Annotated in this window: 56 protein-coding genes, 1 pseudogene and 2 other annotated features (2 of these 59 cut by a window edge); of the genes and pseudogenes, 50 read left to right on the forward strand and 7 right to left on the reverse strand. The window is 34.1% G+C overall.

The window, feature by feature from the left end; translation table 11 throughout:
* The 4 genes in view from MRBLBA3_RS13030 to MRBLBA3_RS13045 are tightly spaced (at most 49 nt apart) and all read left to right on the forward strand, a layout consistent with a single transcriptional unit that may run on beyond the window.
* Window positions 1-472, forward strand: partial view of an ABC transporter ATP-binding protein gene (locus tag MRBLBA3_RS13030; RefSeq protein ID WP_000149305.1) — the 3' portion only. It extends 302 nt beyond the left edge of the window; only the last 472 of its 774 coding nucleotides appear in the window; the start codon falls outside the window, past its left edge; its stop codon occupies window positions 470-472.
* Window positions 450-1,145 (forward strand): ABC transporter ATP-binding protein, encoded by a 696-nt coding sequence (locus MRBLBA3_RS13035; RefSeq protein ID WP_212090301.1) that lies wholly within the window; start codon window positions 450-452, stop codon window positions 1,143-1,145. The genes MRBLBA3_RS13030 and MRBLBA3_RS13035 overlap by 23 nt, the downstream gene beginning before the upstream one ends.
* A 22-nt stretch (window positions 1,146-1,167) precedes the next feature.
* The gene (locus tag MRBLBA3_RS13040; RefSeq protein ID WP_363381565.1) at window positions 1,168-2,028 is read left to right on the forward strand and encodes a branched-chain amino acid ABC transporter permease; all 861 of its coding nucleotides are present in this window, start codon (window positions 1,168-1,170) and stop codon (window positions 2,026-2,028) included.
* Window positions 2,029-2,077: 49 nt separating this feature from the next.
* The gene (locus MRBLBA3_RS13045) at window positions 2,078-3,031 is read left to right on the forward strand and encodes a branched-chain amino acid ABC transporter permease (protein ID WP_002094641.1); all 954 of its coding nucleotides are present in this window, start codon (window positions 2,078-2,080) and stop codon (window positions 3,029-3,031) included.
* Between the two features lie 164 nt (window positions 3,032-3,195).
* On the opposite strand, the gene MRBLBA3_RS13050 is transcribed toward MRBLBA3_RS13045, so the two are convergent.
* Window positions 3,196-3,984 carry a LysR family transcriptional regulator gene (locus tag MRBLBA3_RS13050; RefSeq protein WP_212090322.1) on the reverse strand — a complete coding sequence of 263 codons (789 nt, stop codon included), beginning with the start codon at window positions 3,982-3,984 and terminating at the stop codon, window positions 3,196-3,198.
* A gap of 120 nt (window positions 3,985-4,104) precedes the next feature.
* Between MRBLBA3_RS13050 and MRBLBA3_RS13055 the strand changes: the two genes are divergently transcribed.
* The 12 genes and pseudogenes from MRBLBA3_RS13055 (at window position 4,105) to MRBLBA3_RS13110 (ending at window position 15,653) form a co-directional block, all read left to right on the forward strand.
* Window positions 4,105-4,653 carry a DUF4865 family protein gene (locus MRBLBA3_RS13055; RefSeq protein ID WP_212090324.1) on the forward strand — a complete coding sequence of 183 codons (549 nt, stop codon included), beginning with the start codon at window positions 4,105-4,107 and terminating at the stop codon, window positions 4,651-4,653.
* Between the two features lie 42 nt (window positions 4,654-4,695).
* A complete protein-coding gene (locus tag MRBLBA3_RS13060; RefSeq protein WP_001117252.1) occupies window positions 4,696-5,106 on the forward strand; it encodes a tautomerase family protein in 411 nt (136 codons plus the stop codon).
* Window positions 5,103-5,426 (forward strand): annotated as a pseudogene (locus tag MRBLBA3_RS13065) (carboxymuconolactone decarboxylase family protein). The gene MRBLBA3_RS13060 and the pseudogene MRBLBA3_RS13065 overlap by 4 nt, the downstream one beginning before the upstream one ends.
* 101 nt (window positions 5,427-5,527) lie before the next feature.
* On the forward strand, window positions 5,528-5,971 hold the full coding sequence (locus MRBLBA3_RS13070) for a MarR family winged helix-turn-helix transcriptional regulator (RefSeq protein WP_001208967.1): 444 nt from the start codon (window positions 5,528-5,530) through the stop codon (window positions 5,969-5,971).
* A 52-nt stretch (window positions 5,972-6,023) separates the two neighbouring features.
* Window positions 6,024-6,965, forward strand: coding sequence for a ring-cleaving dioxygenase (locus MRBLBA3_RS13075; protein ID WP_212090330.1), 942 nt, complete (start codon window positions 6,024-6,026; stop codon window positions 6,963-6,965).
* Between the two features lie 32 nt (window positions 6,966-6,997).
* Window positions 6,998-8,038 (forward strand): LLM class flavin-dependent oxidoreductase, encoded by a 1,041-nt coding sequence (locus MRBLBA3_RS13080; RefSeq protein WP_363381671.1) that lies wholly within the window; start codon window positions 6,998-7,000, stop codon window positions 8,036-8,038.
* Between the two features lie 617 nt (window positions 8,039-8,655).
* Window positions 8,656-10,059 (forward strand): cytochrome ubiquinol oxidase subunit I, encoded by a 1,404-nt coding sequence (gene cydA, locus MRBLBA3_RS13085; protein WP_363381568.1) that lies wholly within the window; start codon window positions 8,656-8,658, stop codon window positions 10,057-10,059.
* The gene (cydB, locus tag MRBLBA3_RS13090; protein WP_212090336.1) at window positions 10,046-11,062 is read left to right on the forward strand and encodes a cytochrome d ubiquinol oxidase subunit II; all 1,017 of its coding nucleotides are present in this window, start codon (window positions 10,046-10,048) and stop codon (window positions 11,060-11,062) included. Before cydA ends, cydB begins: the two co-directional genes overlap by 14 nt.
* Window positions 11,062-12,783 carry a thiol reductant ABC exporter subunit CydD gene (cydD, locus tag MRBLBA3_RS13095; protein WP_212090340.1) on the forward strand — a complete coding sequence of 574 codons (1,722 nt, stop codon included), beginning with the start codon at window positions 11,062-11,064 and terminating at the stop codon, window positions 12,781-12,783. The genes cydB and cydD overlap by 1 nt, the downstream gene beginning before the upstream one ends.
* On the forward strand, window positions 12,780-14,507 hold the full coding sequence (gene cydC / locus MRBLBA3_RS13100) for a thiol reductant ABC exporter subunit CydC (protein ID WP_363381571.1): 1,728 nt from the start codon (window positions 12,780-12,782) through the stop codon (window positions 14,505-14,507). Before cydD ends, cydC begins: the two co-directional genes overlap by 4 nt.
* A gap of 187 nt (window positions 14,508-14,694) precedes the next feature.
* Window positions 14,695-14,916 carry a hypothetical protein gene (locus tag MRBLBA3_RS13105; protein ID WP_000461287.1) on the forward strand — a complete coding sequence of 74 codons (222 nt, stop codon included), beginning with the start codon at window positions 14,695-14,697 and terminating at the stop codon, window positions 14,914-14,916.
* 287 nt (window positions 14,917-15,203) lie between these two features.
* Window positions 15,204-15,653 (forward strand): DUF6376 family protein, encoded by a 450-nt coding sequence (locus MRBLBA3_RS13110; RefSeq protein ID WP_097809154.1) that lies wholly within the window; start codon window positions 15,204-15,206, stop codon window positions 15,651-15,653.
* A 35-nt stretch (window positions 15,654-15,688) separates the two neighbouring features.
* Here the strand turns inward: MRBLBA3_RS13110 and MRBLBA3_RS13115 are convergent, their stop codons facing one another.
* From MRBLBA3_RS13115 to MRBLBA3_RS13125, 3 genes are all read right to left on the reverse strand, one after another.
* Window positions 15,689-16,027, reverse strand: coding sequence for an EamA family transporter (locus MRBLBA3_RS13115; RefSeq protein ID WP_001089866.1), 339 nt, complete (start codon window positions 16,025-16,027; stop codon window positions 15,689-15,691).
* Complete coding sequence (locus MRBLBA3_RS13120; protein WP_328023042.1) at window positions 16,020-16,361, reverse strand: EamA family transporter; 342 nt, start codon at window positions 16,359-16,361, stop codon at window positions 16,020-16,022. Before MRBLBA3_RS13120 ends, MRBLBA3_RS13115 begins: the two co-directional genes overlap by 8 nt.
* Before the next feature lie 197 nt (window positions 16,362-16,558).
* Window positions 16,559-17,560: a S66 family peptidase gene (locus MRBLBA3_RS13125; RefSeq protein ID WP_363381574.1), complete on the reverse strand. Its 1,002-nt coding sequence runs from the start codon at window positions 17,558-17,560 to the stop codon at window positions 16,559-16,561.
* A gap of 218 nt (window positions 17,561-17,778) precedes the next feature.
* Here MRBLBA3_RS13125 and MRBLBA3_RS13130 point away from each other — a divergent pair, with 218 nt between their 5' ends.
* From MRBLBA3_RS13130 to entFM, 3 genes are all read left to right on the forward strand, one after another.
* Entirely contained in the window at window positions 17,779-18,732 is a 954-nt protein-coding gene (locus tag MRBLBA3_RS13130) for a D-alanyl-D-alanine carboxypeptidase family protein (protein WP_328023044.1), read from the forward strand.
* A gap of 246 nt (window positions 18,733-18,978) precedes the next feature.
* Entirely contained in the window at window positions 18,979-19,578 is a 600-nt protein-coding gene (locus tag MRBLBA3_RS13135; protein ID WP_002141347.1) for a nitroreductase family protein, read from the forward strand.
* An 816-nt stretch (window positions 19,579-20,394) separates the two neighbouring features.
* Window positions 20,395-21,684: an enterotoxin EntFM gene (gene entFM / locus MRBLBA3_RS13140; RefSeq protein ID WP_060752144.1), complete on the forward strand. Its 1,290-nt coding sequence runs from the start codon at window positions 20,395-20,397 to the stop codon at window positions 21,682-21,684.
* A gap of 99 nt (window positions 21,685-21,783) precedes the next feature.
* On the opposite strand, the gene MRBLBA3_RS13145 is transcribed toward entFM, so the two are convergent.
* On the reverse strand, window positions 21,784-22,548 hold the full coding sequence (locus tag MRBLBA3_RS13145) for an alpha/beta fold hydrolase (RefSeq protein WP_328023046.1): 765 nt from the start codon (window positions 22,546-22,548) through the stop codon (window positions 21,784-21,786).
* Between the two features lie 275 nt (window positions 22,549-22,823).
* Between MRBLBA3_RS13145 and MRBLBA3_RS13150 the strand changes: the two genes are divergently transcribed.
* The 8 genes from MRBLBA3_RS13150 to MRBLBA3_RS13185 all read left to right on the forward strand — a co-directional run bounded on the left by MRBLBA3_RS13150 (window position 22,824) and on the right by MRBLBA3_RS13185 (window position 30,493).
* Window positions 22,824-24,584 (forward strand): ABC transporter ATP-binding protein, encoded by a 1,761-nt coding sequence (locus MRBLBA3_RS13150; protein ID WP_363381577.1) that lies wholly within the window; start codon window positions 22,824-22,826, stop codon window positions 24,582-24,584.
* An 86-nt stretch (window positions 24,585-24,670) separates the two neighbouring features.
* The gene (hitR, locus tag MRBLBA3_RS13155; protein ID WP_363381579.1) at window positions 24,671-25,348 is read left to right on the forward strand and encodes an envelope stress response regulator transcription factor HitR; all 678 of its coding nucleotides are present in this window, start codon (window positions 24,671-24,673) and stop codon (window positions 25,346-25,348) included.
* On the forward strand, window positions 25,345-26,418 hold the full coding sequence (gene hitS / locus MRBLBA3_RS13160) for an envelope stress sensor histidine kinase HitS (RefSeq protein WP_363381581.1): 1,074 nt from the start codon (window positions 25,345-25,347) through the stop codon (window positions 26,416-26,418). The genes hitR and hitS overlap by 4 nt, the downstream gene beginning before the upstream one ends.
* Before the next feature lie 168 nt (window positions 26,419-26,586).
* On the forward strand, window positions 26,587-27,306 hold the full coding sequence (locus MRBLBA3_RS13165) for a 3-ketoacyl-ACP reductase (protein WP_363381583.1): 720 nt from the start codon (window positions 26,587-26,589) through the stop codon (window positions 27,304-27,306).
* Between the two features lie 149 nt (window positions 27,307-27,455).
* The gene (locus tag MRBLBA3_RS13170) at window positions 27,456-28,073 is read left to right on the forward strand and encodes an O-methyltransferase (protein WP_363381585.1); all 618 of its coding nucleotides are present in this window, start codon (window positions 27,456-27,458) and stop codon (window positions 28,071-28,073) included.
* Window positions 28,074-28,261: 188 nt separating this feature from the next.
* Window positions 28,262-29,134 (forward strand): aminoglycoside 6-adenylyltransferase, encoded by an 873-nt coding sequence (locus MRBLBA3_RS13175; RefSeq protein ID WP_363381586.1) that lies wholly within the window; start codon window positions 28,262-28,264, stop codon window positions 29,132-29,134.
* 117 nt (window positions 29,135-29,251) lie between these two features.
* The gene (locus MRBLBA3_RS13180; RefSeq protein WP_000291213.1) at window positions 29,252-30,082 is read left to right on the forward strand and encodes a peptidoglycan-N-acetylglucosamine deacetylase; all 831 of its coding nucleotides are present in this window, start codon (window positions 29,252-29,254) and stop codon (window positions 30,080-30,082) included.
* Window positions 30,083-30,154: 72 nt separating this feature from the next.
* Window positions 30,155-30,493 carry an SdpI family protein gene (locus tag MRBLBA3_RS13185; protein ID WP_139265904.1) on the forward strand — a complete coding sequence of 113 codons (339 nt, stop codon included), beginning with the start codon at window positions 30,155-30,157 and terminating at the stop codon, window positions 30,491-30,493.
* A 52-nt stretch (window positions 30,494-30,545) separates the two neighbouring features.
* Here the strand turns inward: MRBLBA3_RS13185 and MRBLBA3_RS13190 are convergent, their stop codons facing one another.
* Complete coding sequence (locus tag MRBLBA3_RS13190; RefSeq protein ID WP_000141347.1) at window positions 30,546-31,154, reverse strand: NUDIX hydrolase; 609 nt, start codon at window positions 31,152-31,154, stop codon at window positions 30,546-30,548.
* Window positions 31,155-31,235: 81 nt separating this feature from the next.
* Between MRBLBA3_RS13190 and MRBLBA3_RS13195 the strand changes: the two genes are divergently transcribed.
* From MRBLBA3_RS13195 to MRBLBA3_RS13300, 22 genes are all read left to right on the forward strand, one after another.
* Window positions 31,236-31,874: a pyridoxamine 5'-phosphate oxidase family protein gene (locus MRBLBA3_RS13195; protein ID WP_098219068.1), complete on the forward strand. Its 639-nt coding sequence runs from the start codon at window positions 31,236-31,238 to the stop codon at window positions 31,872-31,874.
* A gap of 236 nt (window positions 31,875-32,110) precedes the next feature.
* Window positions 32,111-32,342: a binding site (T-box leader), on the forward strand.
* A gap of 115 nt (window positions 32,343-32,457) precedes the next feature.
* Window positions 32,458-32,689, forward strand: a binding site (T-box leader).
* A gap of 156 nt (window positions 32,690-32,845) precedes the next feature.
* A complete protein-coding gene (locus tag MRBLBA3_RS13200; protein WP_001066916.1) occupies window positions 32,846-34,141 on the forward strand; it encodes a homoserine dehydrogenase in 1,296 nt (431 codons plus the stop codon).
* A complete protein-coding gene (gene thrC / locus MRBLBA3_RS13205) occupies window positions 34,134-35,192 on the forward strand; it encodes a threonine synthase (RefSeq protein WP_363381590.1) in 1,059 nt (352 codons plus the stop codon). The genes MRBLBA3_RS13200 and thrC overlap by 8 nt, the downstream gene beginning before the upstream one ends.
* Window positions 35,189-36,082, forward strand: a complete 894-nt coding sequence (gene thrB, locus MRBLBA3_RS13210; protein WP_000612652.1) for a homoserine kinase — start codon at window positions 35,189-35,191, stop codon at window positions 36,080-36,082. The genes thrC and thrB overlap by 4 nt, the downstream gene beginning before the upstream one ends.
* A gap of 116 nt (window positions 36,083-36,198) precedes the next feature.
* Window positions 36,199-36,426 (forward strand): DUF6366 family protein, encoded by a 228-nt coding sequence (locus MRBLBA3_RS13215; RefSeq protein WP_363381592.1) that lies wholly within the window; start codon window positions 36,199-36,201, stop codon window positions 36,424-36,426.
* Between the two features lie 191 nt (window positions 36,427-36,617).
* On the forward strand, window positions 36,618-38,921 hold the full coding sequence (locus tag MRBLBA3_RS13220; RefSeq protein WP_363381594.1) for a glycoside hydrolase: 2,304 nt from the start codon (window positions 36,618-36,620) through the stop codon (window positions 38,919-38,921).
* Between the two features lie 357 nt (window positions 38,922-39,278).
* Entirely contained in the window at window positions 39,279-40,280 is a 1,002-nt protein-coding gene (locus MRBLBA3_RS13225; protein WP_000093637.1) for an LCP family protein, read from the forward strand.
* Window positions 40,281-40,444: 164 nt separating this feature from the next.
* On the forward strand, window positions 40,445-41,692 hold the full coding sequence (locus MRBLBA3_RS13230; RefSeq protein ID WP_363381596.1) for a hypothetical protein: 1,248 nt from the start codon (window positions 40,445-40,447) through the stop codon (window positions 41,690-41,692).
* Window positions 41,693-41,705: 13 nt separating this feature from the next.
* Window positions 41,706-42,395 carry a response regulator transcription factor gene (locus MRBLBA3_RS13235; protein WP_363381598.1) on the forward strand — a complete coding sequence of 230 codons (690 nt, stop codon included), beginning with the start codon at window positions 41,706-41,708 and terminating at the stop codon, window positions 42,393-42,395.
* Window positions 42,392-43,753, forward strand: coding sequence for a sensor histidine kinase (locus MRBLBA3_RS13240; protein WP_001253239.1), 1,362 nt, complete (start codon window positions 42,392-42,394; stop codon window positions 43,751-43,753). The genes MRBLBA3_RS13235 and MRBLBA3_RS13240 overlap by 4 nt, the downstream gene beginning before the upstream one ends.
* A gap of 102 nt (window positions 43,754-43,855) precedes the next feature.
* The gene (locus tag MRBLBA3_RS13245; protein ID WP_000409396.1) at window positions 43,856-44,677 is read left to right on the forward strand and encodes a peptidoglycan-N-acetylglucosamine deacetylase; all 822 of its coding nucleotides are present in this window, start codon (window positions 43,856-43,858) and stop codon (window positions 44,675-44,677) included.
* A gap of 14 nt (window positions 44,678-44,691) precedes the next feature.
* Window positions 44,692-45,348, forward strand: coding sequence for a YkyA family protein (locus MRBLBA3_RS13250; RefSeq protein WP_363381674.1), 657 nt, complete (start codon window positions 44,692-44,694; stop codon window positions 45,346-45,348).
* A 174-nt stretch (window positions 45,349-45,522) separates the two neighbouring features.
* Window positions 45,523-46,203: an MgtC/SapB family protein gene (locus MRBLBA3_RS13255; protein WP_000119498.1), complete on the forward strand. Its 681-nt coding sequence runs from the start codon at window positions 45,523-45,525 to the stop codon at window positions 46,201-46,203.
* 96 nt (window positions 46,204-46,299) lie between these two features.
* The gene (locus MRBLBA3_RS13260) at window positions 46,300-46,821 is read left to right on the forward strand and encodes a GNAT family N-acetyltransferase (protein ID WP_363381676.1); all 522 of its coding nucleotides are present in this window, start codon (window positions 46,300-46,302) and stop codon (window positions 46,819-46,821) included.
* Window positions 46,822-47,119: 298 nt separating this feature from the next.
* The gene (asbA, locus tag MRBLBA3_RS13265; protein ID WP_363381601.1) at window positions 47,120-48,928 is read left to right on the forward strand and encodes a petrobactin biosynthesis protein AsbA; all 1,809 of its coding nucleotides are present in this window, start codon (window positions 47,120-47,122) and stop codon (window positions 48,926-48,928) included.
* Between the two features lie 60 nt (window positions 48,929-48,988).
* Window positions 48,989-50,827 carry an IucA/IucC family protein gene (locus tag MRBLBA3_RS13270; RefSeq protein WP_363381603.1) on the forward strand — a complete coding sequence of 613 codons (1,839 nt, stop codon included), beginning with the start codon at window positions 48,989-48,991 and terminating at the stop codon, window positions 50,825-50,827.
* Window positions 50,814-52,052, forward strand: coding sequence for a 3,4-dihydroxybenzoic acid-AMP ligase AsbC (gene asbC / locus MRBLBA3_RS13275; RefSeq protein ID WP_363381605.1), 1,239 nt, complete (start codon window positions 50,814-50,816; stop codon window positions 52,050-52,052). The genes MRBLBA3_RS13270 and asbC overlap by 14 nt, the downstream gene beginning before the upstream one ends.
* Window positions 52,049-52,303 carry a petrobactin biosynthesis protein AsbD gene (gene asbD, locus MRBLBA3_RS13280; protein WP_088007802.1) on the forward strand — a complete coding sequence of 85 codons (255 nt, stop codon included), beginning with the start codon at window positions 52,049-52,051 and terminating at the stop codon, window positions 52,301-52,303. Before asbC ends, asbD begins: the two co-directional genes overlap by 4 nt.
* Before the next feature lie 44 nt (window positions 52,304-52,347).
* A complete protein-coding gene (asbE, locus tag MRBLBA3_RS13285) occupies window positions 52,348-53,331 on the forward strand; it encodes a petrobactin biosynthesis protein AsbE (protein ID WP_363381607.1) in 984 nt (327 codons plus the stop codon).
* A 38-nt stretch (window positions 53,332-53,369) separates the two neighbouring features.
* On the forward strand, window positions 53,370-54,212 hold the full coding sequence (gene asbF / locus MRBLBA3_RS13290) for a petrobactin biosynthesis 3-dehydroshikimate dehydratase AsbF (RefSeq protein WP_212090373.1): 843 nt from the start codon (window positions 53,370-53,372) through the stop codon (window positions 54,210-54,212).
* 125 nt (window positions 54,213-54,337) lie between these two features.
* Window positions 54,338-54,544 carry an alpha/beta-type small acid-soluble spore protein gene (locus MRBLBA3_RS13295; protein WP_000113539.1) on the forward strand — a complete coding sequence of 69 codons (207 nt, stop codon included), beginning with the start codon at window positions 54,338-54,340 and terminating at the stop codon, window positions 54,542-54,544.
* 235 nt (window positions 54,545-54,779) lie between these two features.
* A complete protein-coding gene (locus MRBLBA3_RS13300; protein WP_363381678.1) occupies window positions 54,780-56,009 on the forward strand; it encodes an MFS transporter in 1,230 nt (409 codons plus the stop codon).
* A 53-nt stretch (window positions 56,010-56,062) separates the two neighbouring features.
* Here MRBLBA3_RS13300 and MRBLBA3_RS13305 read toward each other — a convergent pair whose 3' ends face one another.
* On the reverse strand, window positions 56,063-56,677 hold the full coding sequence (locus MRBLBA3_RS13305) for a LysE/ArgO family amino acid transporter (RefSeq protein WP_363381680.1): 615 nt from the start codon (window positions 56,675-56,677) through the stop codon (window positions 56,063-56,065).
* A gap of 118 nt (window positions 56,678-56,795) precedes the next feature.
* Between MRBLBA3_RS13305 and MRBLBA3_RS13310 the strand changes: the two genes are divergently transcribed.
* Window positions 56,796-57,671 carry the 5' portion of a PLP-dependent aminotransferase family protein gene (locus tag MRBLBA3_RS13310; protein ID WP_363381609.1) on the forward strand. It continues 570 nt past the right edge of the window, so only the first 876 of its 1,446 coding nucleotides appear in the window; the start codon lies at window positions 56,796-56,798; its stop codon lies off the right edge, out of view.

A 57,671-nucleotide genomic window follows, 5' to 3' on the forward strand; every position in this document is an offset into this window, starting at 1 on the left:
TTTAAGTGTTCAATCGTTTGTTCAGGATTATTACAGTTTCTTTCCGAATGCAGCCAAGTTAAAGCAGCAAACTGGAGAAGCGAGACGTCTTTTGAAGACAGTACTCCTTCACGAGAAAGGAGACGTATTAGCTAAAGACTTAGCTCACGGAGAAAAAAGAAAGCTAGAACTTGCTATGTTGTTAGCATTAAAGACAGATGTATTACTACTAGATGAGCCGACAGCAGGTATTTCAGTTGAGGAAGTTCCGGCTATATTACAAGTAATCGAAAATATTAAAAAGAATCCAGATAGCACAATCGTACTTATCGAACACAAAATGGATATGGTGCTAGATTTATCAGATCATCTTATTGTTTTATTTCATGGTGAGTTATTGGCTGAAGGATTGCCGGAAGAAATGATGAAAGATGAGCGTGTACAAAGTGCTTATTTAGGGGGATTATATAGTGGTACTACTACAAGTGAATAATATAGAGACGTATTTAGATCAGTTTCATATTTTACAAGGAGTGTCCCTTTCGGTTGAGAAGGGAACGATTACAGTATTGTTTGGAAGAAATGGGGCTGGAAAAACAACGACATTGCGGTCGGTTATGGGATTTCACCGGATAGCAAATGGTGAAATTTATTATGATAGTGCACAAGTAAATGGATTATCTACACATTTAATTTCAAGAAAAGGTATAGGTTATGTACCAGAGAATCAAGGGATTTTTCATGATTTAACAGTAGAAGAGACATTTGCACTTGCTAGGGGAAAAGAATCTGAAGAGAAAATAGATTGGATGCTAGAACTATTTCCAGACTTAAAACAATTTTGGCATAAGAAAAGTGGGCTTTTAAGTGGAGGACAAAAGCAAATGTTGGCTATTTCAAGAGCATATATTAATAGTGATGGACTACTGCTTATTGATGAGCCGAGTAAAGGGCTGTCTCCAATTATGATAGAAAAATTAATGATAGCTATTTTGAAAATGAAGGAGAAAACGACAGTTTTACTTGTTGAACAAAATTTTATGATGGCTAGTCAAATCGGGGATTATTTTTACATTATGGATAATGGGCGCATTGTGCATAACGGTTTTATGAATGCACTGCGAGAGGATAAGGAAACATGTCATAAATATTTAGGTATTTCTTAACATTGATACGGGGGGATAGAACGTGGATGTGTTAATTAACTTATTTGTAAACGGCGTTTCGACAGGGATGCTGATTTTTTTATTAGCTTCTGGTCTATCACTTATTTTCGGTTTAATGAGCGTACTGAATTTTGCACATGGCGGTTTATTTGCATGGGGAGCATTTATAGGCGTTTGGCTATTCAATCTGACAGGTAGCTATTTATTAGCATTAATCGGAGCAGTCGCTATGGGGATGCTTCTCGGTTTTATTTTAGAAAGATTTCTTATTAGACCAGTGTATGGAAACCATGTTCGGCAGCTTCTCGTTACACTCGGAGGTATGCTTGTTCTTAGTGAGTGCATCAAAATATTTTGGGGACCTAATCCAATTGCTGCAAAATTACCGTTATGGCTTCAAGGAAGTTTTACATTTGGAGGAGTTATCTTAATAAAATATCGCCTATTCGTTATTTTAATCGGGATACTAATTTACATCGCTTTACTATTACTGCTGAAAAAAACAAAGATAGGGCTAATGATTCGCGCTGGTGTAATAGATAAAGAGATGGTTCAAGCTCTCGGAATTAACGTAAAAGCGATATTCTCGTTTGTCTTTTTATTAGGAGCGGGGATGGCAGCATTAGGTGGTTTCCTACTAGCGCCATATTCAGGAGTTATTTTCGCTGAGATGGGTATGCAGTATGCAATTTTAGCCTTTATAGTAGTTATCATTGGAGGATTAGGTAGTGTGCAAGGTTCAGCAATCGCTTCTTTAATTGTTGGATTAGCTGGTGCTTTTACAGCGTATTATGTGCCAGATTTATCTCTAGCAATCAATATGTTAATGTTACTATTTTTCTTAATAGTGAAGCCAACAGGACTTGTTGGTGAAAAGGGGTGAAATGGTGAACAGCACATCGGATCGAATTAAAGTATACTTCGGAGTTTTTATGCTCGTTTGTTTAAGTGTATTTCCATTCGTAAATGATTCACGGAGCTTGTTAATTTTGTTCACTCAAATTTTCATCTTTGCTATTTTCGCTATGAGCTTTGATGTTCTACTTGGCTATACAGGCATTGTCTCATTCGGTCATTGTATGTTCTTTGGAATAGGAGCGTATGGTGTGGCACTCTTATTTGATCGGCAAGGAGTGTCTATCACAAACTTTTTTATAGGAATAGCAGCCGCAATTATTGTATCAGCCATCGTTAGTTATATAATTGGTATGCTTTCATTACGTTTGAAAAGTCATTTTTATGCAATGTTAACGCTCGCTATTTCCCAGCTGTTTTTTGTACTTGCTGAAAAATGGCGTTCACTGACTCACGGAGGAGATGGATTTACATTTGGTGTACCAGATATATTCCGTGATCGTTTTACATTTTATTATATAACATTCATATGTCTAATCGTCATTTTCATCTTGTTACGTCTTTTCACAAAGTCTTCAATTGGAAAAGTATTAAAGGCCATTTCCCAAAATGAACAACGTGTTGAAGCGCTTGGATATAAAGTTCTTCATTATAAAATTATCGCAAGTGTAGTGGCAGGAGTAGTGGCTGCGATTAGCGGTGGTTTATTCGTTATCACATTGCGTTTTGTAAATACGACTGTATTTTCAATTGAAATGACGCTAAACGCATTATTGATGACAATGATTGGAGGAGTTGGAACGTTAATCGGAGCCATTGCTGGAGCTGGAATTATTGAATCACTGAAATATTATTTATCAGAACTAGCAACAGAATATCCGATCTTTGAAAGATGGACGATTATTCTAGGCTTATTATACATTATCGTGTTGTTAGTTTTTCCAAAAGGATTAGTTGGAACGATTAAGAAGTTGAAGAATTATAAAAGAAGTAAGAAGGAGAAGAGTACAGGGGTGGAACAGAACGTGTGAAATAAGTCTTCAAGATGAAAAGGGATGTCCTAGTAGTTAAACATATTAACTAGGTAACATCCTTTTTTATTTTATTAATCCGTACGATAGTATATGAAGTTATATTAGCGATCCGAAAAGGGATATCTATTTACCCGTAAAATACGACAAGTGTAGCCTCTTTATTAATTAAATAGTTCACCTGGAATCACTTTATCTAAGTCTCGAGTTGTAAAGAAGTTAATAGGTAGTTTTTCAACCGCGACATTTTCAACTGGAACTAATTTATCATTTCTAATCGGTAAAAAAGCTATCCCATTTCCCTCAACAATAAACTCTTCAATAAACGAATAAGAATCTAACTGTTGAAGTTGATGCTGGGATAGATTGTTTTCTTTTAGAAATTGTATTGTCATATTTCTAAAAGGGCACTTTTTATCGTTACTAACAAAGAAAAGTTCTTTTGAAAAGTCAATGTTAAACTGTTCTTTCGCTTTTAATAAGCCTACAGAAATTGAAGTGGTGAATACTTTTTTAAACGCTGCGTCGGGATAATCCTCATAAGTTATGACCATATCAACTTTTTGTTGCTGTAGTAGTTTTTGTAAATGGCTACTACTTTCTATATATATTTGATAATTCCTGAAATTTTCTTTAATACGCATACTTAAATAATTTGTCAAAATAGATTGTGACGTCGCTATTACATAAGAAGAAGCACTTGTTTTAATTTCATCTTTCGCTTCTTCTAAAAGAGCTAATATTTTATTCGTGTAGTCTAATAAAATGTCACCAGAAGGTAACAGGGAAACACCTTTGTTATCTCTATGTAGTAAAGGTGTTTCTAATTCTTGTTCTAATTTTTTGATTCGCTCAGTTACATTTGGTTGTACATAGCCTAGCTCTTTAGCAGCTTTACTAATAGATCCTTCGTTAGCTACAGTTTTAAATATAATAAGATCATTTATTTCCATTTATTTCAGCCCCTTATACGGTATCATTATAAATGATACCAAACATAATTTATACCTATTTTACGTCAGCCAATCATCGGTTTATCATTATGTATATAAGATCGAAAGTGAGTGATAATCATGATTGGAATGCAATATAAGGTCATTTTACCAAAGGATTATGACATGGAGATTATTAAAAAAAGGGTAAAGGATAATGGGTTTAAAACTGATGGTTTTCAAGAACTAAATTTTAAGGCTTATTTAATTACTGAGACAGGTAAGGATGGGAATTTCTATAACTGTTATGCACCTTTATATATGTGGAATGGTCATAAAGGGATGAACAAATTTATATTCGAAGGGTATTACGATAATATTTTGCAATCGTTTGGGTGGCAACAAATAAATATAGGTGTTCCATTAGTTGTTAATTTAAGTAATGATTTTAGAAAAAGTAGATATGCTGTTGAATATGTAGGAAGTATTTCTCAAAGTAAATCGCTGATTGGGACGCAATTAAATAAAGTAAATGAAAATGTGCAAAGCATAGAAAAATGTTTAGGAAATGTAATAGTTTATAATCCGGATAAGTGGGGATATAGTCAATTCAGTTTTTATAAGGAAAAGCCTGAAATAGATGTAATGGACGATGTTACTATTTATGAGATTTTACATATTTCACGATGATATGTTGTTGAATGCTAAATTAAGAAAAAGGAATGAAAATGTATGCCTTTTGTGAACGTTTATTATCATGAAAATATATTAAATAAAGAAGAGTTGAAAAAGATAGGTGAATGTATCCATCTTTCATTAATTGAACATTTTAACATCCCTGAAAATGATTGTTTTCAAATGTTTTTACCTTATCAACGAAATCAATTTTTGTATAATCCATATTATTTGTTGGAAAGAGGAGAAATGAGAACTGAGAATATGATTCATGTTTCTATTACATGTGGACCTGGAAGAACAGTACAACAGAAAAAAGGTTTGTATCAATCTATATCCTTCGAAATTGCGGAATGTTCCAACGTAAAAGCTACTGACATTTTTATTACATTATATGAGACAGCTGCTGAAAACTGGTCATTTGGTCAAGGGATGGCACAATTGGTAAAAATGAAGGGAGCAAAATGATGAATGAACCAATTGAATTTTATATTCCAAAGAAAATGAGAGAAATAGCACCTGTATTTTCTCATTATAGTGAAGAGATATTATTTGAGGAAGTGTGGCGGGATGCCGCTTTAACATTAAGAGAAAGAAGCTTATGTACATTGTCGGCACTAATCAGTCTTGGTAATACAGAACAATTACCAGTTCATCTGAAGCTAGCTAAACAAAGTGGGATGATGGAGAATGAATTAGTTGCATGAATAACACATATGGCTTTTTACGTTGGTTGGCCAAAAGCTGTGGCAGCTTTAAATATAGCAATGAATGAAATGGAAAGTTAAGAATAATGATTTTGGGAGGTATTTTTAACATATTTCTACTTGCATTACTATCACTTGAGTGGTAAAGTGATAGTAAGATCAACGCTAGGAAGTGATGAAAAATGCGTGAAAATACGATAGGATCGTTAATATGGTTACGCCTAATACGATTTACGAACCAAAGTAATCAAATGTCAAATGAGTTTTTAAAACGTTTTGATTTAACGACAGCTCAATTTGATGTGCTTTTGCAAATACGGACTTATCAGCCATTAACACAAATGGAGTTAGCAGAAAAGGTTACCGTTACACAAGGCGGTATTTCTCGAATGTTAACACGTCTTGAAAAAGAAGGATATATTATACGAAAACAAGATTGGAAAACGAAAACAATTAGTCTTACAGAGCAAGGGGAAGAGGCTTTAGAAAGAGCATTGCCAGAGCAACTTGCATTTCAATCATCATTTTTTGATGATGTATTAAATGAAGAAGAGCAGAAAATACTATACGAGTTGATGACAAAAGTTCATAAGCATAGTGAAAAAAAAGAATTACCGAATGAGTAATTTTTTTTACTCAATCAATTGACTAATCAAGTGATAAAGAGGAGGAAGTTTTATGTATACAATTCCAGGACATCACCACATTTCTATGGTGACTAAAAATGCGAAAACGAATAATAATTTTTATCGAGATGTTTTAGGATTACGCCGAGTGAAAAAGACAGTCAATCAAGATAATCCATTTATGTATCATTTGTTCTATGGCGATTTAACAGGGAGTGCCGGAACTGAATTATCATTTTTTGAAATGCCGAATGTAGGAAGAACAATCCGTGGCACAAATGCAATAACGCAAATAGGTTTGCTCGTACCTTCAATAGAAAGCCTTACATTTTGGAAGAAACGTTTTGAGTCGCTTCAAGTGGCGCATGGAGAAATTACAACTTACGCCAGCCGAGACGCACTGCACTTTGAAGATCCAGATGGCCTACGGTTAGTGCTACTAAATAATAACGGTGAAGAGGTGCCTGAATATTGGACTGCATGGGATGACTCTTCTGTAGAGCAGAATCATCGTATTTTAGGTATGGGAACAGTTGAAATGAAAGTGCGCAGTTTAAATAAATTATCAAAAACATTAACAGATTTGTTTGGTTACAAAGAAGTATCTCGTTCGGACGATGAGGGGATTTATCAATCTATTGCTGGTCAATCTTTTGGAGAAATTTTGGTGAAACAGCAAGAGGGAGAGAGTGAAAGACCTGGTAAAGGAAGTATTCATCATTTAGCTATTCGTGTAAAAAATGATGAAGAACTGAGTTACTGGAATGAAGCTGTGAAAGATAAAGGGTTCCAATCAACAGGGATTATTGATCGCTTTTATTTTAAAAGTTTATATTTCCGTGAGTCAAATGGAATTTTATTTGAGATTGCGACGGATGGACCAGGATTTACTGTAGATTCAGCAGTTGCTGAATTAGGAAAAGAGCTAGATTTACCACCATTTTTAGAAGAGAGAAGAAAAGAGATTGAGGAGAAATTAATTCAACTTGATTAAAAGGGAGAGGACAACTATGGAAAAAATACCGTATTGATACAAGTAAAGGAATTGAATTTGGATTATATTCAATTGGAGATCACATTTTAAATCCGCATAATGGTTCGAAAATAAGTGCAGAAAAAAGAATTCATGAACTAATTGAAACAGCTAAGTTAGCAGATGAAGCTGGACTTGATGTGTTTGCTGTCGGTGAAAGTCATCAAGCGCATTTTACAACGCAAGCTCATACAGTTATTTTAGGAGCTATTGCACAAGCTACGAAAAACATTAAAATCGCGAGTTCTGCAACAGTATTAAGCACATCAGATCCGGTTCGTGTATATGAGGATTTTGCTACAATCGATTTAATTTCTAATGGTCGTGCGGAAATCGTTGCTGGTCGTGGATCTCGTATTGGGGGATATAGTTTACTGGGTTACGATGTAAATTATTATGAAGAACTATTTGAAGAGAAGATGGATCTTTTATTAAAAATAAATAAAGAAGAAAGTGTAACATGGAAAGGGCAGTTTAGAACGCCGCTTGAACATGCGACAATTATACCGAGAGCTAAAAATAACAATATGCCAATTTGGCGTGCTGTTGGGGGGCCACCTGCTAGTGCAATTAAAGCAGGACACGCAGGTGTACCAATGATGCTTACGACACTTGGTGGCCCAGCTATTAATTTTAAAGTTTCGGTGGATGCATATCGTGAAGCTGCTGAACAAAGTGGTTTTGATCCAGCAACATTACCGATTGCTACAACAAGTTTATTTTATACAGCAGAAAATTCACAAGATGCACTTAGTGAATATTATCCTCATATCCATGCTGGTATGCTTGCACTACGTGGTGGTGGGTATCCAAAACAACAATTTACTAATGCAGTAGATTATCGTGACGCGTTAATGATTGGTAGCCCGCAACAAATTATTGAAAAAATGCTTTACCAATATGAATTATTTGGGCAGCAACGTTTTATGGCGCAGATTGATTTTGGCGGTGTACCAATTGATAAGATTGAGAAAAACATCGAATTAATTGCAACTGAAATTATGCCGGCTGTTAGAAAGCACATAGCAAAATAATTGAAGAATACCGGGAGTCTAGCTGATTCTCGGTATTTTTTATGTTAATTCAGTTTCAAAAAATGACGAAAAAATGAACTTTTAATCTAAAAAAAGGAAAGGATTTTTCTATTTGTGAATAACAATATTCTTAATTTGAATTTTGGAAATACATTTTTCTCTTGACAAAAATGTAGCGTATTTTCAGGTTTGATTCGAGGACATTTTTTAAGAGGAAAGTCAAGTGTATGAAGAGAAAAACCTAATTATAATTGATATAAGAGTCCGTTGTATGTTTGAAAAACAAGTTTTTAAAATGTGAGAAATCTAATTCAAAAAAATTACAAAAGACATATTTCAGACAAAATCCTGTCAATAATACGTCAAAAATCACCTGAATTTATTATGTAAGTATATTATACAATTCGATTAACGAATAAAACACTACTGAAATAGTGAAAAGGTAAATCGTATGAAGAAAGTTCTTTTGTAATTATCTAAAAAACTGACAATCTATATTTTCAGAAAGTACATAAACGAATTTATCTTTTTGTATTTCCAAATGATTGAATTGTTCGTTATGAAGTGAATTCAATCGATATTACGATATAAAAAATTATGAAGGAAGTGAATTTAGCATGGAAACGCTCGAATTGGCACGAATACAATTTGCATCTACAACGATTTTTCATTACTTTTTCGTTCCGCTATCCATTGGTTTAGCTTTTATCATTGCGTTAATGCAAACGTTGTATGTGGTAAAGGGACAAGAAGTTTATAAGAAGATGACAAAGTTTTGGACACAAATATTCCTTGTTAACTTTGCAGTAGGTGTTGTAACAGGTATTTTACAAGAATTTCAGTTTGGTATGAACTGGTCAACATATTCACGTTTTGTTGGTGATGTTTTCGGACCGTCACTGGCAATTGAAGGTTTATTAGCATTTTTCATTGAGTCTACATTCCTAGGTTTATGGGTATTCGGTGAGGATAAACTTCCGAAGCGAGTTCACCTTTTATGTATTTGGCTCCTCTCAATAGGAACAATGTTATCAGCATTTTGGATTTTAACTGCAAGTGCATTTATGCAGTCCCCTGTAGGATATGAAATGGCTGCAGATGGACGTGCGCAGATGAATGATTTCTTAGCGATTATTCAAAATCCACAGTTATGGGTGCAATTCCCGCATACAATTACAGCGGCACTTGCAACAGGCGCGTTCTTTATTGCTGGTGTTAGTGCATGGAAAATTGCAAAACAACAAGAGACTGAGGTGTTTAAGAAGTCTTTCCGAGTTTCTATCGTTGTTGGAACAATTACAACAGCTCTTGTATTATTTTTCGGTCATGCACAAGCTCAAAATTTAATTAAGACGCATCCGATGAAAATGGCGGCAGCTGAAGCGTTATGGAATACGAGTGAGGATCCAGCGCCATTTACAGTGTTTGCGAAAATTGATACAGAGAAGAAAGAAAATTCGTTTGAAATTCAAATTCCTTATATGTTAAGTCTATTGTCATATGATAAATTTAGCGGTCAAGTTGAAGGGATGAATCAAATTCAAAAACAATATGAAGAAAAATATGGACCTGGAGATTATATTCCGCCAGTACATACTATGTTCTGGAGTTTTAGAGCGATGGTAATGAGTGGAACATTTATGCTTCTTCTAGGAGCGTACGGCTGGTTCTTATCAAGAAAAGATCGTTTAGCTGAAAAAACTTGGTATTTAAAATTAATGGTATATGCAATTGCACTACCGTTTATCGGAAATACAGTAGGTTGGATTATGACTGAAATGGGACGTCAGCCTTGGGTTGTCTTTGGTGTTATGAAAACAGAAGATGCAGTATCTCCAAACGTTACATTTGGAGAAGTATTATTCTCCCTTGTTTCATTCACATCACTATATGTAATTATTGGAGGCATTACTGTTTACTTATTCGTTCGTATCATTAAAGGACATGCGAATAAGAAAGTGAAAAAGGATTATCAAAGCCATGATCCATTTGATAAGGAGGAAGAGTATGTTATCTCTTAATGAGTTATGGTTTCTAATTATTTCAACCTTATTCGTTGGATTCTTCGTACTTGAAGGTTTCGATTTTGGTGTAGGAATAGTTTCAAGGTTTTTAGGAAAGAACGATTTCGAAAAGCGTATATATTTAAATACAATTGGACCGTTTTGGCACGCAAATGAAGTATGGCTTGTTTGTGCTGGTGGTGCTATGTTTGCGGCATTTCCGCACTGGTATGCAACTTTATTTAGTGGGTTCTATATTCCGTTTGTGTTTATGCTTCTTGCATTAATTATAAGAGGTGTTTCCTTTAAATTCCGTGCGAAAATAGAAAATCATAAATGGAAGAGTTTCTGGGATTGGGGCATGTTTATTGGAAGTTTGCTACCTCCCATACTTTGGGGAGTTGCAATTGCAAACTTCATGGTAGGTGTACCAATTGATGAAAGTAAAAATATGGTAGGCGGATTCATGAAATTACTTCACCCATTTGCGTTACTTGGAGGAGTTATGTTTCTTCTTCTATGTATTGTTCATGGTTTGCAATTTCTTACTATACGTACAACAGGAACATTACGAGAACGCGCACGTATTGCCGCAACAAAGATTGCACCTTTTGCATTAATAACACTTCTTGTTTTTGCAGGTGTAGGGTTATGGAAAACAGATATTTTCACCGCACATGGTTCAGAGTGGCTAATGGTTCCGATCGGAGCTTTTGTAGCGCTATTTGTTTCTACTTTATTAAATAAAAGAAGAAGAGATGGTTGGGCTTTCTTTATGACGAGTTTAACAATCATTTTGCTAAGTGCAAGTGTGTTCATTGGTATGTTCCCGCGTGTCATGATTAGCTCATTAGGAGCGGTGAATGATTTGACAATTTATAATGCGGCATCAGGACCTTATGCATTAAAACTGATGAGCTATTTTTCTCTTGCTATTTTACCGTTTGTTATCGGTAGTCAAATATGGAGTTTCTATGTATTTAGACAACCTGTTAAGTCGGACAAAGATTTGGAGTACTAATGAAAAGAAAAAGAGGACTTCCGTCGTATCCTGGTAGCCGAGTTTTATATGTAACGTTAACCTTTATTAGCATTTTAGAGGCGTGTAGTATTATTGCACAGACAGTGTTTTTAGCACGAGCAATTACATTTTTATTTCATGGAGAAACAGTGCAAGCTGTGCTAAATGAAACTGTTTATTTTGGGATTACGTTTGCAGTACGCCAAATGTTGGTGCGAACATCGCAAATATTGGTTGAGCGTTTCGCTGAAAAAACAGGATTCGCATTACGTAAACAACTAATAGAAGCATATTTTACATTAGGGCCGAGATTTGTCCAAACGAATGGAACTGGTCATTTGGTTACTTTATCGATTGAAGGCATAGAGAAATTCAAAACATATATTGAATTGACAATTCCTAAAATGATTAGAAGTAGTATCGTACCAGGACTAATTGTTCTATATGTTTTTACACTGGACATTAAGTCAGGAATCATTTTAGTTGTAACGATTCCTATTGTGATTATATTTATGATCCTTTTAGGATTAGCAGCGCAGAAAATGGCGGATAGCCAATATGAAACATATCGTGTACTTTCTAATCATTTTGTAGATACATTAAAAGGGTTAGAAACATTAAAGTATTTAGGGAAAAGTAAACAGCATGAAGGAAAGATTGAAAAAGTAAGTAAACGATATAGAAAAGCAACGATGCGTACTTTGCGAGTTGCTTTTCTTTCTTCTTTTGCATTAGATTTCTTTACGAGTTTATCAATTGCATTTGTAGCAGTCGGATTAGGGATACGGTTAATAGATGGAACGATAATACTATTGCCAGCACTTACGATTTTAATTTTAGCTCCGGAATATTTTCTGCCGATAAAACAAGTTGGAGCGAATTATCATGCTACATTAGATGGACAACTTGCGATAGAGCAAATAGAAGAGATTTTACAGAAACAAAAAGGAATAGAAATGAAAGATTCAAATGTAGATATAGTATGGAACGCCTCTAGTAGCTTGAAATTACAAGATGTAAAAGTAAATAATGATGAATCTGAAAAGGCTATATTAGAGGGAATTGATTTTACTTGGCAAGGTAACGGTGCTATAGGCGTTATTGGTGAAAGTGGGGCAGGGAAATCAACGTTAATCGATGTATTAGCAGGATTTTTATCTCCTTCGGCTGGGAAGATGTTAGTAAATGGTGTTGAAATTGACGGATCTACTCGTGAAGATTGGCAAAAGAATATTGCTTATATTCCGCAGCAACCATATATTTTTCCGCTTTCATTAAAAGATAATATTTGTTTCTATGAAACAAATACAACTGATGAAGAAGTTGAGAGAGTTATTAATGAAGTAGGTCTTCGTTCGCTCGTTGCATCATTACCAAATGGGATGTATGAAATAATTGGAGAAGGTGGACGTATGCTTAGCGGCGGACAAGAACAACGTGTCGCTATGGCACGTGCACTTTTAAGTAAAAAGCCAATCATTTTATTAGATGAACCTACAGCACATCTTGATATTGAAACTGAATTTGAAATAAAGCAATCGATGTTACGTCTGTTTGAAGGTAAGTTAGTGTTTCTTGCAACACATCGTCTACATTGGATGAAGCAAATGGATCATATTCTTATTTTAAATAAAGGGAAAATTATAGAAAGCGGAACATATGAAGAACTTTTAACGAATGAGACATTACATTTTCATAGCGAAGAGAGGGGAGAGCGATGAGTAACTGGATTAAGCCTTATATACAGCAAAATAAAGGTAGAATGACTTTGACTATTTTCCTTGGGCTTCTTGGAGTTAGTTCGGGTGCGATGTTACTTTTTATTTCAGGTTATTTAATTTCTAAATCTGCTCTCAGACCAGAAAATGTAATGGCTGTATATGTTCCTATTGTTGCAACACGTGCGTTTAGTATAGGACAAGTGGTATTTCATTATTTAGAGCGTTTAGTTGGACACGATGTCGTACTACGCATATTAGAAAAGATGAGAACGAAACTATATAGAATAGTAGAACCACAGGCGTTATTTTTCCGTTCACGATTTCAAACGGGCGATATGTTAGGCGTATTATCCGAAGATATAGAGCATTTGCAAAACCTATATTTACGTACAATATTTCCTAGCATATTAGCATTAGTTGTATATAGCATATTTGTGGTTGTTATTGGTGCATTTGACGTAGTGTTTGCACTCATTGCAGGCTGTATGTTAGCTATTATCGTTTTTCTTCTTCCGTTTGTATCACTGCTTTTAATGAAACAACATCATATCGCTTTGAAGCAAGGAAGAAATCGTTTGTATCAACAATTGACAGATGCAGTATTTGGGTTATCTGATTGGCAGGCGAGTGGTAGAAAAAATGAATTTATTAATGCGTATGTAGAGCAAAATGATCAATTGTTAAAAACAGAGAAGAGATTGAAACGCTGGTATCATATTCGAGACAGTCTCATTCATTTAGTAGTAGGGATTGTAGTTATTTCAATGATTATATGGACTGGGAATGAAGCGGCAAGTGAACAAATTGCACCTACAGTTATCGCGGCCTTCGTATTAATGACTTTATCTGTAACGAATGCGCTTATTCCTATTTCAGATGCCATCGATCGAATCCCATCGTATGTAGAATCTGCTCATCGTCTTAATGGTGTAGAAAGTGATAGTGTTTTACATGATGAAATGGATTTACATGGAGCTAAGGATTACGTTGCACCAAAACATGTAGATATTGAACTGAATCATATATCGTATAGTTACCCGGATAGTAACGAGACCGTATTAAAAGATATATCGTTACAAATAAAAGCAGGAAAGAAAATTGCTATTTTAGGTAGAAGTGGGACAGGGAAATCTACTTTACTAAAATTGTTAACAGGGGCGTTAAGTCCGGTAAATGGCCAAGTTTTATTGAATGGTGAACAAGCGCATACGAATCTTTTATCCGAATATATTTCTGTATTAAATCAAAAACCGCATTTGTTCGATACGTCAATTGGAAATAATGTGCGAATCGGTAAACCAGAGGCTAATGATGAAGAGATATGGAAAGCTTTAGAGAAAGCGCAGCTAGCTTCATATATTGCATCTCTTCCTGATGGATTACGAACAAAAATGCATGAAATGGGAAAGAGGTTTTCTGGCGGAGAAAGGCAAAGGGTAGCATTTGCAAGAACTCTTATGCAAGAAACACCGATTATTGTACTTGATGAACCGACTATCGGTTTAGATCCTAAAACGGAATTAGCCTTAATAGAAACAATGTTTTCTGCAACAGAAGAAAAGACTGTTCTCTGGATTACACATCACCTTGTAGGAATTGAACATGTAGATGAAGTTATTTTCCTTGATAGTGGTCAAATCGCTATGCAAGGTAGCCATGAACAGTTACTGAAAGAAAATGAGAAATATCGTAGCCTTTATGAGCTCGATAAAGTGAAACTTTAAAATGAAAAAAACACAAATTCTTGACAGTTCAAGGTTTGTGTTTTTTTATATTTGTGGTCAAATCATATAGGACGTATAAGCTAGTTGAACATGGAATGGTTATATATTGTTAGAAAGGGTGTTTAAAACCTAGCCTTTCAAGGCAATACTGAGCCATAGTGAAAGGATTGTTGGAAGGCGTGATTATATGTTTGAAGAGGATGGCATTGTGTTAATTATGGAGCCTGCTGATGAACGGAATATAAGGAAATTTATTTTTACTGTACCGAAGTCAGTTTATGAAAAAAAGGGGATTATATTACATTACGGAACACCTTTAGGCCAAGGGTATACGGACATTATAGAAGATATTATTAGTGTACATATAGAAATAGATATTGTAACGATCATAGGACATGTAAGAGTATAAAGAGAAACTTTAATTAGTGGGGTATCTCCATACTAATTATTAGCCTAAATTAATCGGAATAACTGAATGATGAGCTCCCAAAAACAGATGTATTTAAAAATAAGTATGTCTGTTTTTATATTTAAATGAAGATATTTTTGAGGTACATGTTGAACAGGATAATAATGATTTCTCTAGAATGTATTAGAGAAAGATTAAATAATAAGATATGATGTGATAAGGTGTATAAGAAGAAAATAAAGTGTTTATAAATGAATAAAAGTATGTTAATTATTTAGGAGGTCAAAATGAAGTTTACAAAAACAATGCTACTTTCAATTGTAGTTTCAATTGGTTTGATGGGATGTTCGCTAGTAGAGGAAGGGAAGAACTCTATAGATTATGCTCAAAAAGCGACAGACTATGTAAATGAAATAAGTGCATTTGCAAATGAAGCACCAGCATTAGCTGAAAAGGCTGTTAATGATGGAGAAGCTCGAAAAGAACTAGAAACGAAACTTACTGAAATTAAACAAGATATACCAGCTTTTAATGAATTAACACCACCGGATGTAGCGAAGGATCTTCACCAGCAAATCGTCGGATATAATGAAAAGTTAAATACATTAATTGATACATCTATGCAAAAAATAGAAGAAGGAAAAATAAATGTAGAGCAGTTTAAAGACTCTGAGCTTATGCAGACGATAGAACAAGTTCGTGATTTGAAAGATAAGGTTCAAAACTTAGGGCAATAACAAAAAGATCCGTTTATCATAAACGGATCTTTTTGTTATTGTATACAATAGACGATTACACCAATGACAATAATAATATTGCCAATGACTTTTCGTTTCGTTATTTTCTCCCCTAGGAAGTACCAACCGAAGATTAATATAATGATATAACTCAATGATTCTAATGCAGATGCTTGCTTTAATGCCAAGCCCTTTAAGGCGATCACATTTAATCCGGCATTAATTACAAATAAAAAGTAGCCGATGATAACATAAGGATTCACATATTCTTTTATTCTAGAATCGTATTGTTGTAAAGTAGCCTTTTTTAATAATATTTGTGAGTAATTGGCTAAAATTATCCCGAAAATAAATAATAACATATAACTATTCATCTTTTGTCACCACCACAATCCCGACGATAATAATAGCTGCACCAAGTATGTGATTCCAATGTATCTTATCTCCGAATAGGAATACTGACCATAGCATAGACCACAGTATTATAATTCCGCGGTGTGAATATGCTTTAGAAATTTCAAAATTCTTAATGACTTGTTGCCATAGAATTGCATATCCGAATAAAAGTACAACAAGTCCAAAGTAAGCAATAAAAAATGAAATTGATGTAATAGGGAATTGAGCTGCCCATTTCATGTAAACCATAATGATAGAATATATCAAGAAGGCCACATGTAAAAATACATAGTTTTTAATAGTTGGTTTCATATATTCACTCTCTTTTACATTTATATACACATATGTAAACTCGATGTATATAATCAATAGCTTCTTATTATACAGAAGGCATATTGAAATGATTTTTGTTTATTCCTTCACATTCCAAAATATATAGTATCATGTCTTTTAATGTAAAACAATAGAAGTCCATACGTAACTATAGAGTTGAAATAGAGGTAGTAGTGTTAGATTTTCCACTGTTCTATAATTTGTATCGTTTTATTTGTTGCATCCATTTCTACTTGAATACCTATTGGTAAAGTAATCATTGGATGAGTATGACAACAATCAAAATCGGCTAGAAAAGGAATTTTTTCATCTTGTAATACTTCTAATAGTATTTCGTAAGGTTTTCGATTTGTACCACAATCATCGAATTGCTCATGTTTTCCAAGGATGATACCTGAAACTTTATCAAAAACGCCGTTAATTTTAAGTAATGAAAAACTTCTTTCGATAGTAGATGCATCTTTTGAGCTATCTTCAATAAAGAGAATGTCACCTTCTTGAATATGTGGCATATAAGGGCTACCAAAAATACCTTGTATAGTGTTTAAATTCCCACCAATAATACGTCCAGTAGCTTTTCCACCGATCACTGAAATCCAATTGTTCGGTCGAAGTTCTTTTTCTTTCGTTTTTTCTTCCCAATTAATAAATTCATCTGACCAAAATAACGGCTGGTTTATGTTGTAAGGAAGGTGTTGATCAGTTAATACAGTATCCGCAAAATATTTGTACGTGCAATCTACGAAAGGCTCAAATTCACCAAAAGAAGGAACGAGTGCTGGACCGTAAAATGTAGGAATTCCTGTTTTTGCATAAATTCCTAGTAATAACGCTGTTGCATCTGAATAGCCAATCATTATTTTTGGGTTTTTTTGAAAAGAATCATAGTCAATATAAGGTAATAATGAATTTGAATTCATTCCCCCAATTGTTGCCATGATACAAGAAACGTTAGGGTTTCTAATCAAGTCATTTAGTTCCTCAGTACGATCTTTAATGCTTCCTGAACGATAATAATCATATTGACCTGTTAGTGAGCCTTCTAATATACGAAATCCTTTCTTTTGTAAGTATAATTTTGCTCGTTCAAATCTCTTTGGAGAAGTATAGGTTACTGGTGAAGAGGGAGAGTAGATGCCAATTGTATCGCCATATTTTAATGCTTTTGGAAGTATCATTTGTATTAATCCTTTCTATTATATGGTGTTGTCGAGTTGATTGTTATTGAATATTCTTATATTTCATTATTCTTAGTGTAACACATATAAAAAAGAGAAAGGGATTGAAATAATAATTGTTGTAGATGAATAAATATGCTTTTTACCTTGACGATATAAAGTAATTGTTGTTATGGTTAAACATGAGTGTATAAAAGGTTTGCTAAAGGAGTTTTAGAATGAAGCGGTTAAAATGGGGAGGATTAACAATCCTATTAGTAGTAATTCTGGGTATATGTTGGTTCTTTTTCCAAGGAGTTCAAAAGAGTGAAACAAATATAGATACTCAGCCTTTACAAGTGGCAGAGCTACCTAAAACAGGGCTATCTGAAAAAGTAGTTCCACCAAAATACATACCACCAGAAATTGATGCAAAAGCAGCTATTATTATCGATGCGAGTAATGGAGAAGTTATTTATCAAAATAATGAAAATGAAGCTGTTGCCCCTGCTAGTATGTCAAAAATGATGACAGCATATCTCGTTTTAGAGAGTATACATAATGGGAAAGTCCACTGGGAAGATCCAGTGAAAATAAGTGCAAAATCTGCACAAACAGAGGGTGCAAAAATCCCAATGCAAGTAAATGATACATTAACTGTTAAGGACTTATATCATGCGTTAATGATTGAATCGGCTAATAATTCGGCAGTCGCTTTAGCAGAACATGTAGCTAAGACAGAAAAAAACTTTGTTCAACTTATGAATGAAAAAGCCCAGCAGCTAGAAATGTCAGATAAAGCTAAATTTGCAAATGCTTCCGGATTGCAGGAGCCCGACGGAAGTGAAACAAAAATGACAGCAGCTGACGTAGCGAAATTAGCGTATCATCTTATAAAAGACTACCCAGAGATATTAGAAGTGACTCACTTACGTCAAAGTCGGTTAGCATTTAATAATATTAATGTTACAAACACAAATGAGATGTTAAACAAAAATAATAAAGCTTTATATATAGAAGGAATAGACGGTTTAAAAACAGGGTTTACAGATAGCGCAGGGTATTGTTTTACAGGTACTGCAAAACAAGGCGATAATCGCATTATTACAGTTGTTATGGGGACAAAAAGTAAAACAAAACGTTTTACAGAAACAAATAAATTAATGTCCTATGCATTTCAATTGCTTAATTAGGTGAAGAAAGAAGTAAATGAGATTGTTATAAAATAAAGTAGACAGTTTATTGAACCTTGATGTTGGTGACAATAGACTGTTTTTTTATTCTTTGACGTATTGGGAGTAAAAACTTAAGTGATATCATTTGAGTTTGTTTTTGTTTGTTGATATTATTAAGTTAAGAACTTATTATTAATAAGTTTAGGAGGCATTATATGCTTCATACATATGATACTGCCTCAAAAAAAATTGGAGGGAATTGTGATGGCAAAAGATTTTTACTCAGCAATTGAAGACAGAAGATCTATTTACGCGATTAGTAAAGAGCAAGTAGTTTCTGATGAAAGAATTCAAGAAGTGATTTATCATGCTGTGAAACATACACCTTCGGCTTTTAATTCTCAAAGTGCAAGAGTTGTTGTATTACTAGGTGAACAACACGACAAATTATGGAATGTTACGAAAGAAACGTTACGAAAAATTGTACCTGAAAATAATTTTGCACCTACGGAAGAGAAAATGAATGCATTTAAAAGTGGCTATGGGACAGTTTTGTATTTTGAAGATAGTAAAGTAGTAGAAAGTTTGCAAGAGAACTTTGCACTATACAAAGATAATTTTCCTACATGGTCTCAGCAATCTTCTGGAATGTTGCAATTTGCGATTTGGACAGCGTTAGAGATTGAAGGTTTTGGTGCTACATTGCAGCATTATAATCCGTTGATTGATGAAGAAGTAAAAAAAGAATGGGATGTACCTGAAAACTGGAAGTTAACTGCGCAAATGCCATTTGGTAAACCGGTAGTTTCGGCAGGAGATAAAGAATATCAGCCATTAGAAACTCGTGTGAAAATTTACAAATAAAATAAAAAGGTGAACAGAGATATAATCTGTTCACCTTTTTATACATGGTAGGAGTTTGTATACTGAATTGTTTTCATCTGTTCTTTTAATTCATTTTTCTTTGTTTCAATAGTGTGGACTTTTTTGAATGTTGCAAATGATAATAAGTGAGTCAGTGTATAGTAAATTTCGATATTTTTAGTTATGTGATCGTCTATTATTTTTTCCACAAATGCAACTCCTCTTTGTATGTGATTATACATATTCTATCAATAAAACCCTAATAATTCCATATTTAGAAGAGAAAAAATAATCAATTGTATTTTTAGAATGGGAGTGCTCTCAAGTCGGATGAAATTTTTGTGTGTGAAATCTTACAAATCATCAATTTGTTTAAAATCATACATAGTATTGAGAATTCATTTTCTTAAAATATTATACTATTGATAAATAAGGGTTTTTTTGTCATGATAAGAGTGTGCCTCATGAAAAAAACTTTCTAGAAAAATATAGTGTGTCTATGTATTAGATTAATGGAATTTCAATATTAGATAGAAAGTGTAAAATCTATATTGAAATAACGTATAAAATTTTAAATTTTGATGTAATACATAAGAAATTTGAAAAAATCGTTGCAAAAACACACTGTTTAATGGTAAAGTTCACATGAAGTTCACACGAAATTCACTTAAATCGTTTAAAATAAACGACGTGTGAAAAATAAAACTCTTGCTAAAAAATGGAACTGGATGAATATTTTACTTTGATAATATTGTAAAGTACTAAGTTTATAGTTTTTCTCAAGAGGATAGTAGGGAAAGGAAGTAAAGACAACTTATGAAAAAAGTAATCGCAGGTTTAGCAGCAGCATCTGTAGTAGGTGTAGCAGTTCCTGGAATGGATTCTGCTCATGCACAAGTTTCAAATGATGCGCTAAAAGAAATTAATGGACAAACTCAAACTCAAACGACTGTAACTGAAACAAAAACGGTAGAAACAACTTCTGAATTAAAATACACAGTAACAGCTGATGTATTAAATGTACGTTCAGGTGCTGGTACAGGACATAACGTTATTTCTAAAGTGAAATCAGGTCAAGTACTTCAAGTAATTGGACAAGAAAACGGTTGGTTCAAAGTTAGTGTAAACGGTCAAACAGGTTATGTAAGTGGGGACTTCGTAACAACTGGTGGCAATAAAGGAACTACTACTACTGTTCAGCAAGGAACAGGTACTTACACAGTAAACGTTTCTTCACTAAACGTACGTACAGGCCCAAGTGCATCTCATACTGTTTTAGGTTCTGTAAATAAAGGAAAAACAGTTCAAGTTGTAGGTGAAGTTCAAGATTGGTTTAAAATTAACTTCAATGGTGGAACTGGATACGTAAGTAAAGACTTCGTAACAAAAGGTGGTTCAGCTGTATCTAACCAAACTCAGCAACCAACTACAAATAACAACAATACTACTACAGTTCAAACTGGTGGATCATATGTTGTTAACACAGGTGCTTTAAAAGTACGTACAGGTCCAGCTACATATAACCCTGTAATTGGTGGGGTAACAAATGGTACAGTATTAAACGTTACTGGCGCTGAAAATGGTTGGTATAAAATTAATCATAATGGCCGCACTGGTTACGTAAGTGCAGACTTTGTTAAGTTTGTAAAAGGCGGAGTGAACAATGTAGTTACTGGTGGTAACCAAGGTACGAACCAAGGTACGAACCAAGTACAAAAACCAACAGCACCAACAGGTGGAGATACATCTTCAATCGCTGGATTCGCTAGATCTTTAAATGGTTCACCATACAGAACTGCTGGTACAACACCTGCTGGTTTTGACTGCAGTGGATTCATTCACTACGTATTAAATCAAACTGGTCATAAAGGCGCTCGTCAAACAGTTGCTGGATACTGGAGCTCTAAAACAAAGACTAACAGTCCACAACCAGGTGATTTAGTATACTTCCAAAATACTTATAAATCAGGTCCTTCTCACATGGGCGTTTACTTAGGTAATGGACAGTTCATCAGTGCAGAAACTGACGCAACTGGCGTACGCATTAGCTCTGTAAGTAACTCTTACTGGAGTAAGCACCTATTAGGTTACACAAAAGCATACTAAGAAGAAGTATTTTATATACTATTCGTATAGAGAAAAGGCTTTCCAGGGAAACTTGGGAAGCCTTTTTCATAGTTATATAAACTAGAAGTATAGTAGTATTTATTTCAATTTTCCATGCAAAAACTTAGCATATAAATCATGAAAATAGTTTGGGCGGAATAAGTTTGCTGCATGACCTGCTAATGGAATTTCTTTATATAAAACGTTCGGAAGAATGGACTTTAAATCAAAGAGACAAGATTTATAGAGATGATCATGTTCTCCCATCACCCATAATATAGGATGAGGAAGTGCTTTTAATTTAGATTTCAAGTCGAATTCTAAGCGATGTCGTAATGACTCAGCGATAATGGAAGAGTGTAATTGTAATCCGAAACGGTAATAAATATTTCTTGAAATTACAGCGAATGGGTTAGCCTTTAATATCCCACTTGGGAAAATAGTATTTGCATACTGAGAAAGCCAAGCTGAATATTCATCCCCGCGCTTTTCCCAAAATTTCTGAAAAACATTATATAAACGGGAAGGATTATTATAATGTCCACCAATATGACAAATGCTTAATACTTTTTCAGGATGCATTTGCGCAAATGTCGTAGAGATATAACAGCCGTAGCTGAGAGCGCAAATATGAGCTTTTTTAATACTCTCTTTTTCATACAAGTTCAACAATTGATCTACGAGGCGCTGTATTGAAAAGTCGATAGCCTCTCCTTTATCATCTCCGTGGCCTAATAAGTCATAAGTTATAATGTTGTAGGATGCAGAAAATCGTTTATGCTCTTTTTTGAAGGCACGGCGATTTCCAACTAATCCATGAATAAAAATGATTGTTTCCTTTTCAGAGTGTTTATTTGTTTGCAAAAAGGATACTCCTTTCAGTAACTGGAGATTTATTTAGTATTTTAAATTGGCTAATTAAGAAAATCGGTTATAAATATTCTATGCGTAGTCTAGCATTTGCATAGAATAATATTAAGTACCAGGTAATAATATCAGATATTTATATCTGTTGTAAAGATGAGTTTATATGTATATTTTGTAAAAATAGAAAAAGTGTGTTTACATTCAGTTTACATTTATATCGTATTCTATTTTTAGAAATCATAGTTTTGTTGAAAACGAGGAGATGAACGACAATGGAAGTTGGGAATACAGAAAAGAAAAAAGGAAATTGGAGGCAGTTTTTACGTCTTATTCAAGATACAAATCCACCGAAAGGCATTCTTATTTTTGCATTATTAATGAGTTTACTTTCTACTGGAGCGAGTTTGTTTATTCCGATGTTAACAAAAGGATTAGTTGATAATTTCTCGATTTCTTCAATTAGTACAGGACAAATTGTTGCGTTAGTCGCATTCTTTATAATGCAAACAATTGCTGCAGGATTGTCAATTTATTTACTGAATTATATTGGACAAAAAATTGTAGCTGGACTTAGAGAACGATTGTGGAAAAAGGTACTTATTTTACCAGTGTCTTATTATGATCAAAATAGAACTGGAGATACAATTAGTCGTATGACAAATGATACAGGTGTTGTTAAAACATTAATTTCTGAGCATTTGTCAAACTTATTAACAGGCGGTATCTCAATTGTTGGATCGTTAATTGTATTATTTGTTTTAGATTGGAAAATGACAGCATTACTTTTAACGGTTATTCCATTATCTGTACTAATTTTAGTGCCACTTGGACGAAAAATGTATAAGATTTCAAAAGCACTTCAGGATGAAACAGCTTCTTTTACAAGTGTGTTAACACAGGTGTTATCAGAAATTCGTTTAGTGAAATCTTCAAATACGGAAAAAAGAGAATATGAAACAGGTAATACAGGTATCCAAAAGTTATTGCAATTTGGTTTGAAAGAAGGAAAAGTGCAAGCGTTAATTTCACCAGTTATGTCGTTTGTTTTAATGACGTTGCTTGTTATTATCGTAGGGTATGGTGGAATGCGAGTTTCTAGTGGCGCATTAACAACAGGGGAACTTGTAGCGTTTATTTTATATTTAGTTCAAATTATAATGCCAATGAGTCAATTATCTATGTTTTTCACACAATTCCAAAAGGCAATTGGTGCAACTGAAAGAATTAATACGATTCTAGAATATGAAGTAGAAGACCATGAAACTGGTGTGAAAGTCACAAATGCAAAGCAGTCGATCGTTATTGAAAATGTGAATTTTGAGTATAACGAAGATGAGAAAGTATTGAAAAATATCGATTTCACGATTGAATCTGGAAAAGTAACAGCGATTGTAGGACCAAGTGGTAGTGGGAAAACAACTTTATTCTCGCTATTAGAACGTTTTTATGAGCCGACTAATGGTGTAATAAAATTAGGAGAAGAACCAATTACGGCCTATTCATTACAGTCATGGCGACGTCAAATTGGTTACGTTTCACAAGATAGTCCATTAATTGATGGAACGATTCGTGATAATATTTGCTACGGTGTTGAGAATGATGTGACGGATGAAGAAATTGAAAAAGTGGCAGCGATGGCGTATGTTGATGCGTTTATTCATGATTTACCAAGCGGATACGCAACAGAAGTTGGAGAGCGTGGTGTGAAGCTTTCTGGAGGGCAAAGACAACGAATTGCGATTGCTCGAGCGTTACTACGAAATCCGCAAATCCTTATGTTAGATGAAGCGACTTCAAGTCTTGATAGTAAATCGGAATCAGTTGTTCAGAAGGCGTTAAATAACTTAATGAAAGGTAGAACGACTTTAGTTATCGCACATAGACTTTCTACTGTTGTAGATGCAGATAAAATTATCTTTATTGAAAAAGGGAATCTTACAGGAAGTGGCTCACATGATGAGTTATTACGGACACATGACATGTACCGTGAATTTGCAATGCAACAATTGAAAATTAAAGAAGGAGCATTATAGAATGAAAACAATCAGTGAGGGGGCACTTCACTGATTGTTAATTTTAGAGTGCTAAAAAGTATGTTAAGCAGAAAGGAGATGATTCCTTGATACCCAAAATTTTAATTGTAGATGATGATCCGCATATTAGAGAACTTGTTTCTGTATTTTTGGAAAAAGAAGGTTTTCAAACATATGAAGCCGTTGATGGATTAGATGCCCTTCGAAGAATAGAAGAAGTGAAAGTTGATATGGCGATTCTTGATATTATGATGCCAAATATGGATGGATTTGATTTATGTTATGAATTAAGAAAATACTATGATATGCCGATTCTTATGTTAACTGCTAAAGGTGAAACATCTCAAAAGATAAAAGGGTTTCACCTCGGAACAGATGATTATCTTGTAAAACCATTTGATCCTTTAGAATTAGTTGTAAGAGTGAAGGCATTGTTGAAACGTTATCAAATTACAGTATCGCAATCTATTCAAGTTGGGAATGTACTGTTAAATCGTAATACATTTGAAGTTAACGCCGGAGAACAAAAGGTGACGTTGCCATTAAAAGAATTTGAATTGCTTTTTACATTAGGATCTAAGGCGGGAAGAACTTGTTCAAGAGAGCAATTAATAGAAGACGTATGGGGATATGATTTTGAAGGGAATGAACGCACGCTAGACGTTCATATTAATCGGTTGCGTGAAAAGTTTCAAGAAGAGTTATCGAAGTTTAGTATAAGGACGATAAGGGGCTTAGGGTATCGCTTAGAGGTAAGTAAATGAGAAAAAGAGAAAGAATGAGTAAGATGAAGATGTTAAAAGTAATGGGGGCGATAGTAGCGCTCTTTACTTTTCTTACTATAATTTGGTCTATAGCCTTTTTTGTATCGTCAAGTGTCATGAAAGCTCTGGAAATAAACGTATCGCCTTTTATTACTTTTCTAATTAGTGATATGGTTGGCTTTGTTTTTATTGTTCTTATTTGGACATTAATCGGAATTTTAATGAGACCGAAGCGAGAGGCGATGATTTGGACTATTATTGAACCGATACAAAAAATTGCAAAAGGGGATTTCTCTGTAAAAATACGAAATGAAGAAAAGTATGATGGAGAAATTGGTGTACTCGTAAAGAGTATAAATGATATGACAGATGAACTGAACGCGATGGAGAAACTGCGCCAGGAATTTGTATCGAATGTTTCTCATGAAATACAGTCACCATTAACTTCTATAAAAGGGTTTGCTAGAGCGCTGCAAGATAATAATCTTTCTGAGGAAAAAAGAAAGCATTATCTTACCATTATTGAAACGGAAACAACGAGATTATCTAAACTAAGTCAAAATCTATTAAAGCTAACACTTTTAGAATCAGAAGAGTATGTACCAGAAAGAGTGACTTATCGATTAGATCAACAGTTAAAGCAAGTTGTATTAAATAGTGAACCGCTGTGGGCTGAAAAAGAAATTGAGTTAGACCTTGATTTAGAGAAAGTGCAAATTACTGCGGACCAAGAAAGTATGAGTCAAGTGTGGATAAATTTAATTCATAACAGTATTAAGTTTACTCCAAGTGGTGGTATGATTACAATTCAGTTAAAAGAACATAAGGAATTCCTAGAAGTAAGTATTCGGGACACGGGAATTGGTATATCAGAAGAACAGAAGCAACATGTTTTTGAGCGTTTTTATAAAGTGGATTCTTCACGAAACCGTGCTTATGGAGGAAGTGGCTTAGGTTTAGCGATTGTAAAAAAAGTACTCGACCTTCATCAAGGAGAAATAAAAGTCGAGAGTGAGGAAGGGAATGGTACAAAATTTATTGTGCGTATTCCAAATCATGAAGAAAAATAGTGTTAGGAGGAGACCTTCTAACACTATTTTTCTTTGAAAATGCATTTACCATTACTATAGTTACCTATAAGTAACCTACGCACATGAAAGTGCATCATTGCCTTTTTTCATAAACATAGATACACTTTTAATATAATAAACAACTGAGATGATTAAGGAGTGTTACACTTGGCAGAATTATTACAAGGCAAAAATGCTTTAATTACAGGAGCAGGTAGAGGGATTGGTCGTGCTGTAGCGATCGCATTAGCGAAAGAAGGCGTAAATGTAGGTCTTTTAGCTCGTTCAGAAGAAAACTTAAAAGCAGTTGCGAAAGAAGTGGAAGCAGAAGGTGTAAAAGCTGTTATTGCGACTGCGGATGTATCTTCATATGAAGAAGTAACGACTGCAATTGAAACGTTAAAAGCTGGATTAGGATCTATCGATATTTTAATTAATAACGCTGGTATTTCTAAGTTCGGTAAGTTTTTAGAACTAGATGTTGCTGATTGGGAAAAAATCATTCAAGTAAACTTAATGGGTGTATACTATGCAACTCGTGCAGCTTTACCAAGCATGATTGAACAACAATCTGGTGATATTATTAACATTTCATCTACAGCAGGACAAAAAGGTGCACCAGTAACGAGTGCATACAGTGCTTCTAAATTTGGTGTTCTTGGCTTAACAGAATCGTTAGCGATGGAAGTTCGCAAACATAAAATTCGTGTAACAGCTTTAACTCCAAGTACAGTAGCAACTGACATGGCTGTAGACTTAGGATTAACTGATGGAAACCCTGATAAAGTAATGCAAGCGGAAGATATTGCAGAGTTTATCGTAGCGCAGCTGAAATTAAATAAACGTACATTTATTAAATCAGCAGGACTTTGGTCTACTAATCCGTAAGGGATAAATATAAAATACAAAGAAGGGACATCTATTCTGTAATGGAGTGGGTATCCCTTCTTTATTTTTTGTGTATGAAATGGAATTTTCTGTATAATCAAACGTGAATGGTAGAAAAGCATTAAAAAATTGAAGGGGATGGTATTTCCATGAGTACGATTGAGAAATGGACGGCTGTTGATCAATTTATGAGTGATGTATTAATACCGAAAGATTCTACATTAGAAGAAGTTCTTCAAGCAAATGCTTCAGCTAATTTGCCGGCGCATGATGTATCGCCAACTCAAGGGAAGTTTTTACAACTATTAGTACAAATCCAAGGAGCTCGTAACATTTTAGAAATTGGCACTCTAGGCGGATATAGCACTATATGGCTTGCAAGAGGATTGCCATCTGGAGGGCAAATTGTTACATTAGAAGCAAGTGAAAAGCATGCTGAAATTGCACGTAGCAATATTGAGCGTGCCAATTTGAATGATAGAGTTGAAATACGATTAGGATTAGCGTTAGATTCTTTAAAACAAATAGAAAATGAGAAGTATGAACCATTTGATTTTATTTTCATAGATGCTGATAAACAAGATAATCCTGCTTATTTTGAATGGGCACTGAAACTATCACGCCCTGGTACTGTAATTATTGGGGATAACGTAGTACGTGAAGGAGAAGTTATGGACAATACTAGTAACGACCCTCGTGTACAAGGGATACGCCGTTTCTATGAGCTCATAGCTGCTGAGCCGCGTGTAAGTGCTACAGCGCTTTAAATTGTCGGAAGTAAAGGGTATGATGGATTTGTAATAGCAGTTGTAAAAGAGTGATGTAAGGAGGCAAAAAGGATGAAAAGGAAGTTTCAAAAATTATAACGTGTATTGTGTGCAATACAGTTAGCTCGTGGACCTCCAACATACTTAACAATATAAGTTTATATAAAAAAACTGGAGGTTAGAAATAGATGAGAACTGAAAAAGAAATGCTAGACTTAATTATAAATACAGCAAAAGAGGATAAAAGAATTCGAGCAGTCATCATGAATGGATCACGTGTAAATCCAAATGTGAAAAAAGACTGTTTCCAAGATTATGATATTATTTATGTTGTAAAAGATATCCAATCTTTTACGTCTAATCATAATTGGATACGTAGATTTGGAGAAATAATGATTGTCCAAATGCCAGAAGAAATGACGTTACTTCCAGCAGATGAAGACGGGAAATTTCCGTATTTAATGCAGTTCATGGATGGGAACCGGATTGATTTAACGTTAGTTCCAGTTGATTTGATAGATATATTCGTTGGGCAAGATAGTTTAAGTAAACTGCTTCTTGATAAAGATGATTGTATGGATGAATTTCCACCAGCAAGCGATAGGGATTATTTAATAAAAAAGCCTACAGAAAAAGAGTTTTTAGATTGCTGTAATGAATTTTGGTGGTGCAGTACAAATGTAGGAAAAGGATTGTGGCGCGAGGAACTTTCTTATGCGAAAGGAATGCTTGAAGGCCCTGTACGGGATATGTTCATCGTAATGCTAGAATGGCATATTGGTATGAAAACAGACTTTACAGTTAATGTAGGGAAGTTTGGAAAGCATTTCGAGCAATATATTGAAAAAGATATGTGGGAGCAATTTAAAAGGACCTTTTCAAATGCAGAATATGAAAATTTATGGCAGTCATTCTTTGTAATGGGTGATTTATTTAGGGAAGTTGCGAATGAAATTGCTAACACATATGGATATCAATATCCGCAAGATGATGATGACAAAGTGACGAGTTATTTAAAACATGTGAAAGCTTTGCCGAAAGATATTACATCGATTTATTAATAATATAAAGCAGCAGGACTGTCCTAATTACGGACAGTCTTATTTTTGTTCATGAATAACAATTTCTCTAACAAAGTACAGATGAATCACATATGAAACTTTAGGGAGGTTTTTATCATGTATTATTTTTATTCGCCAGAAATGTTCGTTCCATATCAATGGGGGTTAGAGCGAAATGTTTCGTATGCTTATATGCCATATAACTCATTTTATTATGGAGACTATATAAGTTCATTGCCATACGCATTACATGTTCCTCAAAATTATGAAATACAAATGAAAGAAGAGGAGAGGGGATCATGGACACCATTTTCATGGGTCGAAAAATATGCATATGCATTTTCAGGTCCTTACAATAAAGCGGAAGTTGCTCTTACATTTGATGATGGACCAGATTTATTATTTACACCAAAAATATTAGATAAGTTAAAAAAACATAATGTAAAAGCTACTTTTTTCCTACTTGGTGAAAATGCAGAAAAGTTTCCGAATGTAGTAAAGCGTATCGCGAATGAAGGGCATGTAATTGGTAATCATACGTACAATCATCCGAATTTAGCGAAAGTAAATGAGGCTGAGTACCGTAATCAAATTATAAAAACGGAAGAAATATTAAATCGTTTAGCTGGTTATGCACCGAAATTTATACGTCCACCATATGGTGAAATACTTGAAAATCAATTGAAGTGGGCGACAGAGCAAAATTTTATGATTGTACAGTGGAGTGTTGATACGGTTGATTGGAAAGGTGTAAGTGCTGACACGATTACAAATAATGTGTTAGGGAATTCATTTCCAGGTAGTGTCATACTTCAGCATTCAACTCCAGGTGGACACTTGCAAGGATCTGTAGATGCGCTAGACAAAATCATTCCACAGTTAAAAACGAAAGGGGCACGTTTTGTAACACTTCCAAGTATGTTCCAGACATCTAAAGAGAGAAAATGAGAATGTTAATAATTGGAATTTTAAAAGTTGTATAGTATAATGAAGGTGTAAGTTAGGGGGTGGATATAATTGATGTATGCACTAGTAAACATAGGAATAAGCATGTTAATCGGTATTATATTTATACTTGCCGCACGTATTCTTCAAAAGAATCCACCGACGGATATTAACGCAGCATATGGTTACCGGACGAAACGATCTATGAAAAATAAAGAATTATGGGATGCGGGTAACAAGTATAGTGCAGAAGTGATGAAAAAGAATGGATACATTATGATGTTAATTGGAAGTGCTATTAGTATATTGTTTAGATATCCTCATACAACAGCGGTGATTATGGCTGTCATGCTATTGTTAATCATTCGCTTATTTATGCGAGTAGAGAAAAGATTGAAGACACTTGAACAATAATGATAAATAAAATAGGACTCCCAGGCAATATAAGCTGGGAGTCCTATTTTATTTACAAACTATTATTTTTTAGCAATTCTTTTCCTTGTTCGACAACAAATTCATAGTATTCAAGGTCATATGGATAAATATCTTCAAATGTTATCGTTATCTGTTTACTGTTTAAAAGAGAAATAGTCGTTATAGATGAAATATCTCTTTTTAATAGTTGTAGAAAAGAAGTTGCATGTACTTTCATCACATCGTCTACTTCTTCACCTGGTGCAAACGGAAGTGGCTTTATTACATTGTGAAAATACATATGACAAAACTCACGATCAGTAAGATTTGAAAGTTCATAATCTATTTTAAAGATACCTTTGTATGCTAAATCAGTAGTTTGAAAGGAAAGCCCTAATTCCTCTTCAATTTCACGAAGACCGCCAATTTCTACTTCTTCATCATGCATAATATGTCCAGCTGAAGTAATATCCCATATACTCGGAGCGTCTTTTTTATTTTTAGAGCGTAATTGGAAATATAAGAACATATCCTCAGCATCTTTTTCTACAAACCAGCAATGAAATGTTTCGTGCCAATCACCGTCACGATGCACGTCATCACGTAATTTCTTTCCAAGTGTATTTCTTTCAGGATCAAATATTGTTAACCACTCTGTCATTTTAATTCCCCTTTCTGCGAATTTTATTATACAATATTTGTATTGAATTTTGGGAAAATAAAGAAAAAGGAGTGATTATTAGTGAAGATAGAGAATAAGGAAATAAAATCAATAATTTCAACTGAGGAAGAATTACGACAAATATTGGGACAACCAAGTGAACGGGCTTTGAAAAAAGTTATTTCATCACTTGATCATCATTGTGTAGATTTTCTGTCTAAATCGCCTTTTCTAGTATTATCTACTGCAAATAAATTCGGAGAGTGTGATGCTTCGCCGAGGGGAGACGCACCTGGATTTGTATATGTATTAAATGAAAATAAAATTATCATCCCAGAAAGACCAGGTAATCGTCGTATAGACTCTATTTTAAATATTATTTCGAATCCGCACGTAGGATTAATCTTTTTCATTCCTGGTCTCGGGGAGTCCTTGAGAATAAACGGCCGAGCACAAATTACAAACGATGAAGAAATTTTGAAAGAAATGCAGGCAAATGGAAAAAAACCTTTACTTGGAATTGTTGTTGAAATAGAAGAATGCTATATTCACTGTGCAAAAGCTTTTCTTCGTTCAAAAATGTGGGATCCAGAGTCATGGTTAAATAAAAAAGAGCTACCCTCAGCGGCGAAAATGTTAATGGAGCATGCGAAAGTGAATGCTTCAGAAGAGGAAGTTGCACGTTCTTTAGAAGAAAGTTATAAGGAAAGATTGTATTAAAAATTATTTTTTAAATATAGTGTTGAAGTATGAAACTCTAAACGTTTTAGAGTGAGACTTTAACTATGAATATTGTTAATTTGTATGTGATGAATATATGTGCAAGAGAATAAATCTGTATTAGATGATTTGTTATTTTAAAATATAATTATTCATATTCTTAAAAATTGTGAAGAAAAATAGGCTTGCTTTTTAAAAAGTTGATAATTATAATAAGTTAACAAATAGACATGAACGAAAAAGTAACGATAAGGACATGAAATCATTTTTACGGTTTACAGAGAGGGAAGCCAAGGGTGTGAGCTTCCTAACACGAGAAATGATTTTACCACCTTTGAACTTCAATAGTGAACGAGTAATCTAGTAATTATTGACGGTATCAGCCGTTATCTGAACTTGAGCAATCTAGAAGGAAATAAGTCTAGATTGGAACAAGGGTGGAACCACGAAAACACATTCGTCCCTTTCCTAGGGATGAGTGTGTTTTTTTATAGTTTTTAAGATTGAAAATTTAAAATAATTAAAAAATAGTATTGATTTTGTTTTTTATGCGAGTATAATGAGTTAACAAATAAACATGAGCGAAAAAGTAACGATAAGGACATGAGAACATTTTTACGGTTTACAGAGAGGGAAGCCAAGGCTGTGAGCTTCCTAACACGAAAAATGATCTTACCACCTTTGAACTTCAATAGTGAACGAGTAATCTAGTAATTATTGACGGTATCAGCCGTTATCTGAACTTGAGCAATCTAGAAGGAAATAAGTCTAGATTGGAACAAGGGTGGAACCACGAAAACACATTCGTCCCTTTCCTAGGGATGAGTGTGTTTTTTTTATCACTTTGAAAGGAGGTGCGGTAACATGAAGCGTTTAGTACGTACGGAAATAACCACCACCTGCATGATTAAAAAGCAGAGTAAGGTGATTCATAGGTGTAACAATTAAACTATTTAGGAGGAGATTAGAAGATGAATAACGTTATTAATGTTGGGGTATTAGGATTAGGTACTGTCGGAAGTGGTGTTGTCCATATTTTGAAAGAACATTATAAAAAAATCACTCTTGATACAGGATATGAAGTAAAGGTAAAGACAGTCGTTGTACGTGATTTGGAAAAAGAACGTGATGTTTGTATCGATGGAATCGTAGTAACAAGTAATGTCGATGAAGTTCTAAATGATTCAAATATTGATATTGTAGTAGAGGTAATGGGCGGAATTGAAGAAGCGAAAGAGCATATTGTGAAGGCTTTGCAAAGTAAGAAACATGTCGTAACAGCAAATAAAGATTTAATGGCTGTATATGGTGCGGAGCTCCTGCAACTGGCAAATAAAAATGAATGTGACCTATGTTACGAAGCGAGTGTAGCCGGTGGGATTCCAATATTAAGAGGATTATCAGACGGGCTAGCTTCAGATCAAATTGAAAAAATAATGGGAATCGTAAATGGAACAACAAATTATATGTTAACAAAGATGAGTCAAAATGGATGGTCGTATGAAGAGGCTTTACAGGAAGCGCAAAAATTAGGGTTTGCAGAATCAGATCCGACAGCGGATGTAGATGGACTAGACGCTGCGAGAAAGGTAGCAATTCTTGCAAACTTAGGTTTTTCGATGAATGTTTCTTTAGATGATGTTCAAGTTAGAGGTATTCGAAAGGTTGAAAAAGAAGATTTAGAGATGGCCGAAAAATTAGGATTTACAATGAAATTAATTGGTAAAGCTGAAAAACAAGGATCATCCATTCACTTAAGTGTAGAACCGACTTTATTACCACGTCATCATCCGCTATCGAATGTGAATAATGAATTTAATGCGGTGTATGTTCACGGTCAAGCGGTAGGAGAAGTGATGTTTTACGGACCTGGAGCTGGGAAGTTACCAACTGGTTCTGCTGTAGTAAGTGACATCATTTCAATCGTTAAAAATATGAATCAAGTTCCGAAAAATAAAAGTGCGTTAAAAGAACCAGAACCGTATGAATTACAAGGAGATGAAGAAGTGGTTTCGAAATATTTCTTACGTATTTCATTACGAGATGAACCTGGAATGTTGCGTGAAATAACGGAATGTTTCGTTAATTACTCTGTTAGTTTAAAAGAGGTAATCCAATTACCATTAAATCGTGAGCATGCAGAAGTAGTAGTTGTGACGCATCAAACTTCAAAATATCAATTCGAACAAGTTTTAGGAGCGATAGAAGATGTCGCAAGTGAAATAAACAGTTACTACATTATTGAGGAGGAAAAACAATATGTATAAAGGACTATTAAAACAGTACGCTTCTTATTTACCGGTGAATGAAAACACACCTGATGTCAGCTTAATGGAAGGGAATACACCCCTGATTCCATTATTAAATATATCAAAACAATTAGGGATTCAGTTATACGGAAAATATGAAGGAGCGAATCCAACAGGTTCTTTTAAAGACCGTGGTATGGTAATGGCAGTTGCAAAGGCGAAAGAAGAAGGTTCAGAGGCTATCATTTGTGCATCTACAGGTAATACATCAGCATCAGCTGCCGCATACGCGGCACGCCTCGGAATGAAATGTATTATCGTAATACCAGAAGGAAAGATTGCGCATGGGAAATTAGCGCAAGCAGTTGCTTATGGAGCGGAGATCATTTCAATAGAAGGGAATTTCGATGATGCACTTAAGGCTGTAAGAAATATTGCTGCAGAAGAGCCGATTACATTAGTAAACTCAGTAAATCCTTACCGAATTGAAGGGCAAAAAACAGCAGCATTTGAAATTTGTGACCAGTTGGAAAATGCACCAGATGTTCTAGCTATTCCTGTTGGGAACGCAGGGAACATAACAGCATACTGGAGAGGATTCTGTGAATATGAAAAAGAAAAGGGTTATAAAAAACCAAGAATTCACGGCTTTGAAGCCGAAGGAGCAGCTGCAATTGTAAAAGGGCATGTAATTGAAGAACCTGAAACGATTGCAACAGCGATTCGTATTGGTAACCCAGCGAGTTGGTCGTATGCAGTAGAGGCTGCCGAGCAGTCTCATGGTGAAATAGATATGGTGTCAGATGAAGAAATATTACATGCGTATAGATTGTTAGCAAAAACTGAAGGAGTTTTTGCAGAGCCAGGATCAAATGCTTCATTAGCGGGCGTCATTAAACATGTGCAATCTGGAAAAATCAAAAAGGGAGAAACAGTTGTTGCAGTTTTAACTGGAAACGGTTTGAAAGATCCTGATATCGCAATTTCTTCTAATAAATTTGATATTGCAAGTGTGTCAAATGATATAGAGCAAATTAAAGATCATATTAAAGGGGTGATTATGTCGTGATACCATTGAGAGTACGTGTCCCTGCTAGTACAGCGAATGTCGGACCTGGATTTGATTCAGTAGGAATAGCATTGTCATTATATTTAGATGTGGTGGTAAAGGCGGAAGCAGATAAATGGCAAGTAATCCATTCCTTTGAAGATTCAATTCCAACAGACGATAAAAATTTAATTGTTAGCACGGCATGTAAAGTGTGTCCTTCTTTATCACCCTATATAATAGAAGTTACTAGTAATATTCCGCTGACAAGAGGTCTAGGAAGTAGTGCATCAGCAATTGTAGCAGGAATAGAGCTTGCGAATCAGCTTGGAAATTTGAACTTAACAACTGATCAGAAAGTTCAAATTGCAACAAATTTTGAAGGACATCCAGATAATGTTGCTGCTTCTATATTAGGTGGAACTGTAATCGGAGCACTGGATGGAAAGAATGTTTCTGTCGTAAGGATTGAAAGTAAGGAATTAGGCGTAATTTCTCTTATTCCGAATGAAGAGCTAAATACGGACGAGAGTCGATCTGTATTACCGGAGATGTTTCCATTTCATGAAGCAGTTAAGGCTAGTGCGATAAGTAACGTATTAGTAGCTGCGTTTTGTCAAAAGAAGTGGGAAGTTGTAGGTGAAATGATGGAGAGAGATCATTTTCACGAGCCGTATCGTTTAGAACTTGTACCGTTATTACCATCAATTCGTAAATGTGCAAAAGAATTCGGAGCATATGGCACAGCGCTTAGCGGTGCGGGACCATCCATTTTTATATTAACTCCATATGAGAAGCGACAAGAAATTGCGGAGCAATTAGCGAGAGTATTTACAGCTATGAAAGTATGTGAGCTTGAAATCGATCATAAAGGGATTACTGTAAATAAGGAAGAACATATTGGATTATAAAGAAAGCTAGCATCGCTAGCTTTTTTATGTTGTAAATATATTTTACATCAGCATATAAAATGAAAATGAGTATAGTATAATTCAGTAAAGAGCGTATTAATTTTGGAGGTGATTATATGAGTTCAAAAGAGTCACCAGAAGAAAAAAGAGAACACATAAGACAAAGTGAGTTGAAAAATAACCCTACCGGTTCTTTGAATGATGGGCTCAATAGAGCGGAATCAGGTAGCCCTGTTGATATGACAGGGGGCATGAATTGGAAAGGCACAGGGATATTAATTTTAGTGCTAGTTTTAGGATATATAATATACACTTACTTTTTTTACTTAAGGAAAGCTTGGTGAAATTCTAATTATTAGTGCGAATAAAAAACTAGGATTAAAGTCCCATTGTATTACATATTTTCTTTAAATCAGATAATAGTTATTCGTGAATTTTTTTATACTCATAATAGAGCTAGCGCCGCTAGCTCTATTATTTTTTGCCACATTCCTGTAACAAAGCCCCTGTATATTCAGTGGTGGAGGTGCAGAAAATGAAAAAAATGATAGCAATATGTCTTCTTACAACTATGTCATTTTCGACTTTAGTCGGGTGTGATGTAAAAGGTAATAATGCTGTACAAGAGTCTAAAATAAAGAAAGCGACGTATAAAGATTTTACTTACGATGTAAATCCAGAGACTTTCGAGTTAACTGTAGAACACGATGGTGTAAAGGAACAGGCATCACAACCGCTACCGAAAATGAAGGTGTCGAATGTAAAAAAAGATAAGGATCGCACATCGTGGGAATATCCAGATGAAAAAGTAAAAGTAAACTTAGAAAAGAAAAAAGATTACTTAAATATTGAAGTGGAATCGACTGGTGCAGAAAGCTTTACATGGCCGAAAGTACAAGCTGAAAATTATATACTTCCGTTATGGGAAGGTAAGCAAATCCCAAGTAATGATGAGAATTGGAAGAAGTTTTTAAAGGATGATTCATATTCATTTGCTGAATCATTTTCTATGAAGTTTTTCGCATTAAATGGTTCGAAATATTCGATTGTTTATATTGCAAACAATATGTTTAATAATGAATTGAAATTTCATTCGGATCCGAAAATAGGATTTGATTTTACACATGAATTCCCGAGTATAAATAAAAATAAAACGTACGGATTTCAGTTATATGTGACAAATGATGATGCAGTAAGTATTGCTAAACTGTATAAGGATAATATTGCTCGAAAAGGTGAATTTAAAACATTACAAGAAAAGGCAAGAAAAAATAAAGAAATCGAAAAACTTTACGGGGCAGCTCATTTTTACTTTTGGAATCAAAATGGTTTATCAGAAAGTAACGTAAATTGGCCGAAGCTAAGAGAGCAAATAAATAGCCCTGTGTTTAGCCATATAAAAGAGCTTATTCAAAAGAATAGTTCAGAGCCTGGGGAATTGAATGTATTTGAGCAAGTAAGTAAACAAGATTTCATCGATAAGTATCAAAAAAATGTTATTTTGCGTTATGTAAACGAAGTATTATCAATGAAGGGATTTTATAAAGAGGATATTTTTCCTAAAGTTGATCAGGAAGCTAGTGCACTATTAAAGAAAGGCATAGATCACTTATCGAATATGGAGTTATATAACTTAAATAAGCATTTATTAAAGTCGATACTTGGTGATGCGGTTGAAGAAGTAAGTAAATGGGATAACGCAGATGGGACAGATATTATAAAGGAAATGAAAGAAGCAGGAATAGACAAAGCGTGGATTGGTCTACCGAACTGGGAACAAGGATATATGCAGCCTAATTTCGTTACAGAAGCTAAGAAAATGGGATATTTAGTTGGTCCGTATGATTCTTATCACTCAATTCATGAGAAAGGTGATAAGAATTGGAATACAGCATCTTTTAATGATCCATCGTTATATGAAGAGGCTACTGTAACGAAGAAAAATGGAGAAAAGGTGCAAGGATTTTTAGGTAGAGGAAGAAAACTAAATCCGACATTATCACTTCCTAGCGTAAAAGAAAGAATGAACGATATATTACAAAATGGTCCTAAATATAATTCATGGTTTATTGATTGTGATGCCACAGGTGAAATTTATGATGACTATTCAGCAAAACATATAACGACACAAGAACAAGACTTAAAAGCAAGATTACAACGAATGGATTATATTGCCCAAGAAAAAGGTATGGTAGTTGGCTCTGAGGGCGGAAATGACTTTGCAAGTAGTACGATTGCATTTGCTCATGGAATTGAAACTCCAGTTATTAAATGGGACGATGAAGATATGAGGAAAAACAAAACAAGCCCGTATTATGTCGGTGGATATTATTCACCAAATCAAAATGTTCCCGAAAAATATGCAAAACAAGTACCGTTGAAAGAAGAATATAAACAAGTATATTTAAATCCAGTATATTCGGTTCCGTTATATAAATTAGTATACAACGATTCTGTTATTACAACGCATCACTGGGAATGGGGAAGTTTGAAAGTAAAAGATGAGGTAGGAAGCCGTATGCTATATGAGTTATTGTATAATGTTCCGCCGTTGTACCATTTAGATGCAGTAGAGTGGAATAAGCATAAAAAAGAAATTACAGAGCATCTGAAAGTTTGGAATGAAGTTCATAAAAAGGCAGTAAAAGAAGAAATGACGGACTTTGCATATCTGTCAGAAGATAAGTTAGTACAATCTGCTTCTTATGGAAAAGATATTAAAATCATTGTGAATTTCTCAAATGAAGATGTGGAAATAGAAAAAATGAAAATAAAAGCAAAATCAGCTTTAATTAATAATAATGGGAAACAAGTAATGTACACACCAAATGAAAAATAATAAAGTGAAACTTTAATCAGTGGGGGATTTATCCCTCACTGATTAATAGTCCGCACCAATCAAGATTTTACGGCACAAACTGGACTCTTTATTCCTGCTAAATTGTGAGGTGAAAATCTTACTATCTGCAATAAAAGAATGATAAATCTGTAATTTCAAATGTTTTGAAGTGTTAAATTTTTGAAGTTGATAAACAGTGACTTGCCAAAAATAAGCACAAGAGTATAATGTGAAATGGAATACATATTGGATTCATGATGTAACCTTACAAAAATGTAAGGTGATTGAAAGGAAATTCAATATGAAGATTACTAGACATACATTATACTAGGAAAAGAGAAAGAGAGGAGAATGAACATGAGCTCTGAATTAGAACAAAATACGAGAAGCAATAAAAAACGTTCTAAACGAAAGTCAATAAAATGGTTCATTTTAATTCCATTTTTCCTACTTATTTTTGGAGGAGTAGGATATGGATCGTTTATATATAACAAAGCAAAAGCTGTTGTAAGTGATGCGTATGCAAAAATTGATAAGTCATCAAAGCGTGATAAAGAAGTTGAACCTTTAAAGGACAATATTTCAATTTTAATCATGGGTGTAGATGGAAGTGAAATGAGAAAAGATCAATATGGTGAAGCTGTTCGAACAGATGCACTTTTATTAGCGACAATTAATAAAGATGATAAATCAGTTAAATTAGTAAGTATTCCGCGTGATTCACGTGTTTATATTCCAACTAGAAAGAAATTAGATAAAATTACACACGCCCACGTATTTGGCGGTGTTGAAAGCACAAGAGATACAGTGGAAAGATTTTTAAATGTTCCTGTTGATTATTATGTGAAGTTTAACTTTGAATCATTCGTACAAATTGTCGATTCAATTGGTGGTATTGATATTGATGTACCGGTTACTTTCACTGAACAAGATAGTAAAGACCAAGCAGGTATGATTCATTTAGAAAAAGGTTACCAACATTTAAATGGTGAACAAGCCCTTGCGCTTGCTAGAACGCGTAAAATTGATAGTGACGCAATGCGTGGTCAAAGACAACAACTTGTAATTGAAGCAATTGCGAAAAAAGCTATGTCTGTTCAATCAATTAGTAAAATGGGCTCTTTACTTGATGCAGTTGATAAAAATATGAAAACAAATTTAACATTTGATGATATGCTTGCTATTACGAAAAATATGGCAGGATCAGATTTGCAAATGGAAAAGATGCAAATTGAAGGTACTGATAAACGTATTGGTGGTATTTATTATTACATTCCAAACGAAAAAAATGTGAAAGATATTTCGACTAAGTTAAATGAGCATTTAGGTGTTACACCAAAACCAACTCGAAATGAATAGTCAAAAAAGATTGGCCTTCGCCAATCTTTTTTTATGGGAATATAATTGTAACTTTTCTGTAACGATTTTTTATTTTAGAAAAATTATACTCATATATATGAGTATATTGGAGAAGCAAAAAGTATAGAGAAATACTTAAAATCTGTAGTAAGGAAAGATATCATATGCAGAAATGGATAAGCATTTTGGGAATCATTTTTATATTGACTGGATGTAAAATGTCTGAAGCTCCAACAAGTTTAATGGCAGCTCCTGCAAATGAAAAGTGGATGAATGAATTAAAAGAGCAAATAGATAAAGATTTGCCTGTTAATTATCGATTGCTTACTCCAATGTCTAATAAAGGTAAACAGATGATTTGGTCAATGGATTTTAAACAAGATAATAAAAAAGAAGCGATTGTATTTTATAAATTACCGAATGAAGATTGGAGTATATACTTAGCTATTTATGCGGAAAGCAACAATGGCTGGAAACTAAAGTCCACTCATACATTTGATGGTGAGGATATAGATATCGTTAAAGTCGGTGATTTTACAGGGAACGGAAAGCGAGAGTTATTAATTGGGATTACTGTAAGTCGTGAATCTTTAGAACATGTAATGTATGCTTTTTCGGAAGAAAATGATGATATGAAGGAGATTTATAATCGGCAATATACGAAGTTATTTATAGAGGATTTAAATCAAAATGGCCTTAATGATATAAGTCTTGTTACGTATAAAAAAGACGAACAATTGAAAGTTGAGTTTATGGAACAGTTTAAGACAGTATCAGAAGTTACATTTGATCCTTTTATAAATAGTATTCAAAGAATACAAATGGGCCATATTTCTAAAACATTAAAGGCAATTGTAATTGATACAGGAATTGGGGCTCATTCAGGTATAACATATGTAGCGAAATTTGATAAGGATCATTATGAAGTACTACCTATGGATGGGAAAGAAGACTTATTCAATGAGTATGTTGTGGAAAGTAAAGACGTTAATGAGGACGGTATTATTGAATTTGTTCGTACTGTGCGTCCAAAAGGTTGGGAAGAGGTATCGTACGGAGAGAGCACGATGTTTGAACGTTATATACAGTGGAGTGAAGAGGGAATTAAACCGATAGAAGAAAGATATGTCAATATAGAGAAAGGTTATTTTGTCAAAATCCCTCAAGCGCTAATTGGAAAAATAACTGTCCCAGTTCAGCAAGACGCATCGGATGTTCAAAAATTTATAGATGTAACTACAAATGAAATATGGCTTGAAGTCCATATTTTTAAGCGGAAAGAATGGTTCAAAATAAAAGGATACGAGGCAGCAGTTAAAACGGCTTCTCACGTATATGCAGTACCGAAGCAATCTAAATTTGAAAAAGTAAAAGCATATATAAAACCGCTAGCGGATTATCAACAAGAGTAGGGAGGTGGGAATTATGTCAGCAATTTTAGTTTTAGAAGATGAAATACCAATCCGTAGCTTTATTGTCTTAAATTTGAAACGTGCTGGATTTTATGTATTAGAAGCTAGTACTGGAGAAGAAGCGTTACAGATTTTAAGTGAACAAACTGTTAATGTAGCGTTACTTGATGTTATGTTGCCGGGGATTGATGGTTTTCAAGTTTGTAAAGCTATCCGGGAAGAAAATAAAAAAATGGGTATTATTATGCTAACTGCACGTGTACAAAATGAAGATAAAGTACAAGGGCTAGGAATTGGTGCAGATGATTATATCGCAAAGCCGTTTAGTCCAGTAGAATTAATTGCACGTATACAATCTTTATTAAGAAGAATAGAAGTACATGAAGAAAAAACGAATACAATCACGTCTGGTCCGTTTTCGTTAAATATCATAGAAGAAAGATTATATAAAGCTGGACAATTAGTTGATTTAACCCCTACGGAGTACATGATACTACAGTATTTAATGAATCAGGCTTCGAAGCCGGTTTCGCGTGATGAAATTTTAAATATGATTTGGGGAACTAATTACGTAGGCGAGACGAAGGTAGTCGATGTAAATATGAGACGGTTACGTCAAAAGATAGAATGTAATCCGTCAGAACCAGAGTTTATCCATACTGTGTGGGGAAAAGGATATGTGTGGAAGGAAACTATAAGATGAGACGGAAAGTGACTTTATATTTTATGACGGTCATTATACTTATGCTTGTATTATTTGAAGTAGTATTTTCAGTTTCCATTTATCGATATTATTATAATGGTATTGTGCAATATGTTGAATCTCATGCAAAGACAAGTACACGTTTTTTCTCGGAATACAATTCACTATATTTTATTCGCTTGCAAGAATATAGCGGAGAAATAATTGAGAGTTTCCAATTAGAAGGAACGGAATTACAATTGATTGATCGTCATGGTACGATTATACAGTCGTCAAGTGGACAAAAGGTGGAAGGTAAAGTGATTATTCCATATTCTTTACTAGAAGGAGAAATGTATAATCAAGTTACTATTACGAAAGATGGTGTGAAACAATTAGAAGTATATAGTCCACTGATTCATCAAGGACAAACTATTGGCGTTTTAAAATATACGACTGTGTTAACAGATGTCAATGCAAAGATAATCGAAATTATTTTGTTTACTATTTCAGTTGGAATTGTCATCTCAGGTATCGTATTTTTAATAAGTAGACGATTGGCGAATTCGTTTGTGAAACCTATCGAATCTATTATTCATGCTTCTTCGCAAATTGCAGAAGGTACATTAAAGGAGCAAATTAAAGAAGATTATCCTGGTGAATTAGGTGAGTTAGCACATAGTTTAAATTATATGGCCGATAAAATAGAAAAAGCTGAGCAAATGAAAAATGAATTTATTGCCTCTATTTCGCATGAAATACGAACACCTTTAACAGGGATTAAAGGGTGGAGTGAGACGTTAAAAACAGTAGATCATTTAACAGATGAAGAAATAAAGCAAGGTATGGGAATTATTTCAGGTGAAACAGACCGATTGATACATTTAGTAGAAGAGTTACTAGATTTTTCAAGATTGCAGTCAAATCATTTTAATTTATATAAACAAAAGGTGCAATTGTACGATATACTAGAAGAGACGATTTGGCAATTAACTCCTAAATCAGAAGAGAAACAGATTCAACTAGTCGCTAATTTAGAACGAGTAGAACTAGTAGGAGATCGAAATAGACTAAAACAAGTTTTTCTAAATATTATTCATAATGCTATTAAATATTCAAATGAAAAAGGTACAATTTACATTGAAGCGGCCAAAAGTGAAGGAAAAGCCGTGATTAAGGTGACAGATCAAGGTATTGGAATTGCTAAAGAGCATCTACCATTTATAGAGCAGTCATTTTATCAGATTAATAACCATATTGAGGGCGCAGGTATTGGATTAGCTATCGTAAAAAAAATGGTGGAGCTTCATGGTGGTACGCTTAGTATTACAAGTAGAGAAAGAGTAGGAACAACAATTTTGATAAAACTCCCACTATAATTTTATATAAAGTATGTTTATATAGTGTAATAAAAATAAATAGATGTATAATTATATTGGGTGATTTATATATGAGATTAATAGAGAGAGGAATTCGATAGAATGGAAAAGGCTTTTAACTTTAAACGTGTAGTAGTCGTTTTAATAGCGATTGCAATAGTAGCTATTGGGTATTTCATGTTTCAATCTATTACTTCACCAGCAAAAGCTGTAGCGAAACAAGAAAATGTAGTGCAGCTTGCAAGTGAACAATCGAAAGTTGAAATGAATAAAACGGCACCAAGTCGTTTTAACGGAGTGGAAAGAAAAGTTGCTTATCTTACATTTGATGATGGGCCAGGAAAATATACGGCTGAATTATTAAATATGTTAAAACAGCATGATGCGAAGGCGACATTCTTTTTAATCGGAGCGAATGTAAAAGCGTTTCCTGATTTAGTAAAACGTGAAAATGCAGAGGGTCATTATGTTGGAATGCATAGTATGACACACAATTTTGCGAAGTTATATAAAAATGGCGAATATGTTAATGAAATGAAAGAAGATCAAAGCTTAATCGCAAATATTATTGGGAAATCACCTAAATTAACACGTCCACCATACGGGTCGAAGCCTGGTTTAAATGAAGACCTTCGAAACAAAGTAGTAGAGGGTGGTCTTAAAGTATGGGACTGGACAATTGATTCTTTAGACTGGAAATACAATAAAGTACCAGTCGATGCAGCGGCAGCACAAATCGCTCAAAATGTATTAGCTGGTGCAACAAATCCTCAAGAAGTCATTTTAATGCATGATATTCATCCGCAATCAGTCGCAGCTGTGCCAGCAATATTAAAGGGTCTAAAAGAAAAGGGTTATGAGTTTGAAGCATATCATGAAGAGAATCACTTCCCCGTGAACCTCTGGCATGATAACCGTATGTAATGGAGGAATTGATGTTGAAATATGGAAAAGTAGCAGTAGTTGGAGCATTATCAGTAGGATTATTATCAGGTTGTTTTGGTGAAAAGCCAGAAGAAAATTTATTTACGGCTTTTGAAGCAGCAGCTACACAAGAAAAATCTTTAGCAGATGACACAAAAAAAATAGAGAAGTTAGAACAGCAAGGACAAGAACTTTATTCTCAAATTTTACAAGAAGGTAAAGAGCATAATGAAGCAGTTTCAAAGAAAATAGAGCAAGCTACTGCAAATGTAGACGAGCGTGAAAAAGTATTGAAAAACGAGAAGGAACAGTTAGAAAAAGCGCAGAAAGAAACGACATCTGTTCAAAGTAATATTGAAAAACTCGAAGATAAGAAATTACAAAAACAAGCAAAAACAGTAGAAGAATCGTATAAAAATCGTTATGATGCCTTCCAAAAGATGAATGAGAATTACACGAAGGCGTTAGCGACTGAAAAAGAGCTGTATGAAAAATTAAAAGTAAAAGAAACGAAGTTAAAAGAAATTGGTGAAAAAGTTAAAACTGTTAATGGGTTAAATGTGGAAGCGCAAAAGGCGAAAGAACAATTTAATAAACATACAAAAGAGTATAATGATAATAAATTAGCATTTTATAAAGATGCACAAATTAAGATTAAAGAACAAAAATAAAGAAGTATCTTAATTACGATAAAAAATCTATAGAAAAAGCCGGAAAAACATTATAATAAAAAATGTTTTTTCGGCTTTTGTCGTTAAATGAATAGAAAAGACTGGAATTGATATCATAAAAGAGTTATAGTGAATTATTCCAAGGGAAACATTGTAAAGTAAGGAGATTGAATTATGTCATATGAATTTTTATTCAAATTAGGTTTAGCACTCTTTTTAGGATTATTCATCGGAATAGATAGGCAGCTAAAGAATAAACCGCTTGGTGTGAAAACAAGTATGGTTATTTCCGTAGCGAGTTGTTTAATTACAATGGTTTCAATTGAATCAGTGAATGTTTATTCTGTACCGGGTCATACAAATATGGATCCAATGCGTCTTGCTGCCCAAATTGTAAGTGGTATCGGTTTTCTTGGAGCAGGGGTAATTTTACGAAGAAGTAATGACGTTATTTCGGGATTAACGACAGCTTCTATGGTGTGGGCTGCTTCAGCTTTAGGTATTGCGATTGGAGCAGGATTTTATATACAAGCGACGGTTGCTATGATTTTAATTATTTTAGCGATTAACGTACTTCCGCAAATTGTGAAAATTGCAGGCCCTTATTCATTAAGACAAAAGGACTTATCTATAAAAATTACTGTAAAAGAGCATCAAGAATTAGATGGTATATTTAAGCAAATTAAAAATTTAGGTATGCATGTGAAACGAGTGAAAATTAAAGATATTGATAATGGAGCATTCCAGCAATTGGAGATGGTTATTTTAGCTCCAGAAGATTTATATACAACTGAGTTATACAGTTCTCTAAAAGAGATTGATCGTGTTGTCTCAGTTGAAGTTGAAAGTAGATAATTATGATAAAAAAGAGTGAAGTGAATTCACTCTTTTTTATTTGGATTTTCAAGGAAATACATTGATATAATGATGAGTAAACAAGGGGGAGAAATGATGGAAATACATATTAGAAGAGCGATAAAAGATGATATACCAGGTATAGCAAAGGTGCATGTTGATAGCTGGAAAACAACGTATAAAGGGATATTTGCTGAAAAAATTTTAGAAAATATAACATATGGGCAACGAGAAAAACAATGGGAAAACATTTTTCAACAAGAAGATAAACACCAATATAGATTTGTAGCAGAGACGTTGGATGGAACAATTATCGGATTTATTGACGGGGGAGTTGAAAGAAGCGGTGCATATAATTGTGATAGGGAATTATATGCGATTTATGTGTTACAACAGTATCAAGGCTTGAAAATAGGAAAAAGGCTATTTCAAGTATTTTTATCTGAGTGCCAAAAAAATAATATGCAATCGCTGTTAGTTTGGGTAGTTACGAATAATCCTTCTAAAAAGTTTTATGAAAAATATAGTCCAGAAAAAACTGATACGAAATTTTTAGAAAGACTGAATGTAGAAGAAACAGCGTATTGTTGGAGAAATATAAATAATATTATTATGTAAACTTGTTGTTTGAAAGAGGTATACCAATTAAGGTATACCTCTTTTGTTTAACTATTTTGGATGGATTACTAATGAAAAAATAGTAAGTATGTAGTTTGAAAGTGAGAATTTTTCTTATGTATTTTTAATCAGATTAAATAAAGTCTGAAAAAAAGAAAAGTTTATTCAGATTTAAAAATTCTGAAATAAACTATTGAATTGATAATGATAATCAATTAGAATCTTAATTGATAACAAGATTCAATTATCAACTGTAATATGAAATTCCGATAGCGTTCATATAAAGAGGAGGACAAGTATGCAGCGTGCGAAACAAATCGCGGAACATGCAACAATACAAAGTTTTTTAAATTGTTATTTAAGAGAAACAGGAAGTGGAGAATGGATTACAGAGGATAAAAGGATAGAGGATATTTTCTACCATTCATTACAAAGAGATACTTGCTCTACTTATTTATGCTGTCGGTTATCGGCACAAAACATTACTTTGTATGGAGAGGTTATATATAAATCACCAACAGATCGTCATTTGTTTGGAGAACAATTTTATTATCAAATGGGAGAAAATAAGAATGTTATAAAAGCAGATTACGTTACAGTTATTACATTTTTAATAAAAGAGATGTCTATCAACTACGGAGAAGGGACGAATTCTGCTGAACTTATGCTTCGAGTCATTCGTAGTTGTCAAAATATTGAGGGATTTACAAAAGAGAGAATAGAAGATACATCCGAATTATATGGTTTCCATACATCCTTTATAGAGGCGGAGCAATCTTTATTATTTGGACATTTAACTCATCCAACCCCAAAGAGTAGACAAGGTATTTTGGAGTGGAAAAGTGCAATGTATTCTCCAGAATTAAAAGGAGAATGTCAGCTTCATTATTTTAGGGCACATAAAAGTATAGTAAATGAAAAATCATTATTAGCAGATTCTACAACAACGATTATAAAAGAAGAATTAAGTAATGATGAGATGGTTAGTAAGGAATTTATATCGAAGTATTGTAATGAAGATGAATATTCATTAATTCCAATTCATCCGCTTCAGGCAGAATGGCTATTACACCAACCTTACGTACAGGATTGGATAGATCAAGGAGTACTTGAATATATCAGTCCTGCCGGTAAGTATTATATGGCAACATCATCACTAAGGACACTATATCATCCGGATTCGAAGTATATGCTTAAGTTTTCATTTCCGGTGAAAGTAACGAATTCAATGCGTATTAATAAACTGAAAGAACTTGAGAGTGGTCTTGAAGGGAAGGAAATGTTAAATACGGCTATTGGTGAGGTACGAGAAAGATTTCCAGGCTTTGATTTTATTTGTGATCCAGCCTTTATTACATTAAATTATGGAACACAAGAATCTGGATTTGAAGTGATTATTCGCGAGAATCCTTTTTATAGTGAACATGCAAATGACGCTACATTAATTGCTGGGCTAGTTCAAGACGCTATACCTGGGGAACGTACTCGGTTATCGAATATTATTCATCGCCTAGCAGATTTAGAAAGTAGAAGCTGTGAAGAAGTAAGCTTAGAGTGGTTTAGACGATATATGAACATTTCTTTAAAGCCGATGGTATGGATGTATTTACAGTATGGTGTTGCATTAGAAGCTCATCAGCAAAATAGCGTTGTTCAGCTAAAGGATGGTTATCCGGTCAAATATTATTTCCGTGATAATCAAGGGTTTTATTTCTGTAATTCAATGAAAGAGATGCTTAATAATGAATTAGCTGGTATTGGAGAACGTACTGGAAATTTATATGACGATTATATTGTAGATGAGAGATTTCGTTACTACTTAATTTTCAATCATATGTTTGGCCTCATTAATGGTTTTGGCACAGCAGGATTAATTAAGGAGGAAATTCTTCTCTCGGAATTAAGGTCTGTACTTGAATCATTCCTTCCGTATAATCGGGAACCTTCTACATTTTTAAGAGAATTGCTGGACGCAGATAAGTTGGCATGTAAAGCGAATTTACTAACGAGATTTTTCGATGTCGATGAGTTAAGTAATCCATTAGAGCAAGCAATTTATGTGCAAGTACATAATCCACTCGTTAGGGAAGTGGCTGTTCGTTCATAAATAGCGTTAAAATTTCACGTAATACAAATAATGGTATTTTGTCATAAAGTGGAGGGGTTTATGAGAGTGGACATGTATCACACGAAAATATTGAAGGCGCTCGAATCAGAAGATTACATTTCAGTGCGAAGAAGAGTGCTACGTCAATTAGTAGAATCGTTAATTTATGAGGGGATTATTACACCGGTTCGCATAGAAAAGGAAGAACAAATTCTTTTTATAATACAAGGACTTGATGAAAAAAATAAAAGTGTCACATACAAATGCTATGGAAGAGAACGAATGACATTTGGACGTATTTCTTTAGTCTCATTAATCGTAAGAGTCCAAGATGAACAACAAGAAATACAATCTGTGTCGCAATTTCTAGAAGAAGTTTTTCGGGTTGTTAGCGTAGAACGAACTAAATTAGATTCTTTTATTCACGAATTAGAACAAACAATATTTAAAGACACGATTGCACAATATGAAAGAAATAATAAGGAAGAATACACTCAAAAATCTTACGATGAGTTTGAAAGCCATTTAATAGACGGTCACCCATATCATCCTAGCTATAAAGCACGCATTGGATTTCAATATCGTGACAATTTTCAATATGGATATGAATTTATGAGACCAATAAAACTCATATGGATTGCAGCGCATAAGAATTATGCGACTGTAGGTTATGAAAATGAAGTGATTTATAGCGATACTTTAAAAGAAGAAATTGGTGAGCAGAAAATAGAAGAATATATGAATCGTATTCGAGGTTTAGGTTCTAATCCAGAACAGTATTTGTTAATTCCGGTTCATCCTTGGCAGTGGGAAAACTTTATTATTCCGAATTATGCTGATCATATACAGGATAAATGCATCATTTATTTAGATGAGTCAGAGGATGATTATTGCGCGCAACAGTCAATGAGAACGTTAAGAAATATTACGAGTCCAAAGAAGCCGTACGTTAAATTATCGATGAATTTACTCAACACTTCAACACTCCGTACGCTGAAACCATATTCTGTTGTGAGTGCACCAGCAATATCAAATTGGTTAAATGATGTTGTAAGTGATGATCTGTATTTAAGAGATGAATCGCGCATCATTTTTTTAAATGAGTTTTCGGGTGTAACGTATGATACGAATAAGGAATCTGTATATGGTTCATTAGGATGCATTTGGCGTGAAAGCGTTCATAAATATTTGGATAGACAAGAGGATGCCGTGCCCTTTAACGGCTTATATGCAAAAGAGAAAGATGGGACGCCAGTTATTGATGCATGGTTAAACAAACATGGAATAGAAAATTGGCTACGATTACTTATTCAAAAAGCGATTATACCAGTTATACATCTTGTTGTAGAGCATGGAATCGCATTAGAATCACACGGACAAAATATGATTTTAGTCCATAAAGAAGGGCTACCTGTCCGTATTGCATTAAAGGATTTCCATGAAGGACTTGAGTTTTATCGTCCATTCTTAAAAGAAATCGACAAATGTCCTGACTTTACTAAAATGCATAAAACGTATGCGAATGGAAAAATGAATGATTTCTTTGAAATGGATCGTATCGAATGTTTACAAGAGATGGTACTAGATGCACTGTTCTTATTTAATGTAGGAGAATTAGCTTTCGTACTTGCGGATGAATATGAATGGAAAGAAGAAAGTTTTTGGATGATAGTGGTCGAAGAAATGGAAAATCATATTAGAAAATATCCACATTTAAAAGAGAGGTTTGAAAGGATTCAATTATATACACCTACATTTTACGCCGAGCAATTGACGAAGCGTCGTTTATATTTAGATGTGGAATCACTTGTTCATGAAGTTCCAAATCCATTGTATAGAGCAAGACAACTTAACAAACAAAAATCAGTTGTTATAGGGGGAAATCATGCTAATCGTTAATAAACAAGAGTATAGCAAAAGTGATTTTGATTTGAGATTACAAGCTTATGAGGAAATGGAACAATTTCAAGAAGCAGCAGGAAATAGATTTGCGCTTTGTCTGAAAGATCCATTCGATATTATTACGTTTGTGTTTTTCTTAAAAGAAAAGAAATCATCAGTATTACTTATACATGAAGATACGCCAAAAGAAACGGCTATTGAAATGGCAAAGCGTGCAAATTGTATAGGGATTTTATATGGAGAATATAGCGATTTTACAAAACTAGAAGTAGTGAACTCTTTACTAGAAGAGCCTTCTTTATTGCAATATAGTTCTGGAACAACAGGAGAACCGAAACTAATTCGTAGAGCATGGACGGAAGTTGATACAGAAATTACTGCTTATAATGAAGCTTTAAACTGTGAAGTAGATGAAGTGCCGATCGTTATGGCTCCTGTTTCACATTCATACGGACTAATATGTGGTACGTTATCTGCGATTACGCGGGGAAGCAAACCTATCATCATTACGAATAAAAACCCTAAATTCGCATTAAATATAGTTCGCAATACAGAAAAACATATCATATATGCAGTACCACTTATGTTACATATTATGGGGAGTTTTCCGTTAGGAACGTTTCAGTTTCATAAAATTATGACATCCGGATCACCTTTACCAGAAGCATTATTTTATAAACTAAAAGAAATGACAACATATATGATGCAGCAATACGGTTGTTCTGAAGCGGGGTGTATTAGTATATGTCATGATATGAAAAGCCATTTAGATTTAGGAAATCCACTACCTCATGCGAGTATAAGCATAGGTTCAGATGAAAATATGCCTGAAGAAATCGTAGTGAAAATGAACGATAAAGAAATTTTCACGAAAGATTTGGGGTATAAATCTGAGCGTGGCCTTCATTTTATGGGGCGCATGGATGATGTGATTAACGTTTCAGGATTAAAAGTCTTTCCTATAGAAGTAGAAGAAACGCTGCTTCGACTAGAAGGCGTTCAAGAGGCAATTGTATATCGAGGGAAACATCCTGTGATGGGCGAAATTGTTAAAGCGAAAGTAATCTCTCATATTGATCCAGTGCGAATAAGAGAATGGTGTATTCAGCATTTACCATCTTATAAAGTTCCACATGAGATTGAAAGTGTAACTGAAATTCCGAAAAATAAAACTGGAAAAGTAAGTAGAAAGTTACTAGAGATGGGAGAGGTTACAACATGAGACGTGAAACATTAAAAAATGAAGTGTTGAAAATTATGACAGGAAAAATGGAACTAAAAAACGTGACACATTTAGAAGAAACGATGCGTTTAAATCAAGACTTATATATAGATTCGGTAATGATGTTACAACTCATAGTTTACATAGAAATGGATTTAAAGCTATGCGTTCCAGAGGATGAGGTAGATCCAAAAGCATTTCTTACTGTAGGATCTTTGCTTGATTTTATGGAGGAATTACAGCCGCTATAAGAAGTAAATGTGAATAATTAACCTTTAGGAAAGTGGATGAGAATATGACTTCAATTAAAGTTCACTGTTTAGTGAGTTGTTTTTGTGAAATTATAAAAAGGCGTAGCGATATAGATTTTCGTCCATTTTATTTTGGACTATGGGACGGCGATTTTGATATAACAGAAGGTGGCATTATTTCGTATCACTCCGAAAATATTAACCATGATAATTATTTACTATGGTATGAAAAATTGTATGGTATGAAAGTGAACGAATGGTATGATCATGCAAAAGATAAAAGTAGCAATGTAGAAACTTTTTTAGAATTAGTAGAAAACAAGCCAGAGAATCGCTATGTCATTGTAATGGTTGATATGTCTCTATTACCAGAGAGGGAAAATAAATTCCATCAAAAACCGTTTCCGCATTATTTAATGATATCGAAGACAGAGAAAGAAGAAGAATGGTTCATGCTAGATCCTGATTTTCGCTGGGAAGGGAATATGGAAAGAGAAAAAGTGCTTCGCTCTGTTCAAGACAACCCATTTGGTGGAGGGTATATCATTGATGTAGAAGAAATTCAGGAGCCAACAGAAGAAATGGTAGCGAATTATTTCACAGAAACATTCAAAAGAAACGATAATGAACTGACTATGGAGCTGAAAAATTTAATTATAAAAATGGCAAATGAAGAAGAAGGTTACTCGCTTTCTAGTCTTATAGCGGCAGTAAAACAAATACCAGTACTTGCAATTCGTAAATATAGTTATGAGCATGCTTTTGCATACTTCCGTGAAACGTTGCAATATTCGGAGCAAGAATTTGATTATTGGTGTGATCGGGTAGAAGATATTGTACAAGGATTTACAAATGTACAGTATCGTGCAATTAAAATGGCAATGACGAATAATAAAGGTATGTTATTATCAATTGTTGAAAAGCTGGATGAAATGAATGCAATTGAACTACAAATTAAGGCTGAATTAGAGAGACAGTTTTTATCATGGAAAGAAATGAAAACAAACCAGTCTTTCTTAGCATTTTAAAAAGCTAACTGAATTTTAAGATAAGGGAGTTCAAACCTATGAAATATTCGTTATGTACTATTTCCTTTCGCCATCAATTAATTTCATTTACTGATATTGTTCAATTTGCATATGAAAACGGTTTTGAAGGAATTGAATTGTGGGGGACTCATGCACAAAATTTGTATATGCAAGAGTATGAAACGACGGAAAGAGAATTGAATTGTTTAAAGGATAAAAACTTGGAAATTACGATGATAAGTGATTACTTAGACATATCATTATCGGCAGATTTTGAAAAAACGATAGAGAAATGTGAACAACTTGCAATACTAGCTAATTGGTTTAAAACGAACAAAATTCGTACGTTTGCTGGACAAAAAGGAAGCGAAGATTTCTCGGAACAGGAGAGAAAAGAGTATGTGAATCGAATTCGCATGATTTGTGAAGTATTTGCTCAGCGCAATATGTATGTACTTTTAGAAACACATCCAAATACGTTAACGGACACGTTACCCTCTACTTTGGAATTATTAGAAGAAGTAGACCATCCGAATTTGAAAATAAACCTTGATTTTCTTCATATATGGGAGTCTGGTGCAGATCCAATTGACAGTTTCCATCGACTAAGGCCGTGGATACAACATTACCATTTTAAGAATATATCGTCAGCAGATTATTTGCATGTGTTTGAACCAAATAATGTATATGCAGCAGCGGGAAGTCGAATTGGTATGGTTCCATTATTTGAAGGTATCGTAAATTATGATGAGATTATTCAGGAAGTGAGAGATACTGACCATTTCGCATCACTCGAATGGTTTGGACATAATGCGAAAGATATATTAAAAGAAGAAATGAAAGTATTAATAAATAGAAATTTAGAAGTAGTAACTTCTTAATATAAAATGATGAAAGAGTCTCTCATTGTAGAGACTCTTTTTTAAAAATAAAAATAACCAAAAATTACCATGTATTTAAATTGAAATTTAACACAATTTATATATAAATAAGGAGGTGATCGGTAATGGCTAGAAATCGTAACGCTAATCAATTAGCATCACATGGAGCACAAGCAGCTCTAGATCAAATGAAATATGAAATTGCACAAGAGTTTGGTGTACAACTTGGAGCTGATACTTCTTCACGTGCAAACGGTTCTGTAGGTGGTGAAATTACAAAACGCCTTGTAGCGATGGCAGAACAACAGCTTGGTGGCGGATATACTCGCTAATTGTAGAAGGTTATAGGAGAAAGGAAGGATTCTTCCTTTCTTTTTTTTTCAATTAATTGGTATGGATATATTGCGAACTGGATTCAAAGAATAGGAATAATACTATATTTTCCCCAATTTCTTTTGTTGTAAATGGGAAGTAGTAAAATGTAATAGCCCTGGTGGAATGAAAAATTACGTTCCAGCAGGGCTATTATATGGTAAGAAATATATGATGAAAGGTTCCGAAGCCAACATGTTAAAAAAAGAAAACTGTTGTTTAATTGCGCTTGCATCAGTTCCACTTGTTATGACATTAGGGAATTCAATGCTCATTCCAATCCTACCGACTATCGAAAAGAAATTACATATTTCATCGTTTCAAGTATCCATGATTATTACAATTTACTCTATTGTAGCCATTTTACTTATACCGATTGCTGGTTATTTATCAGATAGATGGGGACGAAAGATGGTAATGGTTCCGAGTTTGCTGATTGCGGCTATAGGAGGAGCGATAACTGGTTGGGTATCTTGGAAAGTTGATAATCCCTACACTTGGATATTGATCGGTAGAGCGATTCAAGGTATTGGTGCTGCTGGTGCAATGCCAGTTGTTATACCGTGTGTTGGTGATTTATACAAGGATGAAAAACAAGTTAGTACAGGTTTAGGAATCATTGAAACATCCAATACATTTGGAAAAGTGTTGAGCCCTATTTTAGGATCTGCTCTTGCTGCCATTGTATGGTTCTTACCATTTTGGGCGATTCCAATTTTATGCGTAGTATCAATCGTTTTATTACTTGTTCTAGTAAAGGCAAAGAAACAAGAAGGAGAAGTACCACCACTTAAAGAGTTTATAAAATCTATTCTTTCTACGTTTCGAGAAAAGGGAAGATGGTTGATTGCCATTTTTGTATTAGGTGCAATTATTATGCTTATTTTATTCGGAATTCTCTTTTATTTGTCGACTATACTGGAATCAAAGTATGACATTCATGGTATATGGAAGGGGTGTGTACTTGCTATCCCGTTGCTTGTACTGTCACTTAGTTCATATATGGCTGGTAAAAAAATTGGAGATAATCAAAATATGATGAAGAAGTGTATTTATATTGGTTTTTTAATGGCAGCTGCATCAGTCATCATTCCTTTATTTATAAAAGGGATCTATTTACTACTTCTTTGTCTCGTTATTATGGGAATAGGAATTGGTATGGCACTCCCATGTTTAGACGCCCTAATTACACAAGGAATTGAAAAGGAACAAAGGGGGACGGTTACGTCATTTTATAGTTCAATGCGATTTATCGGTGTAGCAGCTGGACCACCTCTATATTCTTTTTTCATGAAAGGTGCTGACCATGAAGTGTTTTATTTAACAAGTATTTTCGCTGGTATTGGTGCTGTTATAGCAATGATTTGGATTAAACCAGCAAAAGATGCAAAGACGGTAAAACAGAAATCGGAACCTACTTCATAATTTGTAAGAGAATTGCATGATGTTTTAAGTAACATGCAATTCTCTTTAGTTAATTAAGAATAAATAACTTGTTTTAACATATAAAGTGCGACACCCCATATGATAAGACCAGAAAATTTATTTAATAATAAGATTGTCTTTCCAGTTGAGTCTATTCTTTTTAGAAATTTCCCCGCTAAAGCTAAGCTAATAAACCAAATCCAAGAAACGATAATAGTTGCAGAAGTGAAAGCCCATTTTTCACTTCCTATGTATTGGATAGAGTTTGTTCCAATTACACCAATTGTGTCTAAAATTGCGTGTGGATTGAGTAATGAAACCGATGCTGCGAAAATAATTTGATTTTTTAAAGGCATACTTTTTTCTTGTTTTACATCATTTGAAGGATCGCTTCTCCAAATAACCCAGCCCATATACATAAGAAAGAAAAATCCAATCAAATACAAGGTGGTTGTTAACCAAGAGAAAGTTAGGAGCACTAGGGAGACACCCTGTACAGCAATTAAAATTAGCAACGTATCACATATAGAGGCAGTTAATACTACAGGGGCTACTCTCCAAATATTTGGTTGGCTCGCACCTTGGTTAAAGACAAAAACATTTTGGACACCTAATGGAATAATTAGACCAAATGCAAGGATGATACCGTGAATAATTGCTTCATTCATCATATTACCTCCTACTTAATGTGATTAATTATGATAGTGTATATTGTATAGAAGAAATGAAAGTTTGTATCCATCCATATGGTTGGATAGGTTACCAACCAAAAAAATGTGAGGTGATATGATGGAAAGGTTAGTTTGGAAACCTAATATGTCTTCACCTATTCCATTATATAAACAAATAGAATCTTATATAAAAGAAAGAATTGTTAATGGGGAATGGACAGTTGGAACTAAATTACCTTCACAAAGAGATTTGGCGCATGTGTTTGAAGTAAATCGAAGTACAATTGTAATGGCTTTCGATGAATTAGTAGCAAAAGGGTATATTGAGGGGAATGGCCGGAAGGGAACAATTGTTATAAATAATAGTGAGAGTACTGCCACATATGCACCCCCTCCTAACTGGCGGTCCTATGTGGAAACAGGGCTTCATTATCCAAATCTTCCTGCTGTACAAGAGATTAATCAAGCTGAATTTACTCCCAATGTAATTCGATTAGGAACAGGTGAGCTCGCGCCGAGCCTCTTACCTGAAAAAAAGATGAAGGAAGTTATTAATAAAATTTTACAATCAAATGTTACACTTGGGTATGAGGAACCGAAAGGAAATCTTTATTTAAGAGAAAAAATTGCGGAATATTTAAAAGGGCATGGGGTATATGTATCTCCTGACTCTATTTTAATTGTTTCAGGGGCAATTCAAGCACTGCAACTTATTTCTATGGGGCTTCTTCCGAAAGGAGCGTCAATTTTATTAGAAAAACCATCATATTTATATTCGCTTAATGTATTTCAATCAGCAGGAATGCGTTTAATTGGAATACCAATGGATGAGAATGGTTTAAATGCATCATATATTACGAAATATAAGAAGCAATTTAATGCATCTATTTTATATACAATCCCGTCTTTTCATAATCCGACGAACTTTAGTATGAATGCGAAGAAGCGAATAGAAGTGATGGAAATCTGTAATGAAATTGGATTGCCTATT

Origin of the sequence: Bacillus sp. LBA3-1-1.1, assembly GCF_040676495.1 — a bacterium.
Lineage (GTDB): Bacteria > Bacillota > Bacilli > Bacillales > Bacillaceae_G > Bacillus_A > Bacillus_A nitratireducens.

Excerpts from the sequence above, each read along its gene's own strand:
- MRBLBA3_RS13240 (WP_001253239.1), top strand. The coding sequence starts at position 42,392 with ATGAGACGGAAAGTGACTTTATATTTTATGACGGTCATTATACTTATG.
- asbE (WP_363381607.1), top strand. The coding sequence starts at position 52,348 with ATGACTTCAATTAAAGTTCACTGTTTAGTGAGTTGTTTTTGTGAAATT.
- MRBLBA3_RS13185 (WP_139265904.1), top strand. The coding sequence starts at position 30,155 with ATGTATGCACTAGTAAACATAGGAATAAGCATGTTAATCGGTATTATA.
- MRBLBA3_RS13070 (WP_001208967.1), top strand. The coding sequence starts at position 5,528 with ATGCGTGAAAATACGATAGGATCGTTAATATGGTTACGCCTAATACGA.
- MRBLBA3_RS13130 (WP_328023044.1), top strand. The coding sequence starts at position 17,779 with ATGAAGCGGTTAAAATGGGGAGGATTAACAATCCTATTAGTAGTAATT.
- MRBLBA3_RS13200 (WP_001066916.1), top strand. The coding sequence starts at position 32,846 with ATGAATAACGTTATTAATGTTGGGGTATTAGGATTAGGTACTGTCGGA.
- asbF (WP_212090373.1), top strand. The coding sequence starts at position 53,370 with ATGAAATATTCGTTATGTACTATTTCCTTTCGCCATCAATTAATTTCA.
- MRBLBA3_RS13150 (WP_363381577.1), top strand. The coding sequence starts at position 22,824 with ATGGAAGTTGGGAATACAGAAAAGAAAAAAGGAAATTGGAGGCAGTTT.
- MRBLBA3_RS13230 (WP_363381596.1), top strand. The coding sequence starts at position 40,445 with ATGCAGAAATGGATAAGCATTTTGGGAATCATTTTTATATTGACTGGA.
- MRBLBA3_RS13105 (WP_000461287.1), top strand. The coding sequence starts at position 14,695 with ATGTTTGAAGAGGATGGCATTGTGTTAATTATGGAGCCTGCTGATGAA.
- MRBLBA3_RS13305 (WP_363381680.1), bottom strand. The coding sequence starts at position 56,677 with ATGAATGAAGCAATTATTCACGGTATCATCCTTGCATTTGGTCTAATT.
- MRBLBA3_RS13215 (WP_363381592.1), top strand. The coding sequence starts at position 36,199 with ATGAGTTCAAAAGAGTCACCAGAAGAAAAAAGAGAACACATAAGACAA.
- cydD (WP_212090340.1), top strand. The coding sequence starts at position 11,062 with ATGAAAAGAAAAAGAGGACTTCCGTCGTATCCTGGTAGCCGAGTTTTA.
- MRBLBA3_RS13220 (WP_363381594.1), top strand. The coding sequence starts at position 36,618 with ATGAAAAAAATGATAGCAATATGTCTTCTTACAACTATGTCATTTTCG.
- asbA (WP_363381601.1), top strand. The coding sequence starts at position 47,120 with ATGCAGCGTGCGAAACAAATCGCGGAACATGCAACAATACAAAGTTTT.
- MRBLBA3_RS13075 (WP_212090330.1), top strand. The coding sequence starts at position 6,024 with ATGTATACAATTCCAGGACATCACCACATTTCTATGGTGACTAAAAAT.
- MRBLBA3_RS13135 (WP_002141347.1), top strand. The coding sequence starts at position 18,979 with ATGGCAAAAGATTTTTACTCAGCAATTGAAGACAGAAGATCTATTTAC.
- cydA (WP_363381568.1), top strand. The coding sequence starts at position 8,656 with ATGGAAACGCTCGAATTGGCACGAATACAATTTGCATCTACAACGATT.
- MRBLBA3_RS13055 (WP_212090324.1), top strand. The coding sequence starts at position 4,105 with ATGATTGGAATGCAATATAAGGTCATTTTACCAAAGGATTATGACATG.
- MRBLBA3_RS13245 (WP_000409396.1), top strand. The coding sequence starts at position 43,856 with ATGGAAAAGGCTTTTAACTTTAAACGTGTAGTAGTCGTTTTAATAGCG.
- MRBLBA3_RS13270 (WP_363381603.1), top strand. The coding sequence starts at position 48,989 with ATGAGAGTGGACATGTATCACACGAAAATATTGAAGGCGCTCGAATCA.
- asbC (WP_363381605.1), top strand. The coding sequence starts at position 50,814 with ATGCTAATCGTTAATAAACAAGAGTATAGCAAAAGTGATTTTGATTTG.
- hitS (WP_363381581.1), top strand. The coding sequence starts at position 25,345 with ATGAGAAAAAGAGAAAGAATGAGTAAGATGAAGATGTTAAAAGTAATG.
- MRBLBA3_RS13125 (WP_363381574.1), bottom strand. The coding sequence starts at position 17,560 with ATGATACTTCCAAAAGCATTAAAATATGGCGATACAATTGGCATCTAC.
- asbD (WP_088007802.1), top strand. The coding sequence starts at position 52,049 with ATGAGACGTGAAACATTAAAAAATGAAGTGTTGAAAATTATGACAGGA.
- MRBLBA3_RS13170 (WP_363381585.1), top strand. The coding sequence starts at position 27,456 with ATGAGTACGATTGAGAAATGGACGGCTGTTGATCAATTTATGAGTGAT.
- MRBLBA3_RS13300 (WP_363381678.1), top strand. The coding sequence starts at position 54,780 with ATGTTAAAAAAAGAAAACTGTTGTTTAATTGCGCTTGCATCAGTTCCA.
- cydB (WP_212090336.1), top strand. The coding sequence starts at position 10,046 with ATGTTATCTCTTAATGAGTTATGGTTTCTAATTATTTCAACCTTATTC.
- MRBLBA3_RS13045 (WP_002094641.1), top strand. The coding sequence starts at position 2,078 with ATGCTCGTTTGTTTAAGTGTATTTCCATTCGTAAATGATTCACGGAGC.
- cydC (WP_363381571.1), top strand. The coding sequence starts at position 12,780 with ATGAGTAACTGGATTAAGCCTTATATACAGCAAAATAAAGGTAGAATG.
- MRBLBA3_RS13295 (WP_000113539.1), top strand. The coding sequence starts at position 54,338 with ATGGCTAGAAATCGTAACGCTAATCAATTAGCATCACATGGAGCACAA.
- entFM (WP_060752144.1), top strand. The coding sequence starts at position 20,395 with ATGAAAAAAGTAATCGCAGGTTTAGCAGCAGCATCTGTAGTAGGTGTA.
- MRBLBA3_RS13180 (WP_000291213.1), top strand. The coding sequence starts at position 29,252 with ATGTATTATTTTTATTCGCCAGAAATGTTCGTTCCATATCAATGGGGG.
- MRBLBA3_RS13120 (WP_328023042.1), bottom strand. The coding sequence starts at position 16,361 with ATGAAACCAACTATTAAAAACTATGTATTTTTACATGTGGCCTTCTTG.
- MRBLBA3_RS13225 (WP_000093637.1), top strand. The coding sequence starts at position 39,279 with ATGAGCTCTGAATTAGAACAAAATACGAGAAGCAATAAAAAACGTTCT.
- MRBLBA3_RS13050 (WP_212090322.1), bottom strand. The coding sequence starts at position 3,984 with ATGGAAATAAATGATCTTATTATATTTAAAACTGTAGCTAACGAAGGA.
- MRBLBA3_RS13235 (WP_363381598.1), top strand. The coding sequence starts at position 41,706 with ATGTCAGCAATTTTAGTTTTAGAAGATGAAATACCAATCCGTAGCTTT.
- MRBLBA3_RS13115 (WP_001089866.1), bottom strand. The coding sequence starts at position 16,027 with ATGAATAGTTATATGTTATTATTTATTTTCGGGATAATTTTAGCCAAT.
- MRBLBA3_RS13060 (WP_001117252.1), top strand. The coding sequence starts at position 4,696 with ATGCCTTTTGTGAACGTTTATTATCATGAAAATATATTAAATAAAGAA.
- MRBLBA3_RS13260 (WP_363381676.1), top strand. The coding sequence starts at position 46,300 with ATGGAAATACATATTAGAAGAGCGATAAAAGATGATATACCAGGTATA.
- MRBLBA3_RS13190 (WP_000141347.1), bottom strand. The coding sequence starts at position 31,154 with ATGACAGAGTGGTTAACAATATTTGATCCTGAAAGAAATACACTTGGA.
- MRBLBA3_RS13255 (WP_000119498.1), top strand. The coding sequence starts at position 45,523 with ATGTCATATGAATTTTTATTCAAATTAGGTTTAGCACTCTTTTTAGGA.
- thrC (WP_363381590.1), top strand. The coding sequence starts at position 34,134 with ATGTATAAAGGACTATTAAAACAGTACGCTTCTTATTTACCGGTGAAT.
- MRBLBA3_RS13175 (WP_363381586.1), top strand. The coding sequence starts at position 28,262 with ATGAGAACTGAAAAAGAAATGCTAGACTTAATTATAAATACAGCAAAA.
- MRBLBA3_RS13110 (WP_097809154.1), top strand. The coding sequence starts at position 15,204 with ATGAAGTTTACAAAAACAATGCTACTTTCAATTGTAGTTTCAATTGGT.